The organism is Oerskovia enterophila (genome assembly GCF_001692445.1).
Classification (GTDB): domain Bacteria; phylum Actinomycetota; class Actinomycetes; order Actinomycetales; family Cellulomonadaceae; genus Oerskovia; species Oerskovia enterophila.
Genome location: NZ_MAQA01000001.1, coordinates 55,764 through 113,434 on the forward strand (window position 1 = coordinate 55,764; position 57,671 = coordinate 113,434).

The 57,671-nt window shown below is 72.7% G+C and carries 47 protein-coding genes (2 of these 47 cut by a window edge); 29 read left to right on the forward strand and 18 right to left on the reverse strand.

Annotated elements, in window-relative coordinates; translation table 11 throughout:
* From OERS_RS00260 to OERS_RS00275, 4 genes are all read left to right on the forward strand, one after another.
* Window positions 1-181, forward strand: partial view of a FadR/GntR family transcriptional regulator gene (locus OERS_RS00260; protein WP_068623442.1) — the final stretch only. 506 nt of this gene lie to the left of the window's left edge; only the last 181 of its 687 coding nucleotides appear in the window; its start codon lies off the left edge, out of view; its stop codon occupies window positions 179-181.
* A gap of 124 nt (window positions 182-305) precedes the next feature.
* Window positions 306-1,685 (forward strand): MFS transporter, encoded by a 1,380-nt coding sequence (locus OERS_RS00265; RefSeq protein ID WP_083201104.1) that lies wholly within the window; start codon window positions 306-308, stop codon window positions 1,683-1,685.
* 157 nt (window positions 1,686-1,842) lie between these two features.
* Window positions 1,843-2,478: a hypothetical protein gene (locus tag OERS_RS00270; protein ID WP_139107599.1), complete on the forward strand. Its 636-nt coding sequence runs from the start codon at window positions 1,843-1,845 to the stop codon at window positions 2,476-2,478.
* A gap of 82 nt (window positions 2,479-2,560) precedes the next feature.
* Window positions 2,561-4,048, forward strand: a complete 1,488-nt coding sequence (locus OERS_RS00275) for a sugar porter family MFS transporter (RefSeq protein WP_082849220.1) — start codon at window positions 2,561-2,563, stop codon at window positions 4,046-4,048.
* Window positions 4,049-4,143: 95 nt separating this feature from the next.
* Here the strand turns inward: OERS_RS00275 and OERS_RS00280 are convergent, their stop codons facing one another.
* Together OERS_RS00280 and OERS_RS00285 are read right to left on the reverse strand one after the other, a co-directional pair.
* Window positions 4,144-4,863, reverse strand: coding sequence for a response regulator (locus OERS_RS00280; protein ID WP_068623446.1), 720 nt, complete (start codon window positions 4,861-4,863; stop codon window positions 4,144-4,146).
* Window positions 4,860-6,665, reverse strand: a complete 1,806-nt coding sequence (locus tag OERS_RS00285) for an ATP-binding protein (RefSeq protein WP_139107600.1) — start codon at window positions 6,663-6,665, stop codon at window positions 4,860-4,862. The genes OERS_RS00280 and OERS_RS00285 overlap by 4 nt, the downstream gene beginning before the upstream one ends.
* A gap of 126 nt (window positions 6,666-6,791) precedes the next feature.
* Between OERS_RS00285 and OERS_RS00290 the strand changes: the two genes are divergently transcribed.
* The gene (locus OERS_RS00290; RefSeq protein WP_068623450.1) at window positions 6,792-7,607 is read left to right on the forward strand and encodes a GAP family protein; all 816 of its coding nucleotides are present in this window, start codon (window positions 6,792-6,794) and stop codon (window positions 7,605-7,607) included.
* 110 nt (window positions 7,608-7,717) lie between these two features.
* Window positions 7,718-8,407, forward strand: a complete 690-nt coding sequence (locus tag OERS_RS00295) for a class I SAM-dependent methyltransferase (RefSeq protein ID WP_083201105.1) — start codon at window positions 7,718-7,720, stop codon at window positions 8,405-8,407.
* 12 nt (window positions 8,408-8,419) lie between these two features.
* On the opposite strand, the gene OERS_RS00300 is transcribed toward OERS_RS00295, so the two are convergent.
* The 4 genes from OERS_RS00300 to OERS_RS00315 form a co-directional block, all read right to left on the reverse strand.
* The gene (locus OERS_RS00300; RefSeq protein WP_068623451.1) at window positions 8,420-8,971 is read right to left on the reverse strand and encodes a DivIVA domain-containing protein; all 552 of its coding nucleotides are present in this window, start codon (window positions 8,969-8,971) and stop codon (window positions 8,420-8,422) included.
* Window positions 8,972-9,089: 118 nt separating this feature from the next.
* Window positions 9,090-10,577, reverse strand: coding sequence for a flotillin family protein (locus OERS_RS00305; protein ID WP_068623453.1), 1,488 nt, complete (start codon window positions 10,575-10,577; stop codon window positions 9,090-9,092).
* Between the two features lie 163 nt (window positions 10,578-10,740).
* Complete coding sequence (locus OERS_RS00310; RefSeq protein ID WP_056652860.1) at window positions 10,741-11,211, reverse strand: NfeD family protein; 471 nt, start codon at window positions 11,209-11,211, stop codon at window positions 10,741-10,743.
* A 236-nt stretch (window positions 11,212-11,447) separates the two neighbouring features.
* Window positions 11,448-12,536 (reverse strand): phosphotransferase family protein, encoded by a 1,089-nt coding sequence (locus OERS_RS00315; RefSeq protein ID WP_068623454.1) that lies wholly within the window; start codon window positions 12,534-12,536, stop codon window positions 11,448-11,450.
* Between the two features lie 150 nt (window positions 12,537-12,686).
* On the opposite strand from OERS_RS00315, the gene OERS_RS00320 reads away from it, so the two are divergent.
* On the forward strand, window positions 12,687-13,181 hold the full coding sequence (locus OERS_RS00320) for a hypothetical protein (protein ID WP_068623456.1): 495 nt from the start codon (window positions 12,687-12,689) through the stop codon (window positions 13,179-13,181).
* Complete coding sequence (locus tag OERS_RS00325; protein WP_068623458.1) at window positions 13,178-13,480, forward strand: transcriptional regulator; 303 nt, start codon at window positions 13,178-13,180, stop codon at window positions 13,478-13,480. The genes OERS_RS00320 and OERS_RS00325 overlap by 4 nt, the downstream gene beginning before the upstream one ends.
* A 145-nt stretch (window positions 13,481-13,625) precedes the next feature.
* On the opposite strand, the gene OERS_RS00330 is transcribed toward OERS_RS00325, so the two are convergent.
* Window positions 13,626-15,413 carry a pyruvate dehydrogenase gene (locus tag OERS_RS00330; protein WP_068623460.1) on the reverse strand — a complete coding sequence of 596 codons (1,788 nt, stop codon included), beginning with the start codon at window positions 15,411-15,413 and terminating at the stop codon, window positions 13,626-13,628.
* 275 nt (window positions 15,414-15,688) lie between these two features.
* Window positions 15,689-16,993 carry an MFS transporter gene (locus OERS_RS00335; RefSeq protein WP_068623462.1) on the reverse strand — a complete coding sequence of 435 codons (1,305 nt, stop codon included), beginning with the start codon at window positions 16,991-16,993 and terminating at the stop codon, window positions 15,689-15,691.
* A gap of 146 nt (window positions 16,994-17,139) precedes the next feature.
* On the opposite strand from OERS_RS00335, the gene OERS_RS00340 reads away from it, so the two are divergent.
* On the forward strand, window positions 17,140-17,439 hold the full coding sequence (locus OERS_RS00340) for a GNAT family N-acetyltransferase (protein ID WP_068623464.1): 300 nt from the start codon (window positions 17,140-17,142) through the stop codon (window positions 17,437-17,439).
* Window positions 17,440-17,519: 80 nt separating this feature from the next.
* Here OERS_RS00340 and OERS_RS00345 read toward each other — a convergent pair whose 3' ends face one another.
* The gene (locus OERS_RS00345) at window positions 17,520-18,227 is read right to left on the reverse strand and encodes a hypothetical protein (protein ID WP_068623467.1); all 708 of its coding nucleotides are present in this window, start codon (window positions 18,225-18,227) and stop codon (window positions 17,520-17,522) included.
* Between the two features lie 210 nt (window positions 18,228-18,437).
* Entirely contained in the window at window positions 18,438-20,120 is a 1,683-nt protein-coding gene (pgm, locus tag OERS_RS00350) for a phosphoglucomutase (alpha-D-glucose-1,6-bisphosphate-dependent) (RefSeq protein WP_068623469.1), read from the reverse strand.
* A 115-nt stretch (window positions 20,121-20,235) separates the two neighbouring features.
* Here pgm and OERS_RS00355 point away from each other — a divergent pair, with 115 nt between their 5' ends.
* The 3 genes from OERS_RS00355 (at window position 20,236) to OERS_RS00365 (ending at window position 22,573) form a co-directional block, all read left to right on the forward strand.
* Complete coding sequence (locus tag OERS_RS00355) at window positions 20,236-20,559, forward strand: rhodanese-like domain-containing protein (RefSeq protein WP_068623471.1); 324 nt, start codon at window positions 20,236-20,238, stop codon at window positions 20,557-20,559.
* Window positions 20,560-20,601: 42 nt separating this feature from the next.
* A complete protein-coding gene (locus tag OERS_RS00360; RefSeq protein WP_056764533.1) occupies window positions 20,602-21,426 on the forward strand; it encodes a DUF5926 family protein in 825 nt (274 codons plus the stop codon).
* A 325-nt stretch (window positions 21,427-21,751) separates the two neighbouring features.
* Window positions 21,752-22,573, forward strand: a complete 822-nt coding sequence (locus tag OERS_RS00365) for a glycosyltransferase (protein ID WP_082609091.1) — start codon at window positions 21,752-21,754, stop codon at window positions 22,571-22,573.
* 48 nt (window positions 22,574-22,621) lie between these two features.
* Here OERS_RS00365 and OERS_RS00370 read toward each other — a convergent pair whose 3' ends face one another.
* From OERS_RS00370 to OERS_RS00390, 5 genes are all read right to left on the reverse strand, one after another.
* Window positions 22,622-27,448, reverse strand: coding sequence for an alkaline phosphatase family protein (locus OERS_RS00370; RefSeq protein WP_068623473.1), 4,827 nt, complete (start codon window positions 27,446-27,448; stop codon window positions 22,622-22,624).
* 96 nt (window positions 27,449-27,544) lie between these two features.
* Window positions 27,545-28,747 (reverse strand): AI-2E family transporter, encoded by a 1,203-nt coding sequence (locus OERS_RS00375; RefSeq protein WP_068623474.1) that lies wholly within the window; start codon window positions 28,745-28,747, stop codon window positions 27,545-27,547.
* Between the two features lie 58 nt (window positions 28,748-28,805).
* On the reverse strand, window positions 28,806-30,038 hold the full coding sequence (locus OERS_RS00380) for a diacylglycerol/lipid kinase family protein (RefSeq protein WP_068623629.1): 1,233 nt from the start codon (window positions 30,036-30,038) through the stop codon (window positions 28,806-28,808).
* Window positions 30,039-30,123: 85 nt separating this feature from the next.
* A complete protein-coding gene (locus OERS_RS00385) occupies window positions 30,124-32,076 on the reverse strand; it encodes an ABC transporter ATP-binding protein (RefSeq protein WP_248948247.1) in 1,953 nt (650 codons plus the stop codon).
* On the reverse strand, window positions 32,073-33,809 hold the full coding sequence (locus OERS_RS00390) for an ABC transporter transmembrane domain-containing protein (RefSeq protein WP_083201107.1): 1,737 nt from the start codon (window positions 33,807-33,809) through the stop codon (window positions 32,073-32,075). The genes OERS_RS00385 and OERS_RS00390 overlap by 4 nt, the downstream gene beginning before the upstream one ends.
* Window positions 33,810-33,864: 55 nt before the next feature.
* Here OERS_RS00390 and OERS_RS21870 point away from each other — a divergent pair, with 55 nt between their 5' ends.
* The 11 genes from OERS_RS21870 to OERS_RS00445 all read left to right on the forward strand — a co-directional run bounded on the left by OERS_RS21870 (window position 33,865) and on the right by OERS_RS00445 (window position 45,135).
* Window positions 33,865-34,917, forward strand: a complete 1,053-nt coding sequence (locus OERS_RS21870) for a helix-turn-helix domain-containing protein (RefSeq protein ID WP_248948249.1) — start codon at window positions 33,865-33,867, stop codon at window positions 34,915-34,917.
* 60 nt (window positions 34,918-34,977) lie between these two features.
* Entirely contained in the window at window positions 34,978-36,003 is a 1,026-nt protein-coding gene (locus tag OERS_RS00400) for an ABC transporter substrate-binding protein (RefSeq protein WP_068623476.1), read from the forward strand.
* Window positions 36,004-36,114: 111 nt separating this feature from the next.
* Complete coding sequence (locus tag OERS_RS00405; RefSeq protein WP_068623477.1) at window positions 36,115-37,104, forward strand: ABC transporter substrate-binding protein; 990 nt, start codon at window positions 36,115-36,117, stop codon at window positions 37,102-37,104.
* Window positions 37,104-37,979 (forward strand): siderophore-interacting protein, encoded by an 876-nt coding sequence (locus tag OERS_RS00410; RefSeq protein ID WP_068623478.1) that lies wholly within the window; start codon window positions 37,104-37,106, stop codon window positions 37,977-37,979. Before OERS_RS00405 ends, OERS_RS00410 begins: the two co-directional genes overlap by 1 nt.
* 1 nt (window position 37,980) lies before the next feature.
* Entirely contained in the window at window positions 37,981-39,081 is a 1,101-nt protein-coding gene (locus tag OERS_RS21690) for an iron chelate uptake ABC transporter family permease subunit (protein ID WP_068623481.1), read from the forward strand.
* A 116-nt stretch (window positions 39,082-39,197) separates the two neighbouring features.
* The gene (locus OERS_RS00420) at window positions 39,198-40,214 is read left to right on the forward strand and encodes a FecCD family ABC transporter permease (protein ID WP_056653525.1); all 1,017 of its coding nucleotides are present in this window, start codon (window positions 39,198-39,200) and stop codon (window positions 40,212-40,214) included.
* A gap of 176 nt (window positions 40,215-40,390) precedes the next feature.
* Window positions 40,391-41,185, forward strand: a complete 795-nt coding sequence (locus OERS_RS00425; RefSeq protein ID WP_068623634.1) for an ABC transporter ATP-binding protein — start codon at window positions 40,391-40,393, stop codon at window positions 41,183-41,185.
* 256 nt (window positions 41,186-41,441) lie between these two features.
* Window positions 41,442-42,764 (forward strand): serine--tRNA ligase, encoded by a 1,323-nt coding sequence (serS, locus tag OERS_RS00430; protein ID WP_068623636.1) that lies wholly within the window; start codon window positions 41,442-41,444, stop codon window positions 42,762-42,764.
* Window positions 42,765-42,934: 170 nt separating this feature from the next.
* Window positions 42,935-43,717, forward strand: a complete 783-nt coding sequence (locus OERS_RS00435) for an HAD family hydrolase (protein ID WP_068623638.1) — start codon at window positions 42,935-42,937, stop codon at window positions 43,715-43,717.
* Window positions 43,718-43,841: 124 nt separating this feature from the next.
* Window positions 43,842-44,339 carry a GNAT family N-acetyltransferase gene (locus OERS_RS00440; protein WP_231907867.1) on the forward strand — a complete coding sequence of 166 codons (498 nt, stop codon included), beginning with the start codon at window positions 43,842-43,844 and terminating at the stop codon, window positions 44,337-44,339.
* A 229-nt stretch (window positions 44,340-44,568) separates the two neighbouring features.
* On the forward strand, window positions 44,569-45,135 hold the full coding sequence (locus OERS_RS00445; protein WP_068623483.1) for a DJ-1/PfpI family protein: 567 nt from the start codon (window positions 44,569-44,571) through the stop codon (window positions 45,133-45,135).
* A gap of 104 nt (window positions 45,136-45,239) precedes the next feature.
* On the opposite strand, the gene map is transcribed toward OERS_RS00445, so the two are convergent.
* Complete coding sequence (map, locus tag OERS_RS00450) at window positions 45,240-46,022, reverse strand: type I methionyl aminopeptidase (RefSeq protein WP_068623485.1); 783 nt, start codon at window positions 46,020-46,022, stop codon at window positions 45,240-45,242.
* Window positions 46,023-46,272: 250 nt separating this feature from the next.
* Here map and OERS_RS00455 point away from each other — a divergent pair, with 250 nt between their 5' ends.
* The 5 genes from OERS_RS00455 (at window position 46,273) to OERS_RS00475 (ending at window position 52,061) form a co-directional block, all read left to right on the forward strand.
* Complete coding sequence (locus OERS_RS00455) at window positions 46,273-47,274, forward strand: LacI family DNA-binding transcriptional regulator (protein ID WP_068623487.1); 1,002 nt, start codon at window positions 46,273-46,275, stop codon at window positions 47,272-47,274.
* 240 nt (window positions 47,275-47,514) lie between these two features.
* On the forward strand, window positions 47,515-48,906 hold the full coding sequence (locus OERS_RS00460) for an ABC transporter substrate-binding protein (protein WP_068623492.1): 1,392 nt from the start codon (window positions 47,515-47,517) through the stop codon (window positions 48,904-48,906).
* An 81-nt stretch (window positions 48,907-48,987) separates the two neighbouring features.
* Window positions 48,988-49,977, forward strand: coding sequence for a carbohydrate ABC transporter permease (locus OERS_RS00465; protein WP_056652799.1), 990 nt, complete (start codon window positions 48,988-48,990; stop codon window positions 49,975-49,977).
* Window positions 49,974-50,912, forward strand: a complete 939-nt coding sequence (locus OERS_RS00470) for a carbohydrate ABC transporter permease (protein WP_068623494.1) — start codon at window positions 49,974-49,976, stop codon at window positions 50,910-50,912. Before OERS_RS00465 ends, OERS_RS00470 begins: the two co-directional genes overlap by 4 nt.
* A 255-nt stretch (window positions 50,913-51,167) precedes the next feature.
* On the forward strand, window positions 51,168-52,061 hold the full coding sequence (locus tag OERS_RS00475; protein WP_231907868.1) for an EamA family transporter: 894 nt from the start codon (window positions 51,168-51,170) through the stop codon (window positions 52,059-52,061).
* Window positions 52,062-52,113: 52 nt separating this feature from the next.
* Here OERS_RS00475 and OERS_RS00480 read toward each other — a convergent pair whose 3' ends face one another.
* The gene (locus tag OERS_RS00480; RefSeq protein ID WP_068623496.1) at window positions 52,114-52,782 is read right to left on the reverse strand and encodes a bacterial proteasome activator family protein; all 669 of its coding nucleotides are present in this window, start codon (window positions 52,780-52,782) and stop codon (window positions 52,114-52,116) included.
* Window positions 52,783-52,836: 54 nt separating this feature from the next.
* On the reverse strand, window positions 52,837-53,814 hold the full coding sequence (locus OERS_RS00485; protein WP_068623498.1) for an NAD(P)H-quinone oxidoreductase: 978 nt from the start codon (window positions 53,812-53,814) through the stop codon (window positions 52,837-52,839).
* 221 nt (window positions 53,815-54,035) lie between these two features.
* Between OERS_RS00485 and OERS_RS00490 the strand changes: the two genes are divergently transcribed.
* Window positions 54,036-57,671, forward strand: the 5' portion of a protein-coding gene (locus tag OERS_RS00490) for a sensor histidine kinase (protein ID WP_169834154.1). 114 nt of this gene lie beyond the right edge of the window; the window shows 3,636 of its 3,750 coding nt (coding positions 1-3,636); its start codon is at window positions 54,036-54,038; the stop codon falls past the right edge of the window.

A 57,671-nucleotide genomic window follows, 5' to 3' on the forward strand; every position in this document is an offset into this window, starting at 1 on the left:
GGTCGTGGGCGAGGTCCTCGCCGGGCGCACGCACCTGGGCCTCATGCCGCAGGCCCCCGTCGCCGAGGCGCTCGACGAGCACGAGGCCGTGGCCCGCGCGGTCGCCGCGGGGGACGCCGCCGAGGCCGAGCGCGCCATGGCCGCGCTCGTCGGGGAGGTCCGGGCAGCGCTCACGGCCTGACGCGCCCACGGCCTGACGCACCCACGGCCCGACGGCGCCACGCGCCCTGCGTGGTGACCCGCGGTTCTGAGACGGTCGCCTCGGGAGACGGTCTTCCGACCGCCGCGAGGTAGCCTCGTCGATCGTGCCCCGCCTCGACGGCATCCTTGCCGACACGACCCCGCTCCGCGTCTCCCCGCCGTTCCGTCGGCTGTGGTGGGGGCTCGGGGTCTCCAACCTCGGCTCGCAGCTGACCGTCGTCGCCGTGGGGCTGCAGGTGTACGCGCTCACGGGCTCGACGCTCGCGGTCGGCGTGCTGGGCATCTTCGCGCTCGTGCCCCTCGTGGCGCTCGGCCTGTACGGGGGCGCGCTCGTCGACGCCTACGACCGCCGCAAGGTCGCGCTGCTCGCGTCGTGGGCGCTGTGGGTCGTCACGGGACTGCTCGCGCTCCAGGCGTGGCTCGACGTCGGGTCGGTCGGGGTCCTGTACGGGCTCGTGGCGCTCCAGTCGGCCGCGTTCGCGATCAACAACCCCGCGCGCTCGGCGATCATCCCGCGCTTGGTCGAGCCCCGGCTCCTGCCCGCCGCGAACGCGCTGCAGACCATCTCGTGGAGCATCGCGCTGACCGTGGGCCCGCTGCTCGGCGCGTTCCTCGTGGCGCTGTGGGGGTACGGGATCGCGTACTCGATCGACGTGGTGCTGTTCGCCGCGGCGCTGTGGGCCGTGTGGCGCCTGCCGTCGATCCCGCCGGTCCTGTCTCCCGAGGACACGTCGTCAGAGCTGGACCGGGCTCCCCACCGGGGCACGTCTGACGACGTGGCTGGTGGCGAGGCCGGGGACCCGGCGGCGCCCCGCCGCAAGGTCGTCGGCATCAGCTCGGTCGTCGACGGCCTGCGCTACCTCGCGACCCGGCCCAACGTGCGCACGACCTTCCTGGTCGACCTCGCCGCGATGATCCTCGCGTTCCCGCGCGTGCTGCTGCCCGCCGTGGGCGTGCTCTTCATCGGGGGCGGCGAGACCACGACAGGGGTGCTGAGCGCGGCGTTCGCGGTCGGCGCGGTGCTCGCCGGGGTCTTCTCGGGCGCGCTCTCGCGCGTGCGCTGGCAGGGGCTCGTGATCGCGTGGGCCATCACGGCGTGGGGGCTGTCGATCGCGGCGTTCGGTGCCGTGCTGCTCCTCGTGGGCTCGACCGACCCGCCGCAGGTGCTCGTGGGCGGCCTGGCCGCGGCGTGCATCGCGCTCGCGCTGGCCGGGGCGTCCGACGCGGTGAGCGCGGTCTTCCGCCAGACGATCCTCCAGACCGCGACCCCCGACGACATGCGCGGCCGCCTCCAGGGCGTCTTCATCGTCGTCGTCGCGGGCGGCCCGCGCCTGGGCGAGGTGGTCCTCGGCGCCCAGGCGAGCTGGTTCGGCGAGGCGTGGGCCGCGGTCGCGGGTGGGCTGGCCTGCATCGTCGTGGTGTGGCTGATCCTGCGGACGCAGCCGCGCTTCCTCAGGTACGACGCGCTGCACCCCGAGCCGTAGGGGTGCCGGAGCGCAGCTCTCGCGCGGCGCTCGCGGGCCCGACGACGTCGGCCCGTTCGTGGGTCGGCTCGCCGAGTGTGCAGCTCAGGTCGTCGCACGCGCCGGGCGGCAGCCGAACTGCACACCCGGGGTCGCGGTGCCGCGGTACCGTCCCCTCGTGGAGATCGAGGAGGAGCTGCCGCCGTTCTGGTTCGGCCAGGAGGTCTGTGTGCTGGGGGCGACGGCCGGGATCGCCGGGACCGGCGTGGTGCGCGGGGTCTCGCGTCCTGGGCCGGGTGAGCCCTGGGCCTTCGCCGTCGAGCTCGACGGCGAGGCCGACCTCGTCGGCGCCGCTGCCGAACGCCTCGTAGCGACCGGCTGGTTCCGCGACGACGAGGGGCGTCGAGCGACCGTCGAGCAGCACGAGCGCGAAGCATCCTCGCGGCCGGGCGAACGCCTGCGCCGTCGTCACGTCTCCCTCCGGACGCACGTCGAGGCAGGCGGTGCCGACGAGGCGGCAGCCAGGGCGCGCGCGGTCGTGGCCGCGCTCGGCCTCGAGCCCGTCGACGTCGACGAGCCAGTCGAGTACTGGAAGGTCCCGGGCACCTGGGTCGTCGTGACCGGGCTCGCCTGGCCGCAGGTCGCGAGCGACGACGCCGAGGCCGCCGTCCTGCACCTCGTCGCCTCGACGGGCCTCGACTGGGCTCCGGTCTCGGGGACCCCGGCGGGGTGCGACGCCGTGTGGAACCCGGGCGACGCCGTCGACCCCCGGACGAGGCACGTCACCTGGATGGTCCTCGACGCGATCGCGTGACGCTCACCACGGTCGCTTCACCGCGCGACCGCGCCCTCTCGTCACTATCGTCGAAGGGAAACCTGACACGGAGGGGGTCGTCATGACCAGCAACGACGCAGGAGCGGCGGGGGATCCCCGCGCTCAGGCGCAGGCCAAGCGGCTCAACAAGAAGGTCATCGGGATCAGCCTCGCAGCAGCGCTCGGTGGCTTCCTGTTCGGGTTCGACACGGCGGTGATCAACGGGGCCGTCGACTCCCTGTCCGAGACGTTCGAGCTCAACGCGGCGATCACGGGCTTCGCGGTCTCGTCCGCGCTGATCGGCTGTGCGGTGGGTGCGTGGTTCGCGGGTCCGGTCGCGAACAAGATCGGCCGCATCAAGGTCATGCTCATCGCGTCGGCGCTGTTCTTCGTGTCGGCGTTCGGGTCCGGCCTCGCGTTCTCGGTCGTGGACCTGATCCTGTGGCGCGTGATCGGCGGCCTGGGGATCGGGGCCGCGTCGGTCATCGCTCCCGCGTACATCGCGGAGGTCTCCCCGGCCCGCATCCGTGGCCGGCTCGGGTCTCTGCAGCAGCTCGCGATCGTGACCGGTATCTTCGCCTCCCTCCTCACCGACGCAGCGCTGGCCGGGGCCGCGGGTGGCGCGTCGAACGTCCTGTGGCTGGGTCAGGAGGCGTGGCGCTGGATGTTCATGGCCGCGGCCGTCCCGGCGGTCGCGTACGGTCTGTTCGCGCTGCGCATCCCCGAGTCTCCCCGCTACCTGGTCGCCAAGGGGGAGACCAAGAAGGCGGCCGAGGTCCTGCGGGAGTTCACGGGGGTCCAGGACGTCGACCACAAGATCGCGGACATCGAGAACTCCCTCAAGTCGGACACCAAGGCCTCGCTCAAGGACCTGCGGGGCAAGCGGCTGGGCCTCAAGCCGATCGTCTGGGTCGGCATCCTGCTCTCGGTCTTCCAGCAGTTCGTGGGCATCAACGTGATCTTCTACTACTCGACGACGCTGTGGCGGTCGGTCGGGTTCTCGGAGGACGACGCGCTCCTGACCTCGGTCATCACCTCGGTCACCAACATCGTGGTGACGATCGTCGCGATCTTGCTGATCGACCGCATCGGCCGCCGCATCCTGCTCCTCGCGGGGTCGACGGGCATGTTCGTCTCGCTGGGCATGATGGCCGTCGCGTTCACGCAGGCCACGATGACCACGGCCTCCGACGGCACGTCCACGGCCTCGCTCGACGGCGCCTGGGCCACGGTCGCGCTCATCGCGGCCAACGCGTTCGTGGTGTTCTTCGGGGCGTCGTGGGGGCCGGTCGTCTGGGTGCTGCTGGGAGAGATGTTCCCCAACCGCATCCGTGCGAGCGCGCTGGCCGTCGCCGCAGCCGCGCAGTGGGTCGCGAACTTCGCGATCTCGACGTCGTTCCCCGTCCTGGCGGACATCGGTCTGAGCTTCGCGTACGCGTTCTACGCGTTCTTCGCGCTGCTGTCGCTGTTCTTCGTCTTCTACAAGATCCCGGAGACGCGCGGCAAGGAGCTCGAGGACATGCGCGACGACTTCGTGATCAAGCGGGGCCACATCGTCGAGTCGGCCTGAGGCACAGCCCCGCCCCTGCCGAGAAGTGAGCAGATGCCCCTGATCCGCGCGGATCAGGGGCATCTGCTCACTTCTCGGCGTAGAGGCGCGGTGCGCTACGCGAGCCCCGCGTCCCGCGCGACGATCGCGGCCTGCATGCGCGTCGTGACCTGGACCTTCGCGAGCACGCGCGACACGTGCGTCTTGGCCGTGGCCTCGCTGATGAACAGCTCGTCGGCGATGCCCTGGTTCGACAGCCCCCGCCCGAGGGCCGCGAGCACGTCGACCTCGCGCGGGGTCAGCTCGCGGAGCCGCGCGGTGGTCTCGCCGCGTTGTTCGTCGGCCGGCGTGCCGCCCGCCCGTCCCGTGCCCGACGGCGCCGCTCGCCCCGCGAGGTGAGCGGCGCCGTCGGGCCTCGGGGCGGATGCGAACGCCGCCAGCAGGCGGCGCGTGACCTCGGGGGCCAGGACCCCGTCGCCCGCCGCGACCCGGCGGACCGCGTCGATGAGCGCGGCGGGCTCCGCGGTCTTGAGCAGGAACCCTGCGGCCCCGGCGCGCAGCGCCTCGTCGACGTACTCGTCGAGGTCGAACGTCGTGAGGACGAGGACCTCGGCGAGCTTGTCCGCGACGATCGTGCGCGTGGCCTCGATGCCGTCGATGCCGGGCATGCGCAGGTCCATGAGCACGACCTCGGGGCGCAGCGCGCGGGCGTTGGTGATCGCGGCCGCGCCGTCGCCGGCCTCGCCGACGACCTCGATGTCCGGTGCCGAGTCGAGCAGGAACCGGAGGCCGGCGCGGATCGCGGCGTGGTCGTCGGCGAGCAGGACGCGGATCATGCGGGGTCTCCGGGTGGGTCGGTGTGGCGTGGAGCGCTGCGACCGTGCGGGGTCGGTGGGATCCCGTCGGCCGAGGAGTTGTCAGAACTGGGCCGGTCGATACCCCGGCCTGCTTCTGACAACTGATCCGTGGCGGTCGTGGCAGTCGGGGAGGGGGCGGTCGGGGGACCGGCCGGTCGGCCCAGGGGCAGCACGGCCCGCACGTGCCAGGCGCCCCTCGCGGCGCGGGGGCCGGAAGTACGTGCGTCGATAGGGCCCGCCCCGAACGTGCCGCCCAGGGCCTCGGCGCGCTCGCGCATCGTGAGGAGCCCGGTGCGGGTGCTCAGGCTCGGCGGGAGCGGGCGGGGTTCGTCGGTGAGGGAGCTCGTGACCTCGACCGTGAGGCGGTCCGGTCCCAGCCCGAGCGTGACCAGCACCCGCCCGCCGGGCGCGTGCTTGGCGGCATTGGTCAGGGCTTCCTGCGCGATCCGGTGCGCAGCCTGGTCGACGGCCGCGGGGAGCGTCGCCGAGCGGGCGTCGTCCGGGTCCTCGACGTCGACCGTGAGCCCCTGCGCGCGTGCGGAGACGAGGACGTCGTCGAGCCGGGCGAGCCGTGCGGGGGCGGCGACGGCTTCACCCCCGAGCACCGTGGCTCTGTTGTCAGAACTGAGCCGGTCCATACCCCGGCCACGTTCTGACAACTGATCGGCAGGGGCGAGGGGCACCCCGTCGCGCAGGTCTGGAGGACGACGGTCCGGGGACAAGTTGTCAGAACTGAGCCGGTCCATACCCCGGCCACGTTCTGACAACTGATCCACGCCGAGCGCACCAGCGCGAGACGCACCGTCCCGCGGCAGGTCCGAGCGCAGCAGCAGGATCATGGCCCGCATCTCCTCGAGCGACGTGATGCTGCTCGACCGCACGAGCTCGAGCGCGGCGCGGTCCCGCGCGGCATCGGGTGGCGACGCGAGCGCGGCCCCCGAGTGGATCGCGATGGCGGACAGGTGGGACGCGATGACGTCGTGCAGGTCGCGCGCCATCGCGGCCCTCTCCGCGCGCACGGCCTCGTGCTGCCCGAGCGTCGCGATCTGCTCGAGGTCGGCCGCACGCTGGGCCTCGAGGTCGGCGCGCTCCGCCTCGAGGTCGGCCCGCTCGGCGGCGAGGTCCGCGAGGTCGGACTTCTGCCGCACGTTCGCGGCCCACCAGAGCGGTGTCGCGAGGATCGCTGCGACCTGGATGCCGCCGACCACGAACCCTTGCACGTCCCGGTAGTGCTCCCCCGTGAGCACCGCGACCGCGACGACCATCACCCCGACGGCGACCCCCACCACCGTCCGCAGCCGCCTGCTGCCGTGCAGCCCGCTCGCGTAGAGCAGGTCCCACAGGACCAGGACCATGCCGAGGCTGCCCCCGAACGACAGGTCGACCGCGAACGCCACGGTCCCGACGCTGAGCGCGACCGCCGGATGCGCGCGCTTGAAGACCAGCGCGACGCACCCGGCGAGCAGGGGCAGCACGTGCCACCAGCGCCCGTCGACCGTCACGAGTGGCGGGATCGACCACACCTGCACGACGTCGACGAGCAGGAGCAGGACCCCGATCACGAACATCCCGACGGCGTTGTACGCGTCGCCGCGCCTGCTGTCGGTGCGCAGGCCCGTGGCGACGGTGCTGACCACGCGCCGCACGCGCGACGCACGGGGTGACGAGCCGGCGGCCCGGGCGTCCGGAGCGCCCGAGCCGTCGCCACCACCAGCGCCGTCGCCGGCGGACGCGGTCGCGGTCACGCCGTCCGACGCAGGAGCGGGCAGGGGATCGGGCACGTTCCCATCTCAGCACAGGGGGCCGGGCCGTGGATCGCCCGAACGATGTACGGCGCGGCGCAGCGCCCGGCAAGGATCGCCCGTCCGCCCGACGACAGGCCCATCTCCGGCAGCGAGCCTTGCGGCATGGAACTCCTTCCTCTCCTCGGGGCGCTCGCGGTCCTGGCCCTCGTCGACTCGACGAGCTTCGGCACCTTGCTGATCCCGGTGTGGCTGCTCATGACCCCGGGCCGGGTGCGGGTCGCGCGGATGCTCGTCTACCTGGCCACGATCGTCGGGTTCTATCTCGCGGTCGGCCTGGTCATCGCGCTGGGCGCGGGCGCGTTCGCCGACGTCCTCGGGCGGGTCGTCGAGACCCGCCCGGTCAGGATCGTCGAGCTGCTGCTCGGGGTGGGCCTGGTCGCGTACAGCTTCCGGATCGACCGCCGGTCCAAGGGGGCGTCGACCGGTCAGGGGCGCGTCCTGCGGTGGCGGGCCCGCGCGATGGGGACGTCGGGCGGGGAGGGCGTGGCGCCGTCGGGCCTGCTTCCCCTGCCCGACGGCGGAGCGCATCCCGCGCGCGAGACCCCGCCCCGCGCGGGCGTCGACACCGCGCCGGAGACGGGATCCGTGACGGCCCTCATGGGCCTCGCACTGGGTGCCGCGGCGATCGAGCTCGCGTCGATGCTCCCGTACCTCGCGGCGATCGGGCTGCTCACCCAGGCGGGCCTCGGGTGGCCGGCGACCGGGCTGGTCCTCGCGGGGTACTGCGTCGTCATGGTGCTGCCCGCGCTCGTCCTGCTGGCCGGTCGTGTCCTCGCGGCCCGGCAGGTGGGCCCGCTCCTCGACCGGCTCAACGCGTGGATGACGAAGAACGCGGCGTCGACCACGGCGTGGGTCGTGGGGATCGTGGGCTTCCTGCTCGCGCGTGACGCCGTGGTCTGGCTCGGCTGGATGGGCTGAATGTCCGCGGATCTTGCCGGAACGGCAACCGGACTTGCCTCGGGGCGGGGTGCGGCAGCAAGGTCGGGAGTGACGGCCGTCCCGGGCCGGCACCGACCCGAGGAGCGAACGTGACCCAGCAGCACGACCACGAGAACGACCCTGCCCACGAGCACGGCCACAGCCACGGCCACCAGCAGCACCACTTCGACCAGGCCTTCTGGGACGAGCGCTACGGCTCGACGGCCGCGGTGTGGAGCGGCAACCCGAACCCGCAGCTCGTACGCGAGGTGGCGGACCTGCCCACGGGGCGGGCGCTCGACGTGGGCGCGGGCGAGGGGGCCGACGCGGTGTGGCTCGCGCAGCAGGGGTGGGACGTCGTGGGGCTCGACGTGTCGCCCGTGGCGCTCGAGAAGGCCGCGTCCCACGCCGCCGCGGTAGGGGCCGAGGTCGCGGCGCGGATCGAGTGGCGCCAGGGCGACCTGCTCGGGTGGGAGCCGGAGGACGAGCGGTTCGACCTCGTGACGGCCCACTTCATGCACCTGCCGGCCGACCTGCGCCGGCAGGTCTTCCCGCGCCTCGCACAGGCGGTCGCGCCGGGCGGGCGGCTGCTCGTCGTCGGGCACCACCCTGCGGACCACGAGACCGTGCGCAAGGACTTCGACGAGCACTTCTTCTACACGGGGGACGACCTCCTGGCCGAGCTCGACCTCGACGGGTGGGACGTCGAGACGAACACCGCGCCCGAGCGCGAGATGCTCGGCGCCGACGGGGAGCCCGTGACGATCCGCGACACGGTGCTGCGGGTGCGGCGGCCCTAGCACCGTCCCCGGCTACGCCTGGGGCGCGGTGCGGAGCGTGATCCCGTGCGGCCCGGCATCGAGGGCGGTCACGTGGGCCGTCGAGCCGTCGGGCAGCAGCACGACGAGCCGGTCGCTGCCGTTCGCGCGGACGCGGGCGTACTGGAGCTGGGTCGTCAGGTCGTGGATGCCCAGGGGCCGGGCGCCGTCGCCGGCAGCCGCACCGGCAGCGGGTGACGGTGGGGCGGTCGTGTCCTGCTGCCCGACGGCGTCGCTCACCGCGTCGGTCGGGTGCAGGGCCGGGGTGGGCCGGGCCTCGTAGGACTGGAGCGTGCCGACGATCGAATCGATGAGGTCGTCGACCTCGGTGACGTCGTAGCCCTCACGCCATTTCGTGGCCGAGAACCGGGCGCCTCGGGCCTCGACCGAGGTGAGCAGTCCCGGGCCGGGACGGCCGCCCGCCTCGTACGCCTTGAGCGTCGCGCTGACGTCGTCGAGGTAGATGTCGACCTGCTCGACGTCGTAGCCCTCGCGGAACTTGGTCGCGGTGAACGTCGTGTCCAGGACCTGCTGGGCGCTCAGCATGCGGGGCTCCGATGGGTGGGGTGGGACGGAGGACGGCGCCGGGGTGGACCCTCCTGCGTGAGGTGGACCCCGGCAGGGTCCACCTCACGCGCTCGGCTCCACCCCGGCATCGGGTTCGTCAGTTGGACGACGCCGCCGACGACGCGGACGACGATCCGTTCGACACGGACTGGCCGCTCAGGTGCCCACCGGCCAGCCCGGCGATGAGCTGGTTGATGTCGACGCCCGTGAGCTGCTTGATGACCTGCTGGCCCTCGCCCAGGACCGACGCGACGTTCTTGGTGATCGCGCTCGCACCGTCGGTCGAGATGACGGTCATGCCCTGGATCTTGCCGATGGGCTCGGCCGCGGCGCGGACGATCTCCGGCAGGCGCTCGATGAGCTCCTGGACCAGGGCCGCCTCGCCGTACTTCTTGAGCGCCTCGGCCTTGGCGTCGGTCGCGACGGCCTCGGCGCGGCCCTCGGCCTCGACCGCGAACGCGCGTGCCTCACCCTCGGCCTTGATACCGACGGCCAGGGCGACCTGGCGGTCACGCTCGGCCTCGCCGGCGCGACGGACGGCGGCCGCGGAGGCCTCGGCGTCCTGGATCGCGGCGGTCTTGTTGGCCTCGGCGATCGTGGTGCGCTTGTACGCGTCGGCCTCGGTGGCGGCGTTCGACGAGTCACGCTGGGCGTTGGCTCGCTGGACCTCGGCGTAGGCCGCGGCCTCGGCGGGCTTGCGGATCTCGATGTCGAGACGCTCCTGCGTCACGCGGGCCTGCTCGGACAGCGCCTCGCGCTCCTCGACCGCGACGAGCCGCTCCTGCTCGGCGCGCGCGAGCTGACCCGCGGCCTCGGCCTCGGCGTTGGCCTTGTCGGTCTCGGCCTTGATGATGGCGCGCTTGAGGTCGAGCGCCTTCTGGCGCTCGGCGATCTGCTCGGCGGCGTCGATCGCGGCGAACTCGGACGCGCGCTGGGCCTCGGCCTCGGAGACCTCGGCGACCTGGCGGGCGCGGGCGGCCTCGGCGCGACCGAGGTTGGCGAGGTAGTCGGAGCCCGGGGTCGAGATGTCCGAGATGTTGAGGAGGTCGACCTGCAGGCCCTGCTCCGAGAGGTCCGTCTTGGTGGACTCGACGACGCGGTCCGAGAGGCCCTTGCGGTCGGAGATGATCTGCTCGATCGTCATGTCGCCCACGATCGAGCGCAGCGAGCCCTCGAGGGACTCCTTGATGATCTCGGTCAGCGTGCCCTGCTGGGACAGGAAGCGCTGGGCCGCGCGACGCACGCCTTCCTCGTCGCCACGGACCTTGAAGTTGATCGACGCCTTGATGGCGATCTTGATGCGGTTCTTGTCGACGCCCTCGACCGTGATGCCGATCTGGCGCTGCTCGAGCGAGATGGAGAAGCCCTGCTGGAGGATGGGCCACACGAACGTGCGGCCGCCCGTGACGACGCGCTGGCCGGTGCCGGCGGCCTCCTTGCGGCCTGCGCCGCGCCCGACGATGATCAGGGCCTCGTTCGGGGGAACGCGGCGGATGCGCTTGGCGATGAACGTGATGATCGCGAAGAACGCGATGATCAGGGCGATAGTGGCGATGATGCCGACGACGTTGGAATCTTCGAGCATGTCTGTACGCGCCTGCGGCGCGACTCCTTTCGGTGGCGGGTCGTGCGAGCGGGTCGTGCGGGTCGTGCCGTGGTGCGGGTGGTGCTGCCGGGTTCCCGGGGTGAGGGGTCCCTGGCGGGAGGGTGAGTCGTCGGGCGGGAGGGTGAGCCGCTGGGCCGGCGGGTCAGTCGTTGGGGTAGTGGCGCCGGACGCGGACGCGCGTGCCGGACTGCTCGAGGACCACGACGCGGGCTCCGGTCGGGATGGGCTCGTCGGCCCAGGCGAGGCGCCGTTCGAGCTCGTGCGCGGCGTCGAGCGAGACCTCGCCGGTCGCGGCGGAGATGTCGCTGGTCGCGGTGCCTTGGACGCCCACGAGGGACACGGGCACGGCGTCGTCGGACTCGCGCAGCTTCTTGGTGAGCACGTGCACGAGGAGGACCACGAGGACAGCGAGCACCGCGGAGCCGACGTACGCGAGGACGATCGGCAGGTCGTTCGACACGACGATCGCGCCGGTCGCGCCGAACACGATGGCCCCGACGCCCAGCGAGGTCCCGGACACGGCTCCGTCGCCGAGCTCGATGAACTCACCGAGGATCATCGAGAACAGGACGAGAGCCAGCCCGACGATGCCGACGACGACGAACGTGATCACCGTGAAACCCCCCTGGGGTCGGTCACGCCCCGCCGTCGAGCACTGGTCGCCCGAACACTTGACGTGATCGTGAACTTGCCCGAACTCTAGCGTGACTCAAGGGTGCCCTTCGACGAGATGGGGACTCCGCACCATGGGGTCTTCGGCCCTCGGTGGTCGGCCCGCGTGCCGAGGACGAGTTGTCAGAACCGCACCGGGGTATGGACCGGCTCAGTTCTGACAACTGAGCCGTGGCGTCAGCGGGAGAGCTGGTCGAGCAGTACGCCGAGGTTCCCCGCCGCGGTGTCCCGGTAGCCCTGCACCCATTCGCCCTGGTAGTCGCGCGGCGCGACCTCGGTCACGAGCAGCGCGCTGAGGTACGCGCGGTACAGGAGCAGGCGGACGTCGCCGGCCCCGAGCGTGCTCGCCCCGGGCCTCGCCCGCCCGACGACGTCGCGCCCGTCCGGTGCGCCGCCGTCGGGCCGGATTTCACCCGGCACGGGCGACGCGAACCACGGCTCGGCGACCGCTAGCCGGCCACCCGCGTCGCGGTAGCCCGCGAGCAGCGCGGGCGGGACCGGGCCCAGCCCGAGCTGGTCGGCTCCCGCGAGCTCGTACAGCGGGTCGCCCCACAGGCTGCGCTCGGTGTCGATCACGCCGCTCAGGCGCAGCACCGACGACGCGTCGGGGGAGAGGAAGAGGTTGCCGGGCCACAGGTCGGTGTGGACGAGCGCGGGGACCGTGACCTCGGCGAGCGCGTCGTGGTTGTCCGCGAGGGCGCCCCGCAGCGCGTCGGCGGGCAGCACGACGCCCCACGTCTCGGCGTCGGCGAGCAGGGCCTCGACCATGCGGCCGAACGCCTCGGGCCAGGTCGGGGCGCTCAGGCCCGACGCCTGCGCGGGATACCCGAACGACTCTCCCGTCACGGTGTGCAGGCGGGCCATGAAGGCGCCGAGGTCGTGCCGGACCTGGGCCGTCGCGGCGTCGTCGAGCGGAGGCAGGGCGTTCCACACGTCGCCGTCGAGGAACGACACGACGAGCGCGTCGCCGTCGACCACCTCGCGGCTGAAGTCGCTGTGGACCACGCGCGGCATGAGGAGGTCGGGGCGGTCGGCCGCGCGGCGGTAGACCTCCTCCTCGGTGCCGAGGATCCCGCGCTCGTAGCGCAGGAGCCGGGACGTGTCAGCGCTCGTGACCTTCACGACGCAGCGCCGCCCGTCGGTGAGGTCGACGCGGTAGGTCGAGGCGAACATCCCGCCGTCGAGGGGGCCGGCCGCAGCCAACTCGCCGAGCGGGGCGAGCAGTCGGGCGAGCTGGTCGTCGGTGACCGTCATCTTGGTGAGCACGCGGAGATCGTATCGATTCGACGGGCGGGGCGGAAGGCGCTCGGCGCTCGGCGCGCGATCGGTCGTCAGAAGTGCACCGGGGCATCGACCGGCTCAGTTCTGACAACTGATCTCTTGCCATGCTGGCAAGTCATCCATAGACTTGCCAGCATGGAAAATGACTTCCGCGAGGACGGGTCCCCGAGCGGCACGCCCGGGCTCTCCCCGGCGCAGGCGCGCGCAGCGCTCGAGGGGCTCGACGCCGACGGGGCGACGCTCGCGGAGCGCGCAGTCACGCCCTGGTGGTACCACCTGACGTTCGGCACGATCGTGGCGGTGATCATCTGCACCCAGGCGCTGCCGTCCCCGGCCTCGCTCATCACGCTGCCGGTCGCCCTGTTCGCGCTGCCGGTCCTCGTCCTCGTCTACCGCCGCCGCTACGGTCTGTGGTTCAGCCAGCCGGCGGGACCTCGGTCGAAGCGCATCTATCAGGTCATGCTGACGACGATCCTGCTCTGCTTCGGCGCCATGCTGGTCGTCAGGTTCACCGAGATCGAGTACACGTGGGTGCTGGTGCCGGCGTCCGTCGGGTTCGTCGCGGCGGTCGTGCTCGGCCCGCTGTACGACAGGGCCTTCCGGCGCGAGCTGGCCGGGACGGAGCGATGAGCACCACCCCCGCGTTCAACGAGATCGTCCACTCGCCCGTCCGCCTGCGCATCTGCGGGGTGCTCCGGCGGGGAGCGGAGCTCGAGTTCGCGGTGCTGCGGGACACGCTCGGCCTGAGCGACGCGAACCTGTCCAAGAACCTCCGGGTGCTCAGCGACGCCGGGTTCGTCACGGTGCGCAAGGAGAGCTCCCCGGACCGGAGCGACGCGCGCCGCCTCACCTGGGTCACGCTCACCCCGGACGGCCGGCGCGCCGTCGAGGCCCACCTCGCGGCGCTCGCGCAGATCGCCGCCGGCTGAGCCTGGCCCCGCCTGCGCGTCGGGCCCACCTGGTACTGCTCGCCTGTGCTCGGTTGTCAGAAGTGCACCGGGGTCTCGACCGGCTCAGTTCTGACAACCAATCCAATGCCGGGCCCGCAGACAGCGACGCCGTCGACGTGCAGCCCTACAGCCGCGGCACGTTGCGCAGGTTCGCCCGGGCCATCGACACGACCTCTCCCATGCCGCCGCCCAGGACCTCCTTGCTCATCGCGACCGCGAAGCCGCGCACCTGCCCGGCCGTGATGGTCGGGGGCAGGGACAGTGCGCGCGGGTCGGTCACGACGTCGACCAGGGCGGGACCCGGGCGCGAGAGGGCCCCGCGCAGCGCGCCGCGCACGTCCTTGGCGCGCTCGACGCGCACCGACGGGATCCCGATCGCGTTCGCCACCGCGGCGTAGTCGATGTGCGGCGACTCGGTGCCGAACATGGGCAGCCCGTCGACGAGCATCTCGAGGCGCACCATCCCGAGGCTCGCGTTGTCGAACAGCACGATCTTGACGGGCAGCTCGTAGGCCTTGATCGTGATGAGCTCGCCCAGGAGCATCGAGAGCCCGCCGTCGCCGGCCATCGCGACGACCTGCCGGTCCGGCTGGGCGGCCGCGACGCCGATCGCGTGCGGCACCGCGTTGGCCATGGACCCGTGCAGGAACGACCCGATCACGCGGCGCTTGCCGTTGGGGCTGATGTACCGGGCGGCCCACACGTTGCACATGCCCGTGTCCACGGTGAAGACCGCGTCGTCGGCAGCCTCCTGGTCCAGGAGGTCCGCGACGTACTCGGGGTGGATGGGCGAGTGCTTCTCGACGTCCTTGGTGTAGGCGCCGACCACGCCCGTCATCGACTTCTCGTGCTTGGCGACCATGCCGTCGAGGAACGAGCGGTTCTTGGCCGTGTTGACGAGCGGCATGAGGAGCCGCACGGTCTCGCCCACGTCGCCGACCACGGCGACGTCGAGCCGCGTCCGCCGGCCCAGGTGCGTGGGGTCGGTGTCGACCTGCGCGGTGCGCACGGACTCGGGCAGGAACTGGTCGTACGGGAAGTCGGTGCCGAGCAGGACCAGGAGGTCGGCCTCCTGCATGGCGTCGTGCGCGGCGCCGTAGCCGAGCAGCCCGCTCATCCCGACGTCGAACGGGTTGTCGTACTGGATCCACTCCTTGCCGCGCAGCGAGTGGCCGATCGGCGCCGCGATCTTGTCGGCGAGCGCGATCACGTCGTCGTGCGCGCCGCGCGTCCCGGCACCCGCGAAGATCGTGACCTTCTTGGCCTTGTTGATCGCGTCGGCCAGCGTCCGCAGCGCGTCGGGGTCCGGGACGATCCGCGGCCTGGCCGGGTGCACCGCGACGTCGATGATCTCGGCCGCGGCGTCGAGGTCCGCGACGTCGCCGGGGATCGTCAGGACCGCGACTCCCGGGGCGCCGTACGCGTGGTGGATCGCGGAGTTGATGACGCGCGGCGCCTGCTGGGAGGACGAGATCATCTCGGAGTACACCGAGCACTCGGTGAACAGGCGGTCGGGGTGCGTCTCCTGGAAGAAGCTCGTGCCGATCTGCGCGCTGGGGATGTGGCTCGCGATCGCGAGGACGGGCACCTTGGAGCGGTTGGCGTCGTAGAGCCCGTTGATGAGGTGGAGGTTGCCCGGGCCGCACGAGCCCGCGCACACCGCGAGCTTCCCGGTGACCTCGGCCTCGGCCGCGGCGGCGAACGCCGCGGACTCCTCGTGGCGCACGTGCACCCACTCGATGCCCTTGCCCTTCCCCTTCTGGCTGCGCCGGACCGCGTCGACCACGGGGTTGAGGCTGTCGCCCACGATCCCGTAGATGCGTTCGACCCCGGCCTCGATGAGCTGGGCGACGAGCAGGTCGGCGACCGTCCTGTTCCGCTTGTCCTGGGGACGACCGAGACCGAGTGCCATGGGAGAACCTCCGCACGAGGGGAAAGGGGGACCTTTCCATCGTGCGCTCGATGGCGCCCGGATGCAGCCGCTGGGGCCGTTCCGCTCGTCACGTCCGTGCGTCACAGCGCGGTGCGGACGGTCGCGCAGGGCGGCGGCCCGACGGCGCAGCTCACCGCGAGCAGTCGGGTCGCCCGGCGCGGTCGTGGCGTCGGGCGGGCTGCCCGCCCGGGGGTGCCCGCCCGTGGCCGGGACGCGCACCGCCTGGGGTGCGATCCGCCGTCGGGCGACGGCGCTCAGGCCGTCGCGGGACCCTGCTCCGGGGCCTCGTCGTCCGGGACGTCCGCGGTCTCCGCCGCCTCCGCGACGTCGTCGCGCGGCGCGCCGCGGCGCAGGACCCGCGTCGAGGCGAGGACCGCGAGGACCGCGACGCCCGCCGCGATCATCACGACCTGGAAGCCCGCGTGCGCGCCCGCGGCGTCGATCCGCGACCCCGCGATCGACGCGCCGAACGAGACGCCCACGCCCAGGGAGGTCCCGACCCAGGCGAGCCCCTCGGTGAGCTGGTGCGGGGTCACGAGGTTCTGGACCAGGGCGTTGCCGTTGATGAGCGTCGGGGCGATCGTGAAGCCCGTGACGAACATGACGACCGCGAGCATCGGCAGCGACGTGACGACGAAGAACAGGGACACGCCCAGCGCGAGCGCGACCATGCCGATCGTGAACCGCTTCCACAGCGGCGAGACCCAGTGGCGCGCGCCGTACGCGAGACCCGAGATGAGCGAGCCCATCGCGAAGACGCCCAGGATGAGACCCGACGCCGACTTGGAGCCCTGCTCCTCGGCGAACGCGATGGTCGAGACGTCGGTCGCGCCGAAGATGAGGCCCATCGCGACGAACACGACCGCGAGCACGATCATGCCGGGCGAACGCATCGCGGAGCGGTGCTTGACCCCGGGGACCGCGGGCATGACCGGAGGTTCGGTGCGGCGCTGCGAGAGGAACCAGACGCCGCCCACCACGGCCGCGACCATGGGGACGATGATCCCGGCCGAGTCGGTGACCTCGGTCGCGAGCAGGGTTGCGAGGACGGGCCCGACGACGAAGACGAGCTCGTCGAGCGCCGACTCGAGCGAGTAGGCCGTGTGGAGCTGGCGCGGGTCGTTCACGGCATGGGTCCAGCGGGCGCGGACCATCGAGCCGTACGAGCCGATGCTCGCGCCCGCGATGATCGCGGTCGCGTAGAGCCACACTTCGGGCGCCTGGTTGACCGCCGAGAGCACGAGGCCGAGCAGGCCCAGCGTGCTCACGACGAGCATGGGGCGCATGACCTTGGCCTGGCCCACGCGGTCGACGTAGCGGGCGATCTGCGGCGAGGCGATGGCCTGCGCGATCACGTAGGCCGCGGAGACGCGCCCGGCCAGGGCGTACGAGCCGTAGATGCCCTGGATCATCAGGACGATCCCGATCCCGACCATGGACATCGGGAGCCGGGCCACGACGGCCGCGGCCGAGAAGTTCAGCGCCCCCGGCTTGCTGAGGACGACGCGGTAGGGGTTGCGGGAGTCGTCTGCCGCTGCACGGGGGGAGTCTTGGACCACCGTCTCAGTCTCCCATCGGTTGCCGCGTCGCCGAGCGTCTGCGGGGCGTGATCCTCAGCGCAGTGTCGGCCTCGTCGAGGGCCCCTTCGTAGTGTCACCGCTCGACCGGACGCGCGCGAACCGCAGGCGGCCCGCATGATGAACGGGTGAGCGAGCAGACGCAGGCGATCACGATCGTCGACAACCCGGCGCAGGAGCGGTTCGAGGCGCGCACGCCCGAGGGCGACGTGGCGGGGTTCGCGGCGTACGTCCGACAACCCGGCCAGGTCGTGTTCACGCACACCGAGGTCGACGACGTCTACGCGGGCAACGGGATCGGGTCCTCGCTCGCCCGCGGCGCGCTCGACCAGGTGCGCGCGTCGGGGGACAAGGTGGTGCCGTTGTGCCCGTTCATCCGGGCGTTCGTGCAGCTCCACGAGGAGTACCAGGACCTGGTCGCGCGCTGACGCCTGCCGTCCCGTGAACGACCGAGCGGGGCGGGTCCTCGTCGGTGACGAGAGCCCGCCCCGCTCGGGGTCCGCCCGGATCAGGCGATGGTCGCGGAGAGCGCGACCTCCTGGCGCAGGTCGTGGTTCAGGTCACCCGCGGCGTCCGCCGGGGTCAGCGTGACCTCGAACTCGATGGGCGAGCCGGGCTGGTGCTTGAAGTTCTCGCCGTAGGCGACGGACTGCCCCGGCGCGAGGACGAACGGCGCCTCGCCCGAGCCCGGGGCGATCGGGGAGTCGACGACCCCGGCCGCCTCGAAGAGCGCCTTGTCGACGATGCTGTCCATGCCCTGCATGTAGGGCCAGTCGGCGTAGCGTGCGTCGACGCCCACGATCGAGTAGGTCAGCGGCAGGTCGGCGTCGCCCGTGTTGGTCAGGACGTAGTTGACGAACACGATCGGGTCGCCCGGGTTGAGGATCGGCTTGCCCGACTCGTCCGCGAACTGGCCGGTCTTCGTCGCGACCGCAGTGCTCACCTGGTAGATGTCCACGGTGAAGCCGTCGCCCTCGGCCGTGCCGAGCTTGGTGCCGACGACCTCGTTGGACGCGGCCCACGCGGGCTTGTCGCCCGTGGCGGCGGGCTCGGCCTCGGTCTCCTCCTCCGCGGGGGTCTCCTCGGTGTCCGGCGTCTCGACGCTCGTCGAGGCCGAGGTGGTCTCCTCGGGGGCGGCGTCGCCCGAGCAGGCGGACAGGCCGAGGACGGCGACGAGGGCCAGGGGCAGTGCGAGAGCGGCTCGTGACGTGCGCATGGGAACTCCAGAGGATCGACGAGGGGACGCTTCGATACTAGGAGTAGAGGTCCGCGGCAGACCGTGTTTCTGATGGTGAGAAGTGCCCATGTGAGATACCCGACGGAGATCTCCGGGGCCAGGGGCTGCGCGGTGCCGTGAGGCGAGACGGAGAAGCGGTGAGGTGCCCGACGACGGCGGGCGCCGCCGTCGGGCACCTCACCCCGGGCGTCAGCCGCCCAGGGCGTCCGAGACGACCTGCTTGGCCTCGTCCTGCACCTGCGTGAGGTGCTCGGCCGAGACGAACGACTCGGCGTAGATCTTGTAGACGTTCTCCGTGCCCGAGGGGCGCGCCGCGAACCACGCGTTCTCCGTGGTGACCTTGAGGCCGCCGATCGCCGCGCCGTTGCCCGGGGCCGTGGTCAGCTTCGCGGTGATCTCCTCGCCCGCGAGCGTCGTCGACGTGACCTGATCCGGGCTGAGCCTCGCGAGCGCCGACTTCTCCTCGAGCGAGGCCGGGGCGTCGACCCGGGCATACCAGGACTCGCCGTACTGCTCGACGAGCCGGGCGTGGTGCTGGGACGGGGTCATGCCCGTGGTCGCGAGGATCTCCGAGGCGAGCAGCGCGAGCAGCAGGCCGTCCTTGTCCGTGGTCCACACCCCGCCGTTCGTGCGCAGGAACGAGGCGCCCGCGGACTCCTCGCCGCCGAACCCGACCGAGCCGTCGAGCAGGCCGGGCACGAACCACTTGAAGCCGACCGGCACCTCCTCGACGCGGCGACCGATCCCCGCCCCCACCCGGTCGATGAGCGACGAGGACACGAGCGTCTTGCCGATCGCGGCGTCCGGACGCCAGCCGGGACGGGCCCCGCCGTACAGGTAGTCGATCGCGACCGCGAGGTAGTGGTTGGGGTTCATGAGGCCCGCGTCCGGGGTCACGATCCCGTGGCGGTCGGAGTCCGCGTCGTTGCCCGTCGCGATGTCGAACGTCGAGGTCGCGTCCGGGTCCGTCATCTTCTGCACGAGCGAGGCCATGGCGTACGGCGACGAGCAGTCCATGCGGATCTTGCCGTCCCAGTCGAGCGTCATGAAGGCCCAGCGCGGGTCGACCTGCGGATTCACGACCGTCAGGTCCAGCCCGTAGCGCTCGCCGATCTCGCCCCAGTACTCGACCGACGCCCCGCCCAGGGGATCGGCGCCGATCGCGACGCCCGCGCCGCGGATGGCCTCGAGGTCCAGGACCGAGGCCAGGTCGTCGACGTACGCCGTGAGGAAGTCGTGGCGGTGCGTGGTCTCGGCCGTCAGCGCACGCTTGAGCGGGACCCGCTCGACGTGCCCGACGCCCGAGCGCAGGATCTCGTTCGCGCGGTCCGCGATCCAGCCCGTCGCCTCCGAGTCCGCGGGCCCGCCGTGCGGCGGGTTGTACTTGAAGCCGCCGTCGCGCGGGGGGTTGTGCGACGGCGTCACGACGATTCCGTCCGCGAGCTCGGGGCCCGTGGTGCGGACCCCTGCCTCGGTGGCTGCGCCGTTGTGCAGCAGGATCGACTGGGACACGGCCGGGGTCGGGGTGTAGGAGTCGCGCGCGTCGATGTACGTCTGGACGCCCGCGGCCGTGAGGACCTCGATCGCGGTCTGCCACGCAGGCAGCGACAGCGCGTGCGTGTCACGGCCGATGAAGAGAGGACCGTCGGTGCCCTGGGCGCGCCGGTACTCGACGATCGCCGCGGTGATCGCGATGATGTGCGCCTCGTTGAACGCGTGGTCCAGGCTCGACCCGCGGTGGCCCGACGTCCCGAACACCACCTTCTGCGCCGGGTCGTCGACGTCGGGCGAGAGGTCGTAGTAGGCGCCGACCACGGCGTCCACGTCGATGAGGTCCTGGGGCTGGGCGAGGGTTCCGGCGCGGGGGTCCATGCGACGATCCTGCCACTGGTCAGGGCGTCGCGGGAGGTCTGTCCCGGGAGGGGAGACCGGCGCGGCGCACGACCACGATCCGACGACGTCTCGTCAGAAACGTAGGCTGGTCACCATGTTCCCGCCCCAGGTACCCACGACCGACGTGTCCGAGCTCGACGCCGAGCGCCCCGTGCCCGAGGGCGTCGTGCTCCTCGACGTGCGCGAGCAGGACGAGTGGGACGCGGGACACGCGCCCGACGCCGTCCACATCCCCCTGGGCGAGCTGCCCGTGCGCTGGGGCGAGCTGGACCCCGAGGTCCCGATCCTCGTGATCTGCCACTCGGGCGGACGCTCGGCGCGCGCCGCGGCGTGGCTCAACCAGGGCGACTTCGACGCGACGAACCTCGACGGCGGCATGGTCGCGTGGTCGCAGCGAGGGTTCCCGGTCGAGCAGTAGGAGCCCGCCGGCCCCGCAGCCCGCTCCCACTACACTTTCCCCATGGCCAAGAACTCGACGCCCGACTTCGTGCTGCGCCCCTTCGAGGGTCTCCCCGGCGAGACCGACTGGGTCGCCCTGCGGGAGGTCGTCCCCTCGGCCTCGGCACCTGCTCGCACCACGGAGGAGTACGGCGCTCGCGACGTGCTCGTCGTGACGATCCTCCCGGCCGGCTGGGCCGCGCTGCACCGTCAGGACGGCACCATCCTCCTGGCGCTCCAGACCCTCGCGGGCTCGGGCGACACGAGCCGCGACCTCGCGTCGGTCCTGCTCGAGGCCATCGAGGCCGAGCCGGGCACGTCGATCGAGCTCGGCGAGCTCCCGGGCCCGGGTCCGCGCCTGCAGGACGTCCTGGACCTGTCGGTGCCGTTCGAGGTCACGGTCCACGACGACTTCTCGTTCTGGCTCGACCCCACCACGGACGTCACGCCGGACCTCAAGGCGTCGCTCGACCAGGCGTCGGAGTCGATCGTGCCCACGGTCAAGCTCGAGTCGGTCGAGTCGGCCTACTGGTGCTCCATGAGCCGCGAGTTCCTGCGCTGGGCCTGGCCCGTGGGCGAGGAGGCGCTGATCGACGCGATCTCGCGCCTGCACGCCAAGCGCGAGTCGGGGCTGGGCGGCGGCAAGTTCGTCGGCGCGTTCCGGTCGTCGGGCCTGCTGGTCCCCGTCTGGGAGCTGCCGCGCGGCACCGAGGCCGCAGACCTCGAGGAGCCCGCCAAGGAGCTCAAGGCGAAGATCGACGCGGCGCTCGCGGTCACCGAGCCGCTCGACGCCAACGAGCGTCGTGCGCGAGCGGGCATCGTGTCCCGCCAGGTCACGCTCCGCTGACGAGCCCCTCACCACGGGCAGCACACCGGCACCACCAGCACCACGGCACCACCAGCACCACCCCGAGACCGGCGGGCGGCGGCATCGTCGCCCCGCCCGTCGGCCTCGGTCAGGTCACGTCCGGCGACCCGGAAGCACAGACGCCAGGCTGACCGAGAGATACCTCGGCAAGAACCCGAGAACACCGTTCTCTGGGACATCCCCGTGACTTTGGCACCTCGAGTGTGGCAAACTGCGGGAAACTCTTTGCACTACTAGGCTGGATTGCGTGAACGCGGACCATCGGTCGACCGAGTCAGGACTGAACACCGAAACCACAGGGGACGTGTCGGGCGTCCCCGCCAACGGGACGCACGCGCTCCCGGTGGCGAAGACCCCGCGCCCGGCCCCGCTGCACGGCGGTTCACGGCAGAAGCAGCGCGTGGCGGTGATCATCCCCGCCAAGGACGAGGCGCGTCGCATCGCGGCCACGGTCCGGGCGGCCAAGGCCATCCCCCACGTCGACCTGGTGCTCGTCGTGGACGACGGCAGCGAGGACACGACGCAGCACGTCGCCCGCGAGGCGGGAGCCGTGGTCGTGCGCCACTCCCACAACCGCGGCAAGGCGGCAGCCATGGAGACGGGCGCAGCGGTCGTCGCGATGCGTGACGTCGCGGACCGCCCCCCGCGCCTCCTGCTCTTCATCGACGGCGACCTGGGCGAGACCGCGGTCAACACGGCCCCGCTCGTGCCCCCGGTGCTCGACGGCCTGGCGGACATGTCCATCGCCCTGCTCCCGCCGCAGCCCGGCGCGGGCGGTCGCGGGATCGTCGTGGGTGCCGCGCGTCGTGCCATCCAGTCCATGACGGGCTGGACGCCCACGCAGCCGTTGTCCGGCATGCGCTGCCTGACGCGCGAGGCTTTCGAGGCGGCGACGCCGCTGGCCCGTGGCTGGGGAGTCGAGACGGGTCTGACGATCGACCTGCTCCGCAAGGGCTACGTCGCGGTCGAGGTCCCGTGCGACCTGCGCCACCGCCCGTCCGGGTCCGACCTCAAGGGGCAGATCCACCGCGCCAACCAGTACCGCGACGTGCAGCTCGCGGTCGGGGCGCGGCGCGTCCGCAGCGCGCTCGACGCGCTCGGCGGGCACAAGCACTCCGGGAAGTAGCACGTCGCACGAGGCGCCCGGGCGGACTCCGCCCGGGCGCCTCGTCGTCTACCTGCCCGACGCCGCAGGTTCCGCCGCGTCGTCGGGCGAGCCTCCGCCGTCGGGCAGGGAGGGCAGCACGCCAGAGGGCCGCGCGCCCGTCCCGGAGGACACGGTGCCCGACGGCGCCGCTCCCGTCCCGGAGGCCGTCCCGCCGTCCGCGTCGGGGACCTCGCCCGGGCTTCCCGGCGTCGCGCGCAGCGCGGTGAGCACCACGAGCGGCACGGCCGCGACCAGGGCGATCATCGCGATCCGGACCCCGAAGTCGTTGACGAGCGAACCGCTCACGCACATGACCCAGATCGCGAGGATCGCGGGCCGGAACAGGGGCCACCCGGCCTCGGACCGTGCGAACCAGGCCGGCGTGAAGCGGCGCGGCGCGAACAGCACGAGCGCGAACCAGACCAGCACGACGAGCGTGATCCACACCGGGACCCCGCCCAGCACCGAGCGGGCCGCGTAGCCGGCCTTGCGCCAGAGCATCTCCCACGCGTCGCCGTCGACCACCTGGCCCACGAAGCGCCCCAGGTGCGAGCGCGCGGCCGGGGGGCGCAGCCAGTCGAGCACGCCGATCGCCGCGACGACCCCCACGCCGGCCAGTCCGATCGTGAAGAACCGCCGGAACGTCAGACGCGCGCCCGAGGCCGCGAGCAGCAGGATCGCGAACGTCGGGACGAGGACCAGGCCGCCGCCGAGGTCGGCCCCGAGCGTGGGCCAGACGTCGACGGCCATCGCGACCACGCCGATGGCCCCGACCACGAGCGTCGCCGTCCGCCGTCGACCACGGAGCACGAGCCACTGTGCGACCCCGGCCGCAGCGAGGACTCCCGCGACCGCGTACACCGAGAACGTCGGGTTGCCGAACCCGTAGAAACGCGCCCCGAACGTCGGCGCCGAGCCGAGCGGGCTCGCACGGTTGAACGGGGTGCCCAGCAGGGCGTCGAGCGTCAGCACCGCGAACGTGATGCCCGCGACCAGCGCGGGGCCCGCCCAGACGGGGCGTCGAGGAGCGAGCGCCCCGAGCCCGGCGACCACGACGGTCGAGCCGACCGACATGGCGACGGCCGCGAGCATCGGGTTCTCGAACCGCCACCAGGACGTCATCGACGAGACGAACGCCGCGGCGGGCAAGGACGCGAGGACCAGCGCGGCTCCCTCGGCGACCCGCCGCGCGATCCGCCAGCCCCGCGAGTCCTTGCGGCGGGCTGCGGGCGCCAGCAGCAGGCAGCCGGCCGCGAGGACCAGGCCCGCGTACCCCGCGTAGTCGACGAAGTACGGGTAGATCTGCCGCCGGACCTGGTCGCGCGACGTCAGGTCGGCCAGGGCGTCGGCCGCCGACGCCGCGTCGAGGGGGCGGGGCGAGCCGTAGGTGATGACCGACGTGTCGATCCCTGCCGGGACCTCGACGCCCAGGGCGCCCAGGATCGTCGGGGGTACGTCGAGCAGGCGGACGATCCCGTCGGAACGGGTCGCCGAGCTCGTGAGGAAGCGGGGCTGGTCGGAGTCGATCGAGGCCGAGGACCGGACCATGGTCACGCCCAGCGCAGGGCGGGCGCCCGGGTTGTTGACGACGTCGACCACGAGGACCGTCGCCGAGTCCGGCACGGCGTCCAGGACCCGGCCGACCGTCGCGTCGACGTCGGCGACGAGCCCGGGCCGCTCGGCGCGGTACCGGGCCGAGCGCTCGGCCGGCGTCTCGCCCGGGACCGTCTCCAGCGCTGCCGGGGTCGCGTCTCCCGCGTCGATCACGGTCAGCGCGCAGCCGAACGTGTCGTTGACGGGGGCCAGGGCGGCGGGCAGGTCCTGGTAGCGCGCGACCGTCCCGTCGCGGTCCGCGAGGGCGAGCGCCGCGCGCGGCCCGACGGCCGTCGCGCAGACGCCCGCGTCCGAGATCGCCTGGCCCAGGGTGCCGAGCTCGACGGTCCGGGACTGCGCGTCCACCATGTCCTGCCATCCCGCGACCTGGACCGAGGTCGCGGGGGTCGCCACGCGCGACGACGCGACCGTGTCGACCGGCTCGTCCGTCGAGGTCGTCGTCCCGTCGGCCGCGACCGTGGTGACGGGGGCGCACGACGTCGTGCCGTCGTCGAGCAGGAGCGGCTCGTGGCGCACGTACTGCCCTGCCGACAGCGCGAGCCATCCCGACGCGGGGCACCGGCTCGCGGCCCCCGTGGGGAGCGAGTCGCCCGCGGCGCCCGCCCCCTCGGTGAGGAGCGTGCGGAGCTCGGGGGCCGTCCCGGACGAGACGTCGGGCCAGCGCAGTCCCGACGTGCCGATCACGACGAGGCTCTCGCCCTCGGGTGCGACGGGTGCGCCCGTGCCGCGACGGACCTCGTCGCCCGCGACGGCGGCGCCGCTCGTCGGCACGACGGCCGCGGCGAGCAGCAGCGAGAGGAGCAGGCCGCCGCCCACCGCGAGGATCGTGGTGGGCATGCGGCGGATCGTGCCCGAGTCGGTCGAGAGCCCCGCGATGCGCGGCGCGCGCGTCCTCGGGGAGACCGCCGCGGATGCTGCGACGGGGACCGTGGTGGGGACCGCCGTGGCGACGGCTGTGATCGACGACTCCGAGAGGAACGAGGCCACGACGGTCGCGATCGCCACGACGACGAACATGACCGCGATGATGACGCCCGAGTCGTTGAGGACCGAGCCGATCCCGGCCGCGACCACGAGCGAGACCACGAGGGACCGGAGCTGAGGCCAGGCGCGGTACGCGGCGGCGACCTCGGGCAGGCGGCAGACGTCGGGGCGAAGGGCCGCGAAGGCCGTGGCCACGACGGCCACCGTCGCGAGGACTCCGGGCACGCTCGCGACCGTCGCCCAGGCGCCCGCGGCCTTGGTCGCGATCATGCTCAGCGCGTCCCCGTCGAGGAACCGCTGGACGAACCCGCCCAGGTGCGAGCTGGTCCCTGGGATCGCCCAGTCGACGACCGACACGACCACGACCACGCCGATCGTCACGGCCGCGACCGCGAGGATCCGCCGTACCGTGATGCGCACCTGGGCGACCAGCAGGGCGAGGATCGCGAACGCAGGGATCAGAGCGAGGATCCCGCCGAAGTCGGCGCCGAACGCGGGCCAGCCGTCGACGACGGTCGTCACGATCCCGACACCGACGACCACCGCGATGCCCGCCCGTCGCCTCCCGTGCGCCACGAGCTGGGACGCGATGCTCCCGGCGAGCAGGAGCGCGGCGGCGCCGTAGACCGCGAACGTCATGTTGTTGAAGCCGTAGAAGCGCGCCCCGAGCACGGGGGCCGGGCCCAGGAGCGACCCCTGCTGGAGCGTCGTACCCGTCAGGCCGTCGACCGTCAGGACGAGCCACGTGACTCCCGAGACCGCGGCCGCGAGGCGCCACGGGCTGCGCGGCAGGACCCGGCTCACGAACCACGCGACGAGGGCGACCACCACGGTCGCCACGCTCACCGAGAGGATCAGCGCGAACGTCGGCGCGGGGGAGACCCACCACCGGGCGAGCGTGCTGAGCGACGACGCGGCCGGCGCGGAGGCGACCAGGAGCAGGACGGCCGACAGGACCCGGCGACCTCGGGGGCTCGGGGGGAGCGGCGTCGTCGGGCCGGAGGGAGATCCGGCCGCGCGCCGCTCGGCCGCCCGACGCGACCACAGCGTGGCCCCGACCGCGATCACGAGCGAACCGATGAGCAGCCCCACGAACGCCGGCATGAGGTTCGGGGCGGTGTCCGACAGGACACCGAGGTAGCGACGGTTCTCGACCGTGCGCGAGATGCTCATGCGACGGTCGTCACCCGACTCGAGCGGGGCACCGCCCTCGAACGCGGCGGTGCTGATCCCGGCGTCGGACGCGAGCGTCGCGGTGAGGTCCGTGAGCTGGACGAGTCCCTTGAAGCGCGTCGACTCGGACTGGAGCCAGCCGTGCTCCGAGCCTGAGGCCGTCCAGTCCACGACGACCTGCAGACCGGGCTTGGCGCCCGGGGTGTCGGCGATCCCCGCCACGAGGACGCGCGAGTCGCGCGGCAGGTCCGAGGTCAGGCGCTCCAGGACCTGGTCGAGCTCGCGCAGCGCCTCGGTCCGCTCGGGCGAGGACTCGGGCAGCTCGCCCTGGTCGATCACGACCGTGCCGCACGCCGCGAGCTCGTCCTGCGAGAGGGCGTCGAGCGTCGGGACGTAGCGCGAGACCGAGCCCGTCGAGTCCGCGAGCGTGATCGCTCCTCCCGGCCCGACCGCGGTGCTGCACACGCCCGCAGCCGCGAGCTCGGTGCCGAGAGCGCCCGGCCCGCGGGGCACCACCGCGCCCGTCTCGGGATCGACCGTGGTGTCGGCAGGTTCCCCGACCAGGTCCTCGGGGCCGGTCGTGAGTGTGGTCCACCCCGGCACCGACGACGAGCCCACGCCCGTCCCCGCGTCGATCGTGGGCAGGGGCTCGCAGTCGATCGTGGGCGAGATCTCCGCGGGGTCAGCCGGGTCGTCCGAGGGAACCGGCTCGACGGCCGGGGGAGCGCTCGACTCGCGCTGGCCCGCGGACAGCGTGAGCCACGCGTCGAGCGGGCACGTGACCGGGCCGGCGCCCGTGCGGACGTTGATCGACCCGACCGAGCTCGACCCGATCATGCTCCACAGGTGCGGGACCGTCGTCGGGTTGACGTCCGTCCAGCGCAGCCCGGCGACGCCGACCAGGACGGTCGGGCCCTCGGGCGAGGAATCGGTAGGGGCCTCGGTGGAGGCCGGCGACGAGGTCGCGGTAGCGGCTGCGGCGGGCAGCGCCGGGGCGACGAGCGCGCCGATCGCGAGGAGCAGCGCGGCGAACCCCCGACTACTGGTGCGACGAGGGGTCTGTGCGGGGGCCGGATTCGTCACCGGTCCAGCCTACGGGGGGTGACGTGGGCGGCCCGGCGGCGAGGCTGCGCGACCACAGATCCTCCACGAGGTCGGCGCAGCGTGGGCGGAAGTGGCTCAGGTGGTCGGGCGGTCCGGCTCGTCGCCGTCGGGCCCGTCCGAGGCCGCACCGGTGCTCGCCTCGAGCGACACCGTCCTCGTGGGGGTCACCAGTGCCTCGTCCGGAGCGTCGGCCTTCGCCGGTGCCGGCCCTGCAGCCGGCGGCGCCCCCGACGTGTCGCCCGACAGGTAGCGCAGCCACCCCGCGTCCGGGTCGCCCTCGATCACGAGCGCCCTCGTGAGCAGCGTGAGCGGGATCGCGAGGATCGCGCCCAGCGGGCCGATCACGAGCGTCCAGAACACGACCGAGAAGAAGCTCAGCGTGAGGCTGAGGTTGACCGCGTCGGCCACGAACTTGGGCTGCACGAGAACCTGCAGGACCACGTTGACCACGCAGTAGACCGCGACCACCCCGAGCGCGAGCGGCCAGCCGCCCACGACGAGCGCCATGACCGTCGGGGGGACCACGCCGAGCACGAACCCGATGTTCGGGATGAAGTTGGTGACGAACGCGAGGATCGCCCAGACGGCGGGCGCCGGGACCCCCATCCACCACAGGGCCAGGCCGTCGATCACGGCCACGACCGCCCCGAACGTCGCGTTGACGACGAAGTAGCGGCGGACGCCCGAGTTGTAGGACGTGATCCGGGCGAGCGTCGCGGGGCGCGTCACGCCGAAGCGGGCGTGGGCGTCCTGGTAGCGACCGGAGTCGGCAGCCATGAAGATCACGTACGCGAGCACGAAGAAGAAGGCCGTGAGCACGGTCATGGCCGTCCCGCCGACCGTGGCTGCGAGGCCCGCGATCGTGCTCGGGTCGAGCCACGACGACACCGCGTCCGCGACCTGCCCCTCGACGCCGAACGACTCGAGCCACGACGTGATCTGGTTGACGGTCTTGGCGAGGTCGTCGAGGTACTGGCCCACGAGGTTCGCGAACTGCACACCGGCGAACGCGAGCAGCGCCGCGAGCGCGCCGAGGATCAGGTAGGCGACCACGATCATCCCGGTCGTCGCGGCCCACCGCGGCCAGCCGCGCCGCTCGAGCGGCCCACGGACGGGCTGCACGATGATCACGACGACCGCCGCGAGGGCGAGCGGGCCGAACAGACCGCGCGCGAAGTACACCCCGGCGAGCACGACCACCCCGGCGGCCAGGCTGATCAGGGTCCGGGTCGACGGCGCCAGGCCACGGTGCGGAGCGACGTCCTGCGGTGCGGTCATCTAAGGGGTGCTCCTCGGTGGTGAAGGTCGGTGCGTCAGGTCGAATGATGCCCGCAGGTCAGGCCGTGCGCACGACCAGCCCGCCCGGCTCGACCCAGGCCTCGAGCTCGACGGCCCGCCCCAGGAGGTCGCCGTCGACCTGCGCCTGCTCGCCGCCCTCGACCCGGACGCGGACGCGCTTGGCCCGCGCGTGGTCGATCCGGCCGATCTTCGCGGGCAGGTCGTTGGTCACGCCGAAGCCCTGCATGACGACGTCGCCGAAGAGCTGGGCCCAGCCCACGACCCCGCCCCGGGTGTCGATCGCGGCGATGTCGAGGATGCCGTCGTCGAGCACCGCGTCGGGCAGCAGCGTGATGCCGCCGGGCAGCTTGCCGCAGTTGCCGACCATGAGGGTCCGCAGCTTGGCCTGGACGGGCGGTGCGTCGTCGAGCTGGATCTGGGCGCGCAGGCGGCGGCCGTGCAGGTGCCGGATCCCCGCGACGAAGTACGCGACCCAGCCCACCTTGGCCTTGAGGGTCGCGTCGGCGTCGGCGACCATCGCGGCGTCGAAGCCGAGCCCCGCGATGACGAGGAAGATGTGCGCGGTCTCGGTGTCCCGGCCCGCGAGCGTGCCCTCGGGCTGCTCGTCCGAGGCGGCCGAGGGGTCGGAGGCGTCGGCCTCGGAGCCGGCGGCCGGGCCGCCGTCCCCGTCACCTGAGGCGTCCGCGCCCGTGGCTCCGGTCCGCGCGGGGCTGCGCGCGCCGTCGTCGGGCTCCGCATACTCCAGGACGCGCGCCCAGCCGACGTCGATGACACGGTCCGCGCCCGCGACGACGATGCGCAGCGCCTCCTCGGGGTCCGTGATGGGCAGGTCGAGGTTGCGGGCGAGCAGGTTGCCCGTGCCGATGGGGATGAGACCCATGGGCGTGCCCGTACCGACCATGGCCTCGGCGACGGCCCGGACGGTCCCGTCGCCGCCGACCGCGACCACGATGTCGGCGCCGCGCGCGAGGGCCTCGCGGGTCTGCCCGACGCCCGGGTCCTCGATCGTCGTCTCGAACCACAGGGGCTCGGGGAGGTCGGCCTCGGCGCACACCAGGCGGACCGTGCGCTCGAGGTTGGCGGCAGCGGGCTTGGACGGGTTGGCGACGAACGCGATGAGCTGGCCCGCGTCGTCGGGCGGCTCGGCGGCGACCACGGGCGGGTCGAGGCGTCGTCGGCGTCGTTGCTGGGACCAGACGGTCATCGCGACCGTGAGCGCGACGGCGGAGATGGCGACCGCCGCGACTCCCAACCACATTTCCCAACCCATGTCGGACACGGTAGCGCTCGGGGTGCCGAGGGAGACGGTCGTGCCCGCCGAAGGTGACCAACCCGACGGCGGGTCCCGGTCGTGCTCAGCGGCCGACCGATCCCCGCTCCCACGCTGCCCACAGCCGCGCGTACGGGCCGCCGGTCGCCCGCAGCTCGTCGTGCGTCCCCGACTCCACGACCCGTCCTGCGTCCATGACCACGACCCGGTCGGCCGCCGCGGCCTGGCTCAGCCGGTGCGCGATCACGACCGCGGTCCGCCCCGACAGCGCAGCCCGGGCCGCCCGGTCGAGCGTCGCGGCGCCGTCGGTCCCGACCTCGGCCGTGGCCTCGTCGAGCACCACGACCGCAGGGTCCAGGAGCAGGATCCGTGCGAGCGCGAGCTGCTGGGCACGGTCCGGCGACAGGTCGAGGCCGCCCGCACCCACGGCGGTCGCGAGGCCCTCGGGCAGGTCGGCGACCCAGCCCGCCTCGACCGCGTCGAGGGCCGCGTGGAGCTCGACGTCGCTCGCGCGGGGCGCGGCGAGCCGCAGGTCCTCGGCGAGGGTCCCGCTGAAGACGTGGACCTCCTGGCTCACCATGGCCGCGTCGGGCCGAGGCGCGGGCGGCCCGTCGGCGGAGGCCCGACGGCGTCGCCCCGGTGCCGCGCCCAGGACCTGCACGGCGCCGCGCGTCGGGCGGTGGATGCCCATCGCGAGCTTCGCGACCGACGTCTTGCCGGCCCCGGACGCCCCGACGAGCGCGACGTGCTCGCCCTCGGCGACCTCGAGGTCCACGCCCGTGAGGACCTCGCGCCCGGGGGAGTAGGCGAAGCTCACGTCCCGGAGCACGACGGCGGAGCGCGGCTCCCGGACCTCGGCGGCGCTCGCGGGACGGTCGCCCTCGGCGGGAGCCCGGTCACCTCCGGCGGGAGCCCGGTCACCTCCGGCGGAAACCCCGTCCCCCTCGGCGGGCCGTGCGGTCGCCGTCGTCACGCCCACGAGACGCGCGAGACCGGCCCCGGCCTTCTGGATCTCGTCGAACTCGCCCAGGACCATCCCGATCGGCCCGAACAGCCGGTGGAAGTACAGTGCCGCGGCCGTCGCGGCGCCCACCGTCACGGCGTCGCCCGAGACGAGCCAGAACCCGACCGCGAGGACGGCCCCGAGCCCGATGAGCTCGGCGATGTTGAGCCGGTTGTAGAACCGGGTCAGCAGCGCGATCCCCGTCAGCGACAGGTCGATGGCCCGGATCGAGGACTGCGCCACGAGGGCCTCGTGCCGCTCGCCGTGCCCCAGCGTCGTGACGGTCGTGGCCCCCGCGACGGTCTCGATGACCTGCTCGGTGCGCTGGGCCTCGGCGACCCGCACCTCGCGGTAGACGGGACCCGAGCGGCGCAGGAACCAGCGCAGCGACACGACCTGCAGGGGAGCCGCCGCGACCGCGGCGAGCGCGAAGCGCCAGTCGAGGGCCCCGAGCCCCACGAGAGTGAGGGCGATCGTGAACACGGCCGATGTGACAGCGGGCAGGACGCCCGAGATCGCCTCGCTCACGGCGTCGACGTCCCCCGAGACGCGCGCGACGACGTCGCCGACGCCCGCCTGCTCGACCTGTTCGAGCGGCAGGTCGAGCGCGCTCGCGAGGACGTCCTCGCGCAGGTCCGCGAGCGCGCCCTCGCAGATCCGGGCGAGCAGGGTCTGTCCCAGGTAGCCGAGGATCGCGCTCAGCACGCCCGCCCCGAGGAGCAGCAGGCCGAAGCGCACGAGCTCGGAGGTCTGGCCGCCCTCGACGACGACGTTGACCATGACCCCGAGCAGCGCCGGGGTCGCGAGTCCCGCGACCGAGCCCGCCAGCAGCACCGCGACGGTCGCGGCGAAGAGCCAGCGGCGTCTCGTGAGCATGCGCCACAGCGCGGCGTTGGTCGCAGCCGTCGTGGCGACGGGCAGGATGGCCCGCGCGGGGACGGCGGGGGCAGCCGGAGCGCCAGGGGCGCCCGGGAGGGCGGGAGCAGCCGGCGTGGCCGGCCCCGCCGGGTCGGCGGTCACGACGTCGCCGCTCACGAGGCCACCAGCTCACGGTCGGACCCGGCCGGGACGGCGGCGACCGCCGTGACGACCTCGTCGCACACCGCCAGGAGCGTCGGGCTCGAGGTCACCAGCACGAGGGCGCGCTCGGGGAAGCCGCGCAGCGCGGCGGCGATCCGGGCCTCGGTCACGCTGTCGACCGCGGTCGTGGGGTCGTGCAGCACGAGCACGGGCTCGGGCCGGTGCAGCGCTCGGCCCAGGACGAGCCGTTGGCGCTGCCCGCCGGACAGGTGCTGGCCGCGGCCGACCAGCGGGGTGTCGAGGCCCTCGGCGAGGTGCCCGAGCACCTCTCCGGTCCCCGAGGCGTCGAGCGCGCGCTCGTCGAGGGGTCCGTCGGGCGCGAGGTTCTCGCGCACGGTCGTGCTGAACAGTGAGGCCTCGTGCCGGGCCGCGAACACGAGCGCACGCCCGGTCGACGGGTCGAGCGTGGCGAGGTCGGTCCCGTTCACGACGACGGCTCCGGGTGGGGCGGGTGCGCGGCACCCGAGGACGTCGACGAGCCGGGCCGCGTCGCCGCCGTCGGGCACCACGATGCCCACGACCTGGCCCGCCCGGGCCGTGACGCGAGGCACGACGGAGCCGCCGAAGGCGCCCGCGATCGTCACGGTCGCGGCCCCCTCGCCGCGCGTGGCGGCGCGTGCGGCGGCCGCTGCGGCCACCCCGTCCACAGGGCTGTGGACGGTCGGCTCGCCGAGCAGGAGCAGCAGGCGGCGCGCGGAGGCGCGCTTCTGCGCGAGCTCGACGCCCAGGAAGCCCGTCCGGGACATGGGTTCCTGGACGAACTGCGCGAGGCCGACGACGGCCACGAGCTCGCCCACGGTGATCTGCCCGGCGAGCGCCATGCGGCCGGCGAAGAGCGCGACCGCCGCGAGGAAGACGACCGAGAGCACGGTGCTCACGGCCTGGTACGCGGCCCGGGAACGCACGGCGCGCAGCGCGGCACCGAGCGAGTCGCGGCTCGCGCGCCGGTAGCGGTCGGCCGCGGCCTCCTCGGCGCCCAGGCCCTTGAGGACGCGCAGGCCCGTGACGAGGTCGGTCGCGAGGCCGCCGGCGCGCGCCGCGGCCTCCTGCTCGGTCTCGCTGCGGGCCTCGAGCGGCACCGAGAGCCGGTGCATCACGAGCAGCATCACGGGGGTCGCGACGAGGACCGCGATCCCGAGCGGCACCGAGACGAGCAGGAGGCTCACGGCGGTCGTGCCGATCGCGGCGAGCGCGCCGAGCTGACCCGTGACGAGCCACGAGATCCCCGCGACACGGTTGGTGTCGGAGGACGCGATGGTCAGGGTCTCGCCCGCGGCGCGCCGGCGGGCCATGCCGAGCGGGTCCAGCACGCGCGCGACCGTGAGCTGGCGCAGGTCGTGCGCCGCGAACGAGAAGGCGCGCACGGTCGAGCGCATGCCGATCCGCCACGCCATGGTCAGGACGACGAAGACGGCGGCGAGCACGGCGAGCCACAGGCCGAGCGCGGCGCCGTCGCGCGGCACGATCGCGCGGTCGACGACCACGCCGATCAGCACGGGCACGAGCGCCTCGGCGACCTGGTGGAGCATGAAGCCGCCCGCGCCCACGGTCAGCAGGAGCCAGCGCCGGTTGCCGGCGAGCACGAGGCGGAAGACCTCGCCGACGGTCGTCGGCACGGCGACGCCGTCCCCGCGGGCGGGGCGTGGTCGCCGGTCCGGGCGTGCAGGACGGCGGAGACGGGGAGGCATGCTTGCTAAGGTAATGCTTACCTTCCTGTGCCGATGTGGGATAGCCTGCCGGATCATGTCGCTCATCGGCCAGGCGCCTCCCTCCGTCCCGTTCGTCCCGATCGACATGCCCGAAGGTGCCTGTCCAGCGGCCGCCCAGCAGGCCGAGGATGCTGCGATCGTGGCCGCGGCCCGCGAGGTCCGGTCGGTCTCGACGTCCCACTTCCCGCCCAGCACGCCGGGTCTGTGGCCCGTGCACGTGCACGCGTTCCACGAGCTCCTGTGGGGCACGCAGGGCGTGCTCACGGTCGAGACCGAGCACGGCTTCTTCGCGGTCCCTCCGACGATCGGGCTGTGGATCCCGGCGGGCGTCGCGCACGCGGTCCAGACCGCAGGGGGCACGGGGTTCTACTGCACCTACGTCGACGCAGACCTGTCGGTGCCGTCGACCGAGGGGGCGGCCGAGCGGCACGAGCGGCCCGCCGAGCGGGCCGGGCGGCCTGTGCGGCCGGCGCGGCCAGGGGCGCCCGGCCCGGCCGCCCCCGCGGAGGGCTCCTTCGTCGCGGTCCTCGACCGCGCGCACCGCACGACCGCGGTCGCGGTCCCTCCGGCGGCGCGCGAGCTCATGGTCCACCTGTTCAGGAACGACATGGACCCCGCGGCCCGACGGCGCAGCGAGCGCGTCGTGGTCGACCTCCTGTCTCCCGTGGACGTCACGCCCATGGTGCTGCCCATGCCCTCGGACGCGCGCCTCGAGTCGGTCGCCCGACGTCTGCTCGACGACCCGGCCGACACGCGTTCCCTCGAGGCGTGGGCGCGCGAGGTGTCGGTGAGCGTGCGCAACTTCTCGCGCCTGTTCCATCGCGAGACGGGCATGACGTTCGCGCAGTGGCGCATCCACGCGCGGGTCCGGGTCGCGATCGGGCTGCTCGCGGGCGGCATGCCCGTCGGGACCGTGAGCCGCCGGGTGGGCTACCGGACGCCGAGCGCGTTCGTGCAGTCCTTCCGCAGGGTCCTCGGTCACACCCCGGGCTGGTACGTCGCGTCGGTCAAGGCCGATGGGGAACATCCCCTGGCCTCTGGCAGCGACGATCGGCCATCTTCCGCGCTTCCGACGTGGTTAGGGTAGGGATACCTAACTGCCTCTGACGGGGACCGTCGCGTCGCCGTCGTCTGCCCGGGAGACCTCGTGACCCTCGTCCTGACCGCCCGCCCCGACACCCCCGTGGACGCGACGTCCACCCCGGTCGGCGACGACCGGTGGCAACGGGTCGTCGCCGCGATCACGCGCCGTGACTTCCTCGTCGGCGCCGGGGCGCTCACGGTCGCAGGGCTCCTCGCCGCGTGCGGCGACGGGTCGGGCCAAGCGGTGGGCACACCTGCCGCGGGCGGCGAGACCATGCCGTTCGAGCACGACGGCTACCGCACGGACCTGCCCCTGCACCCCGAGCGGGTCGTGGTCCTGGAGGCCCGGGCGGGCCTCGAGTTCGCGCTCCTCGCCGGGCTGCCGATCGTGGCCACCGAGTGGTCCGACGAGAGCCACCTCATGGCGCACCTGCCCGCGGGGGTCGAGCGCCTGGGCGGTTCCAACATCGAGCCCAACGCCGAGTCGATCCTGTCCCACTCGCCCGACATGCTCGTGGTCGGCGCGGGGTGGTGGAACTACTACCAGGAGAACGAGCTGCTGGCCGAGGGCATCGCGCCCGTCCTCGTCGTCGGTGACGACGACCCCGACTGGAAGGCGTCGCTGCGCCGCCAGCTCGCCGCGTTCGGTCGCGAGCAGCAGGCGATCGAGGCGATCGACGCCTACGACGCCACGGTCGCCGACGTCTCGGCCGAGATCGCCCCGCTCGTGACCGGCCGCAAGGTCGTCGTCGCGGGTGCCGACGAGGAGGGCTTCTGGATCCAGGAGCCTGACAGCTTCTGCTCGGGCATCGCCCGCGACGTCGGCATGGACCTCGTGCTCCCGGCCGCCGGGCAGACCAACGGCTCGGTCCAGCGGTTCTCGTTCGAGAACCTCGACCTCTTCCACGACGCCGACCTGGTCGTCCTCCAGAACCCCGACGACCCGGCGGCGTCCAACCCCGCGTGGCTCGCCGTGCCCGCCGTCCAGGCGGGCCGCGTGGCCGAGCTCCGCTACGACCGCAACTTCGGGCTCGCCCTGACGGCCCAGGTCTTCGCCGAGGACCTGCGCGAGGCCGCGCGCCTGCTCTGACCTCGCGCCGAGGGCGCCCGGCGCCCACGGCCCTCCACGCCCGCGACCGCGGGCTCCCACGACAGCTCCGTCCTCGCCGCGACCCCGCGGCCACCCGAACCAGGAAGTCCCATGACCACACGCACCACCCGCCGGTCCACCCTGCTCGCGACCGCCTCGGCCGCCACGCTCGCCCTGCTCCTGGGCGCGTGCGCGTCGGGGACCGACACCGGGGACAGCGGCGGCACGAGCGGCGCCGACACGAACGATGCCGGGACCCGCACGGTCCAGAGCGCGTTCGGCGAGACCACGATCCCGGCCGACCCGCAGGCCGCCCTCGGGGTGTACACGACCGACCTCGACATGCTCATCACCCTGGGCATCCCGCTCGCGGGGTCGCAGCCCATCCGCTCGCAGGGGTACACGACCTTCCCGTCGTTCTTCGACCAGGACGCGCTCGCGGGCATCAAGTCGTTCGAGAACTTCCCCGAGTACAACTACGAGGAGATCCTCGCGGCCCAGCCGGACGTGATCCTCAACGGGCTGGGCTACGACGACGAGCTCGTGACCAAGCTCCCCGACATCGCCCCGACCTACAGCTTCAACGGGTTCGACGGCCGCGACTGGCGCGAGAGCTTCGCAGAGGTCGCGGAGGCGTTCGACAGGGTCGAGGAGCACGACGCCTGGACCGCGAGGTACCAGGCCAAGGTCGACGACGTGAAGGCCCGCCTCGCCGAGGCCGGCATCGACCCGGTCGTCGCCCCCGTGGGCTACGGCGACGGGGAGATCATCGTGTCCTGCTACGGCACGCCCTGCCTGGTCTTCAAGGACCTGGGCCTGAAGATCTCGCCGCTCGTCGAGCCCGAGGAGGGCACGACGCTCGGCACCGAGCAGCTCGAGCAGCTCGCGGGCATCGACTGGGCCTTCACCTCGACCGCGCCCGACGAGAAGACGGGCGAGCTCGACGACCCGTTCGCCGAGCTCGCGGGCAACGGCCTGTGGGCCGCGCTGCCGTTCGTCACGAACCAGAACGTCGCGGTCCACGACCTCGAGATGGTCTACGGGTCGCCCAGCGGCCAGTACGCGTTCCTCGAGGTCGTCGAGAAGGCGCTGCTGCCGTGATGCGCATCCACCGGGCCGAGGTCGTGGCGGTCGAGCGCCTGACCCCGGGCATGATCCGGGTCACGCTGGGCGGCGAGGGGCTCGCGGACTTCGAGTCGACGGGCGTGGGCGACGAGTACCTGCGCGTCTTCCTGCCCACGCCGGGCGAGACCGAACCCGTCCTGCCGTTCGCGACCGAGGACTCGTGGGACTACCCCGAGGGCGTCCAGGCGTCACCCATGCGGACCTACACGGTCCGCGCGGTGCCCGCGCCGGGCCTGGTCGTGATCGACTTCGTCGTGCACGACGGGGGAGTCGCCGCGACCTGGGCCCAGCAGGCGAAGCCGGGCGACGTCGTCGGGCTGAACTCCCCCCGCGGGCTGTACGACCCGCCCGCGGACCTCGCCTGGCAGATCCTCCTCGCGGACGCGACCGGTCTGCCCGCGGTCGGCCGGCTGATCGAGCAGGCCCCGGCGGGCGTGCGCACCCGCGTCGTCGTCGAGGTCCCCGACGCGGGCCACCGCCAGTCCTTCCCCGTGAACCCCGACGTCGACATCGCGTGGGTCTACGGCGGCAACGGCCACGGCCCGTGCCGGCTCGAGGAGATCCTGCGGAGCATCGACCTGCCCGACGGCGTCGGATACGTCTGGTTCGCGGGCGAGACCAAGGTGCTGCGCGCCGTCCGCAAGTACCTGCGCCACGAGCGCGGGCTGCCCGTCACGGCCTACAAGACCATCGGGTACTGGACCGCTGCGGCCGAGGAGTGGGAGGAGCGCTGGGAGAACCTCGACCCGAGCGTCAAGGCGTGGATCGACTCCCTGTGGGCCGACGAGGAGCGTGACGAGGAAGAGATCACCGACGCGTACTTCGACAAGCTCGAGTCGTTGGGGCTGTGAGATGACGACGACCGAACGGGCCCCCGCAGGGGCCGGCGCCCCGCCGGCCTCGTCGGCAGCCCCCACCCCGGCCGCCGACAGGGCGCCCGGCCTCGCCGCGACCAACGCGTCGCGGACCGCGTGGCTGCTCGTCGCCGTCGGGGTCCTGGTCCTGATGCTCTTCGTGAGCCTCGCGGTGGGCTCCAAGACGATCCCGCTGCCCTCGGTGTGGTCCGCGCTGGTCGGTGCGCCCGGCGCGGACCCGAACGACGTGGTCATCCTGCGCGACCTGCGCCTGCCCCGCACGGCCCTCGGCCTGCTGGTCGGCGTCGCGCTCGGGCTCTCGGGTGCGCTGATCCAGGCCCTGACGCGCAACCCGCTCGCCGACCCCGGCATCCTGGGCGTCAACGCGGGCGCGGGCTTCGCCGTGGTGCTCGGGGTCGCGACGTTCGGCGTCGTCAACATCCAGCAGTACATCTGGTTCGCGTTCCTCGGCGCGATCGTCACGACGGTCGTCGTGTACCTCATCGGCTCGCTCGGGCGCGGGGGCGCGACGCCCGTCCGGCTCACGCTCGCCGGGATCTCGATCGGCGCGGTGCTGGGCGGGATCTCGTCGGGGATCACGCTGCTCAACCCGCAGGTCTTCGACAAGATGCGCTACTGGGGGGCGGGCACGCTCAGCAACCGCTCGTGGGAGATGGTCGGGACGGTCACGCCGTTCATCCTCGTGGGGGTCGTGCTCGCGGTCGTCGCGGTGCGCCCGCTCAACGCGGTCGCGCTGGGCGACGACCTGGCCCGGTCCCTCGGCGCCCACATCAACCGGACCCGCACGATCGTCGTGATCGCCGTGACGCTCCTGTGCGGGGCCGCGACGGCCGCCGCGGGCCCCATCGGGTTCGTGGGGCTCATGGTCCCGCACGTCGCGCGCTGGATCGTGGGCCTGGACCAGCGGTGGATCCTGTCCTACACGCTCGTCCTGTCGCCCGTCCTGCTCCTGGTGTCCGACGTCGCAGCGCGCCTGGTCCTGCGGCCCGCCGAGCTGCAGGTCGGCATCGTCACGGCGTTCATCGGCGCCCCCGTCCTCATCTGGCTCGTGCGACGCAGGCAGGTGAGCGGGCTGTGACGGCTCCGGTGCAGACCCCGGTCCCCGGGGGGCCCGACGTCCCGGACGCCTCCTCGGCACCTGCGGGCGACCCGCCGGCCGGCGCGCGCCTCGACTTCGGCAGGCCCACACGCGTCCTGCGCTCGCGACGCGGAGGGTTCTCCGCACGCCTCGACGTGCGGGCCGCCGTCGTGACCCTCGTGCTCGTGCTGCTCGCCGCGGCCGTGGGCGTCGTCGCGCTCGGCGTGGGCGACTACGCGGTGCCCGTGCCCGACGTCCTGCGCGCCCTGACGGGCGAGGCCTCCGACGTGGTCCGCATGGTCGTGGTCGAGTGGCGCCTGCCGCGCGTCCTGCTCGCGATCCTGCTGGGCGGGGCCCTGGGGATGAGCGGCGCGATCTTCCAGTCGCTGACCCGCAACCCCCTCGGCAGCCCCGACATCATCGGGTTCAACACGGGCGCCTACACCGGCGCGCTCGTCGTGATCCTGGTCCTGGGGGGCTCGTACGGCGCGGTCGCGGCCGGGGCCATGATCGGCGGGCTCGCGACCGCGGGCATCGTCTACCTGCTCGCGTACAAGAACGGCGTCCAGGGCTTCCGGCTCATCATCGTGGGCATCGCGATCAGCGCGATGCTCGCGTCGGTCAACACGTGGCTCATCCTCAAGGCAGAGCTCTCGCGCGCCATGGCCGCCGCGACCTGGGGAGCGGGCAGCCTCAACGGGCTGTCGTGGACCCAGGTCCTGCCGGTCGTGCTGATCCTCGCGGTCCTCGTGCCGCCGCTGTTCCTCCTGGGGCGACGCATGAACGTCCTCGAGATGGGCGACGACGCCGCGCAGGCCCTCGGGGTCCGCTCCGAGCGCACGCGGCTCTCGCTCGTCGTCGTGGGCGTCGCCCTGACCGCGCTCGTCACGGCCGCGGCCGGACCCATCGCGTTCATCTCGCTCGCGGCCCCCCAGCTCGCCCGCCGCCTCACGCGCGGCGCGACCGTCGGCCTCGCGTCCTCGGCCGCCATGGGGGCCGCGCTGCTCGCCGCGAGCGACCTGGTCGCACAGCGGGCGTTCGCGCCCACCCAGCTGCCCGTGGGCGTCGTGACCGTGAGCATCGGCGGCTGCTACCTCGTGTGGCTGCTCGCCCGGGAGGCGAGGCGGCAGTGAGCACCTGGACCCGACCCGCGACCCGCCGGCCCGCGACCCGCACGGCCCCGGCCGTGCCTGCCGTGCCGGCCGCCGACGCACCCCCGACGCACCCGGTGACCACGACCTCGGCCGAGGCCGACGCACCCGCCGCGAGCCCCGCCGTCGGGCAGGTCGCTCCTCCCCAGGCCGCGCTCGTGGCCCCCGGCGAGCCCCGGCTGCGCGCCGAAGGCCTCAGCATCGGGTACCACGAGCGCATCGTGTCCCAGGGGCTCGACGTCGCGATCCCCGACCGGTCGTTCACCGTGATCGTGGGACCCAACGCGTGCGGCAAGTCGACCCTGCTGCGCGCGCTGTCGCGGCTGCTCACCCCGAGCGCCGGGCAGGTCGTGCTCGACGGCAAGACCATCACGTCCTACAAGGCCAAGGAGGTCGCGCGCCGGCTCGGGCTCCTGCCCCAGACGTCGATCGCGCCCGACGGCATCACGGTCGCGGACCTCGTCGCGCGCGGCCGCTACCCGCACCAGAAGCTCCTGCGGCAGTGGTCGCGCGACGACGAGGACGCCGTGGTTCGGGCGCTCGCGGCCACGCAGGTCACGCCGCTGTCGGCGCGGCCCGTCGACGAGCTGTCGGGCGGGCAGCGCCAGCGCGTGTGGGTGTCCATGGTGCTCGCGCAGGAGACCGAGCTGCTGCTGCTCGACGAGCCCACGACGTTCCTCGACATCGCGCACCAGATCGAGCTGCTCGAGCTGTTCGGCGACCTCAACCGCGAGGGGCGCACGCTCGTCGCGGTGCTGCACGACCTCAACCACGCGTGCCGCTACGCGACGCACCTGGTCGCGATGAAGGACGGGGCCGTGGTCGCGCAGGGGGCGCCGGGGGAGATCGTGACGGCCGAGCTGGTCGAGGAGGTGTTCGGGCTGCGGTGCACGATCGTCGACGACCCGGTCACGGGCACGCCGCTGGTGATCCCGCTGGGTCGCCGGGGGTGACGGGCTTGTCCGCCGGGGGTGACGGTCTGGCTCGCCGGGGGTGACGGTCTGGCTCGCCGGGGGTGACGCTCTTGTCCGCCGAAGGTGACGCTCTTGTCCGCCGAGGGTGACGGTCACCCTCGGCGTCTCTGGCGGTCACCGTCGGCGTCCGCGGAGGTCGCCCTCGGCATCCGAGCCCGTCACCGTCAGCGTCCCGGGTGGTCACCCTCGGCGGGCCCCGTGCCGCGCCCTCCCGCACGTTGGATACCCTCTAGTGGTGATCGATCTTCGACTTCTGCGCGACAACCCCGACGTCGTCCGCGCCAGCCAGGTGGCTCGCGGCGACGACCCCGCCCTCGTGGACCAGGCGCTCGACGCCGACTCCCGCCGTCGCAGCGCGCTGACGGACTTCGAGCAGATGCGTGCCGAGCAGAAGTCCCTGGGCAAGAAGGTCGCCCAGGCGCAGGGCGAGGAGAAGACCGCCCTGCTCGCGCACACCAAGCAGCTCGCCGAGGGCGTCAAGGCCCGGCAGAAGGACGCCGACGACGCCGAGGCGCAGCTCAAGGACGTCCTCTACAAGATCTCGAACGTGATCGAGGGTGCCCCTCCGGGCGGCGAGGACGACTACGTCGTGCTCCGCGAGGAGGGCACCATCCGTGACTTCGCGGCCGAGGGCTTCACGCCCCGCGACCACCTCGAGCTGGGCGAGGGCCTGCGCGCGATCGACACCGAGCGCGGCGCCAAGGTGTCGGGGGCGCGGTTCTACTACCTCACGGGCATCGGGGCGCGCCTCGAGCTCGCGCTGCTCAACGCCGCGATGGACCAGGCGATCCAGGAGGGCTTCACGCCCGTCATCACGCCCACGCTCGTGCGCCCCGAGATCATGCAGGGCACGGGCTTCCTGGGCGCCCACGCGGACGAGATCTACCGCCTCGAGGCCGACGACCTGTACCTGGTTGGCACGAGCGAGGTCGCGCTCGCGGGCTACCACTCGGGCGAGATCCTCGACCTGTCGGAGGGCCCCAAGCGCTACGCGGGCTGGAGCGCGTGCTACCGCCGCGAGGCCGGCTCGTACGGCAAGGACACGCGCGGCATCATCCGGGTGCACCAGTTCCACAAGGTCGAGATGTTCAGCTACATCGACCCGGCCGACGCCGAGGCCGAGCACCAGCGCCTCCTGGGCTGGGAGGAGGCCATGCTGCGCAAGTGCGAGCTGCCGTACCGCGTGATCGACACGGCCGCGGGCGACCTGGGGTCGAGCGCGGCCCGCAAGTTCGACTGCGAGGCCTGGCTGCCCACACAGGAGCGCTACCTCGAGCTCACCTCGACCTCGAACTGCACCACGTTCCAGGCCCGCCGCCTGGGCGTGCGCGAGCGCGTCGAGATCGACGGCAAGGCGGAGACCCGCACGGTCGCCACGCTCAACGGCACCCTGGGCACGACGCGCTGGATCGTCGCGATCCTCGAGAACCACCAGCAGCCCGACGGCTCGGTCCGCGTCCCGGAGGGCCTGCGTCCCTACCTGGGCGGGCTCGAGGTCCTCGAGCCGGTCCCGCCGTCGGCGGGATCGTCGAAGGGCTCGTCGAAGGTCACGAAGTGACGGGTCCTCAGGACGGGTTCGACGTCAGGACCACCACCCGGCCCGACGACGCCGCGCCCTCAGGTGCGTCGACGTCCCCGGGCGAGGTGGCGCCGTCGGGCACGGATCCTGCTGCCGGGGAGGCCGCTGCCGCGTCTCCCGCGCACCCGGCCCGCCCGGGGGAGGGCCCGCTGCTCGTCGCGCTCGACATCGACGGGACGATCCTGAGCCACGACGACGTCCTGAGCGACGGCGTCGTCGAGGCCGTCGCGGCGGTGCGCGCGGCGGGGCACCACGTGATGCTGTCGTCGGGCCGCTCGCTCATCGCGGTGCTGCCCATCGCCGAACGCCTCGGCCTCGCCGAGGGGTACATGGTGTGCTCGAACGGTGCCGTGACGGCTCGTTTCGACGACGCCTCGCCCACGGGCTACGTGGTCGACGAGATGATCACGTTCAACCCGGAGAACGCGCTGCGGCTGCTGCGCGACCAGCTCCCCGACGCACTCTTCGCGGTCGAGGACGTGGGCGTCGGCTTCCGCATGAACGACCTCTTCCCGCACGGCGAGCTCGACGGCGTGCACGACGTGGTCGACTTCGAGGAGCTGTGGTCGGGCGAGGTCACGCGTGTCGTCGTGCGCAGCCCCGGGTCCACGAGCGAGGCCTTCAGCGAGCTCGCACGCTCGCTCGGGCTGAGCGACGTGACGTACGCGGTCGGCTGGACGGCGTGGATGGACATCGCGCCGCTGGGCGTGACCAAGGCGAGCGCGCTCGAGCGCGTGCGCGGCCTGCTGGGCGTGGCGCCGGGAGCGACCGTGGCCGTGGGCGACGGCAGCAACGACATCGACATGCTGCGCTGGGCCGGTCGCGGGGTGGCCATGGGCCACGCCGAGCCCGAGGTCAAGGACGCGGCCGACGAGGTCACGGGCAGCATCGACGAGGCCGGCGCGGTCGCCGTGCTGCGGAGCCTGGTCTGAGGGCTCGCGGGCTGTTCGCGAGGTAGAGGCCTGGCGTCGAGGTAGAGGGCCAGAGGCCTCTGTCTCGGCCCGAACCCTCTACCTCGCGGCGTGGGGTGGCCGACGTGCCCGCTACGCTCGGCGCGTGAACATCACCTCGGCCGATGCTCCCCGGCCGATCTCAGCCGTCCTCGCCCCGTCTGCGAAGCCCGCGATCCGACGGGCAGCGGTCGCCGACCTCGAGGCTCTCTGGCCCCTCGCCCGCGACTTCGCGACATCTTTCCGCCCGGTACGCGAGACCTTCGAGGAGACCTTCCGGGCACTCCTGACGACCCCAGAGGCGCTGTTGCTGGTCGCCGACCGGGAGAGCGAGGCCGTCGGATACCTGGTGGCGCACCGGCATCTGACGTTCCTCGCGAACGGCCTCGTGGTCTGGGTCGAGGAAGTCATGGTCGACGCAGCGGCGCGAGGGCAGGGCGTAGGGCGTCAGCTCATGACAGCGGCGGAATCCTGGGCTGAGGACTCCGGAGCCGCGTACGTCTCGCTCGCAAGCAGGCGCTCGGGCGCGTTCTACGACGCGCTCGGGTACGAGGACTCGGCGACGTTCTACAAGAGGCCCGTCACCGGTCGCGCGGCGAGGTAGAACGGCGTGGGCCTCGCAGGACCGGCTCGCCGCGACGTTGCGGTCATGGGGCGAGCATAGCGACGCCTCGTCGGGTGGTGCGCGACGCCGTCGGGCAGGCGTTTCTCACCTGGTGCGAACCGCCCTTGCCCGCGTCGACGCCGCGGCGCACGCTGGGTGGACCGGCGGCACCGACGCCGCCCGGACGCTCTCGCGCGGCGCAGCGCGACGACATGCACGGAGGTGCGGCATGGCTCCCAAGGTGATCCTCCTGACCGGTGACGGCGGCGAGACCCTCGAGGTCTTCTACCCCTACCAGCGGCTGCTGGAGGCGGGCTACGAGGTCGACGTCGCGGCGCCCTCGAAGCGCAAGGTCCAGCTCGTCGTGCACGACTTCGTCGACGGGTTCGACACGTACACCGAGAAGCTCGGCCACACGCTCGCGGCCGACGTCGCGTTCGCCGACGTCGACCCCTCGGACTACGTGGCGCTCGTGGTGCCGGGCGGTCGTGCGCCCGAGTACATCAGGAACGACCCCGACGCGCAGCGGATCGTCCAGCACTTCTTCGCCGCTGGTGCGCCGGTCGCGGCGATCTGTCACGGGCCCATGCTGCTCGCGGCGGCGGGCGTGCTCGAGGGAAGGACGTCGTCGGCCTACCCGGAGCTGCGGCTCGACGTCGAGGCGGGCGGAGGGATCTTCGAGGACGGGGCGGGCGTCGTCGACGGCAACCTCGTCACGGGGCGAGCCTGGCCCGACCACCCGGCGTGGATGCGCGAGTTCATGAAGCTGCTCGAGGCGTCGGCGCCCGTGGGGTGAGGCGATCTCCCTCGGCCCCGGGGTAGAGGGGGACCGTCGAGGGAGAGGGTCCGAACCCTCTCCCTCGACGCGGGCCCTCTACCTCGCGAGCGAGCGACCGGACGTCAGTCGCGCGCCGTCAGGACGAGCGGCCCGTCCTCGGTGATCGCGACCGTGTGCTCCGAGTGCGCGCCGCGCGAGCCGTCGGCGCTGCGCAGCGTCCAGCCGTCGGGGTCGGTGAAGATCTCGTCGGTCGTCTCGAGGAACCACGGCTCGATCGCGATCACGAGGCCCGGCTTGAGCGGGAAGCCGCGCCCCTTGCGGCCGTCGTTGGGCACGTGGGGGTCGCCGTGCATGGTGCGGCCCACGCCGTGCCCGCCGAAGTCGGTGTTGATGCGGTAGCCGGCCCCGTGCCCGACGGCCGCGATCGCCGCCGAGATGTCACCGATCTTGTTGCCCGGCTGCGCGGCCGCGATGCCCGCGGCGAGCGCGTCCTGCGTCGCCTCGATGAGCTTCTGGTCCGCGGCGCCGCGGTCGCCCCCGCGCGGGTTCCCGACGACGAACGACACCGCGCTGTCGGAGACCCAGCCGTCGACCGAGGCCGCGAAGTCGAGGCTCAGCAGGTCGCCGTCCTGGAGGCGGTAGTCGAACGGCAGGCCGTGCAGGACGGCGTCGTTGACCGAGGTGCAGATGACCTTGCCGAACGGGCTCGCCCCGAACGAGGGGTGGTAGTCGATGTAGCAGGACTCGGCGCCCCGCTCCTTGATCATCCGGTGGGCCAGGGCGTCGAGCTCGAGCAGGTTGACGCCGACCTTCGCGGCGGCGCTGACCTGCGTGAGGACGTCCGCGACGAAGCGGCCGGCCGGGCGCATCTGCTCGATCTCGCGGGGGGTCCTCAGCTCGATCATGGTGTTCCTCTCGGTGCGTGCTCGGGTGTGCCGGGTCCACCGCGGGGTTCCACGGGGCTCTCCGACCTGCTCCCAGGGTGTCACGGGAGGGCAGGCGGGGTGCAACTCCCGGGTGACGGCGGCGTGCTGTCGCGGGGTGGTCGTGGGGTGGGGTGCGCCTCGGTCCGGTGCCGGCGGACGACGCGCGCCCGGTGCGCGCTTGCCGGGCGCGAATCGCTTCTGACTCCCGTGAGGGGGAGAATCGCTCCTCGTGGCAGGAATCGACGAGGTAGCGCAGGCGGCCGGGGTCTCGACGGCGACGGTCTCGCGAGCCCTGCGCGGACTCCCGAACGTCTCGGCGGCGACACGCGCACGGGTCCGGGCCGTGGCCGAGGAGCTGGGGTACGTCCCGTCGCCGTCTGCGGCCTCGCTCGCGACGGGCAGGACCCGCACGATCGGCGTGATCACCCCGTGGGTCAGCCGCTGGTTCTTCGCCAACGTGATCGAGGGCGCCGAGCGGGCGCTGCGCTCGGTGGGCTACGACGTGCTGCTCTACACGTTCGAGGTGGGGGAGGACCGGCCGCGGCGCAAGGTCGACCCCACGGTGCTGCGGCGGCGCGTCGACGGGACCCTGGTGGTGGGGCTCCCGCTCGACGACGACGAGGTCCGCTCGCTCGTCGACCTGGGCACCCCGCTCGCGTTCGTGGGCTCGGGCCCTGCGGACCAGGTCACGGTCCGCCTCGACGACGTCCGCACGGGCTCCCTCGCGACGTGGCACCTGATCGACCTGGGCCACCGCGTGATCGGGCACGTCACGGGCATGCCTGACCTGGTCTCGTCGTGGTCGCCACCCGTCGAGCGCTCGACGGGCTACGAGCGCGCGCTGGTCGCCGCGGGCCTGGAGGTCTCGGCCGGGCTCGTGGCCAACGGGGGGTTCGACGTCGAGGGCGGCCGGTCGTCGACCAGGGACCTGCTGCGCCGCAGGCCCGACGTCACGGCGATCTTCGCGGCCTCGGACGAGATGGCGATGGGAGCGATCCTCGCGGCCCGTGACCTGGGGCTGGACGTGCCCGGGGACCTGTCGGTCATCGGGGTCGACGGGCACGACCTGGGCGAGCTGGTGGGGCTCACGACGATCGGGCAGGACGCCTACCAGCAGGGTGCGGACGCCTCGATGCTGCTCATGGAGATGATCAACGGCGCGCCCGTCCCCGAGAGCCTGACGTACCCGACGCGCCTGGTCCGACGGACCTCGACCGCACGTCCTCGCTGACCCCGTTTCCGCGGCGTTCCGGGCTTTCGCAGGTCACAGATGTGGGAGCGTGACCACCCTGGGCGGTTGCGAGGCCTCATGAGTAACGGAATCGTTACTGAAGTGACCCCTGCTTGTGCTTGCGCAACCGAGATGTAAACGCTTGCATGAGCAGTGGGGCAGTCGCGTCGTGGCCGACGTGACTGCGACACCTGCGGGCCGACCGCGATGTCAGCACCACAACGTTGTGGAGGAAATGTCATGGCAAGAAGCACCCTGTCCATCAAGCGCCGCGCGCTCGCGGCCGTCGCCGGTGGCGCGAGCCTCGCCATCGTGCTCACCGCGTGCAGCGGCAGCGGCGACGGAGGCGACGCCGGAGACACCGAGGCCGCGACCGCGGACTGTTCCGCCTACGAGGAGTACGGCGACCTCTCGGGCAAGACGGTCTCGGTCTACACGACGATCGTCGACACCGAGGCCGAGCAGCAGCAGGAGTCCTACAAGCCGTTCGAGGACTGCACGGGCGCCACCATCAAGTACGAGGGCTCCAAGGAGTTCGAGGCGCAGCTGCCCATCCGCATCCAGTCCGGCAGCGCGCCGGACATCGCCTACATCCCCCAGCCGGGCTTCCTCAAGAGCCTCGTGCAGGACTACCCGGACGCGATCCTCCCCGTCGGGGACGCCGCGTCGGCCAACGTCGACGAGTTCTACACCGAGTCGTGGCGCGACTACGGCACGGTCGACGGGACGCTCTACGCGACCCCGCTCGGCGCCAACGTGAAGTCCTTCGTCTGGTACTCACCGGCCATGTTCGAGGACGCCGGCTACGAGATCCCCACCACCTGGGACGAGCTGATCGCGCTCTCCGACCAGATCGTCGAGGACAACCCGGACGGCGAGATCAAGCCCTGGTGCGCCGGCATCGGCTCGGGCGAGGCCACGGGCTGGCCCGCGACCGACTGGATGGAGGACGTCGTCCTCCGCACGGCCGGACCCGAGGTCTACGACCAGTGGGTCAACCACGAGATCCCGTTCAACGACCCGCAGATCGCCGACGCCCTGGCCACGGTCGGCACGGTGCTCAAGAACGACGACTACGTCAACGGCGGCATCGGCGACGTCTCGTCGATCGCGACGACCGAGTTCACCGAGGGCGGCCTGCCCATCCTCGACGGCCTCTGCTACATGCACCGCCAGGCGTCGTTCTACCAGGCCAACTGGCCCGAGGGCACCACGGTGGCCGAGGACGGCGACGTCTTCGCGTTCTACTTCCCGGGCAACGACACCGAGGCCAAGCCGGTCCTGGGCGGCGGCGAGTTCGTCGTCTCGTTCGCGGACCGTCCCGAGGTCCAGGCCTTCCAGGCGTTCCTCACGAGCCCCGAGTGGTCGAACGCCAAGGCGACCGCGACCCCGCAGGGCTGGATCAGCGCCAACAAGGAGCTCGACAAGAGCCTCCTGCAGTCCCCGATCGACCAGCTCTCGTACGGTCTGCTGACCGACGACAGCTACGTGTTCCGCTTCGACGGCTCGGACATGATGCCCGCCGCCGTGGGAGCAGGGTCGTTCTGGACCGAGATGACCGAGTGGATCGCGAGCGACAAGTCGGACACCGCGGTGCTCGACGCGATCGAGGCTTCGTGGCCGACGTCCTGACCGTCCGCTGACGCCTGACCTACGATCCACAGATGGGGGCCCGCCACCATGGCGGGCCCCCATCGCACGAAGGAGTGCTCCATGGACTGGCTACTGACGCCTGACGGTCCGGCAGGGAAGTTCGCGGTCATGCTGTTCGCGATCCTCCTGTTCGTCGTCGTGATGGGCGTGATCCTCTTCCTCGCGGACCTACCCAAGCGGGTCCCCAACTGGGTGATCGCCGCGGTCTTCGCCGGCCCGGCGCTCCTGCTCATCGGGTTCGGGCTGCTCTACCCGGGCATCAAGACGGTCCGTGACTCGTTCTTCAACCGCACCAGCACGGAGTTCGTCGGGCTCGACAACTACATCACCGCGCTGACCCGCGACGAGTTCCAGGTGGTCCTGCGCAACACCGCGATCTGGGTCATCGTGGTCCCGCTCGTCTCGACGCTGCTGGGCCTGATCTACGCGGTCGTGATCGACCGGTCGCGCTTCGAGAAGTTCGCCAAGACCCTGATCTTCCTCCCCATGGCCATCTCGATGGTCGGCGCGGGCATCATCTGGAAGTTCATGTACGAGTACAAGGCGGACATCGGGAACATCCAGCAGATCGGTCTCCTGAACCAGATCCTCGTCTGGGTGGGTCTCGAACCCCAGAAGTTCCTGCTCGACGCCCCCTGGAACACGTTCTTCCTCATCATGGTCATGATCTGGATCCAGGCCGGGTTCGCCATGACGATCCTCGCCGCGGCCATCCGCGCCATCCCCGACGACATCGTCGAGGCCGCCCGCCTCGACGGGGTCTCGGGCATGCGCATGTTCCGCTACATCACCGTCCCGAGCATCCGCCCTGCGCTCATCGTGGTCCTCACGACGATCGCGATAGGCACCCTCAAGGTCTTCGACATCGTCCGGACCATGACGGGCGGCCGGTTCGACACCTCGGTCGTCGCGAACGAGTTCTACACGCAGGCCCTGCGACAGGGCGAGAAGGGCCTCGGCGCCGCGCTCGCCGTGATCCTGTTCATCCTCGTCATCCCGATCATCATCTACAACGTGCGCCAGCTGCGGGCGTCGGAGGAGATCCGATGAGCATCCCGATCCCCGACACCACGATCGTCGACGAGACCCCCGAGCAGGGCAAGGGCGTCGGCAAGCTCGACAGTCTCGACCGTCGGGCGGGCGCCGTCCGCCGTCGCGCGAGCTCCAAGAGCGCGTCGGCCATCGCGATCGTCCTCGCGGTCCTGTGGACCATCCCGACGTTCGGGCTGCTCGTCACGTCGTTCCGCCCCGCCGCGGACATCCGTCGCACCGGCTGGTGGACCGCGTTCAGCAACCCCGAGTTCACGCTCGAGAACTACCAGGACGCGCTCTTCGGCAGCTCGACCAACTTCGCGAGCTACTTCGTGAACTCGGTCGTCATCACCCTGCCGGCCGTCATCATCCCCATCACCCTGGCGCTCCTCGCGGCGTACGCGTTCGCGTGGATCGACTTCCGGGGCCGCAACCTGCTGTTCGTCGCGGTCTTCGCGCTCCAGATCATCCCCATCCAGGTCACGCTCGTGCCGCTGCTCTCGCAGTACGTGAGCTGGGGTATCGACGGCTCGTTCTGGCCCGTCTGGCTCTCGCACACGATCTTCGCGCTGCCGCTCGCGATCTTCTTGTTCCACAACTTCATGAAGGACATCCCGCGTGAGCTCGTCGAGGCCGCGCGCGTCGACGGCGCAGGGCACGTGCGGATCTTCTTCACGGTCCTCATGCCGCTCCTGGTCCCGGCCATCGCGGCGTTCGGGATCTTCCAGTTCCTGTGGGTGTGGAACGACCTGCTCGTCGCGCTGACCTTCGGCTCGGCGCTCGACGTCGCGCCCCTCACGGTCCGCATCGCCGAGCTCTCCGGGTCGCGAGGCGCCAACTGGCACCTGCTGCCGGCCGGAGCGTTCATCTCGATGGTCGTCCCGGTCATCGTCTTCCTGGCGCTCCAGCGGTACTTCGTCCGAGGTCTCCTGGCGGGTTCCGTCAAGGGGTGAGTCTCGGTGCTCCGCCGTCGGGCGGGGTCGTTCGCACGGCCTGCCATCCGGCTCCTCGTTCCTCGGGGCCCCGGCCAGGCCCGGCCACGGCCGCGCGAACGACCCCGCCCGACGCTTCTCCCGCGTGATCTCGTGCGCCGTGGTGGGCTCACCGTGTTGCGGGGGGAGGCCCTGCTGCCCGACGGCGTCGCGCGTCACACGTCGTCGGGTGCTCCCTGGTCTCGGGGTCGGCAGGGCCCGACGTAGGGTCGTCGGGTGCTCTCTGGTCCCAGCCGCGCGCTGGCTTCCGCCGCGGGGCGGGTCCCTCCGCCCGCCCTCTTCGTCGTCTCCGGGCTGACCCAGTACCTCGGCGCCGCGATCGCGGTGGGGCTGTTCGCGGTCGTCGGCGCGCCCGAGGTCGCCTGGCTGCGCATCGTCGTCGCGGCCGTGCTGCTCCTCGCATGGCGCCGTCCGTGGCGGCAGCGCTGGACCCGGCGCACGCTCGCGTGGGCCGCGGTGTTCGGTGTGGCCCTGGCTGCCATGAACGTGACGTTCTACGTCGCGATCGACCACCTCCCTCTGGGATCGGCGGTCGCGATCGAGTTCATCGGTCCGGTGGCGGTCGCGGCGATCACCGGGCGGGGTTGGCGCGAGCGCGGCGGCATCGCGGTCGCGGCGGTGGGCGTCGTGCTCCTCGCGGGCGTCACGCTCACGTCCGACCTGCCGCGCGAGGACGTCGTGATCGGGCTCGTCGCGATCGGTCTCGCGGCGGCGTGCTGGGCCGCGTACATCCTGCTGGGCCGCCGCGTGGCCCTGGCCGGGTCAGGGGTCACGTCGCTCTCGGTCGCGATGGCCGCGGGCGCCCTGGTCTTCGCGCCGTTCCTGGCGCCGTCGTCGGGGGCCGTGCTCGAGGACTGGCAGCTGCTCCTCGCGGTCGTGGGGATCGCGGTGTGCTCGTCGGTCGTCCCGTACGTGCTCGAGCAGCTCATCCTGCGCAGGGTCAGCGCCGCGACGTTCTCCGTGCTCCTCGCGATGCTGCCCGCGACCGCCGTGGTGATCGGCGCCGTCGTGCTCCAGCAGTTCCCGTCGTGGCTCGAGCTCGTCGGCCTGCTCCTGGTCTCGGGGGCCATCGCGATGACGGCTCAGCGCACGGACCCGCCGCCCGCGTAGGTCGCACAGGGGCGGCGAGCTGCGCGGGCGGCGTGTCGAGGTGCAGCAGGCCTCAGAGGTACTGGCCCGGTGAGGGCCGGCCGTCGTCACCCTCGCGCGGCGCGCCCGGCTGCGCGTGCTGCCCGGGGTGACCGGGCATGCCCGGGACGGGGAGCGTGCCCGGCGGCAGCGCGCGGCGGATCTGCGAGAGCTGGGCCTGCGCCGCCATCTGCTGGGCCACGAGAGCCGTCTGGATGCCGTGGAAGAGCCCCTCGAGCCAGCCCACGAGCTGGGCCTGCGCCACGCGCAGCTCGGCGTCGGACGGCACCGCGTCGTCGGTGAACGGCAGCGAGATGCGGTGGAGCTCGGCGACAAGGTCGGGCGAGAGCCCCTCCTCGAGCTCCTTGAGCGACCTCTCGTGGATCTCCGCGAGGCGGCTGCGCGCGGCCTCGTCGAGGGGCGCGTCGCGGACCTCCTCGAGCAGGCGCTTGATCATGCCGCCGATCCGCATGACCTTGGCGGGCTCCTCGATGACCGCGCTCGGGTTGCGGTCCTCGTCGGTCGAGTCGTCGCTCGCGACGACCGAGACCCCCGTCCCGTCGGGCCCGACGATCGTGACGCGCTGGGCCTCGCCCTCGTCCGCCGGGGCGTCCTCGGGGCCCCCCTGCGTGCTCTCGGGAGGGGTCTGCTGCCCGCTCTCGGTCGGGTCGGGGCTCTGGTCGGTGCGCGGCTCGTCGCTCATCGCCCCAGTCTGACCCGAACAGGCGCTCCGCGCGACGGTCGGGGCGCACCTGCGTCAGGGGAGCAGCAGGACCTTGCCGAACACCTCGCCTGACTCCAGGAGCCGGTGCGCGTCCGCGGCACGCTCCAGGGGAAGCCGCGCGTGGACGACGGGCCGGACGCGCCCGTCGGCGACCAGGGGCCAGACGTGCTCGAGCACGTCGCGGACGAGCCTTGCCTTCTCCTCGGCGGGCCGCGCGCGCAGGGTCGTGCCGCTCACCTGGGCGCGCTTGGCGAGCAGCATCCCCAGGTCGAGCTCACCGCGGCGTCCCTTCTGCATCCCGATCACGACGAGCCGTCCGCCCGTCGCGAGCACCCGGAGGTTGTCGGGGAGGTAGGCGGCCCCGACGACGTCGAGCACCACGTCCGCGCCCGCGCCGCCCGACGCGTCGCGCACCGCGGCGACGAAGTCCTGGGTCCGGTGGTCGACGGCGGTCTCCGCGCCGAGCGTGAGGCAGCGCGCCGTGCGCTCGGGGCCACCCGCGGTCGTGATCACCCGGGCACCGAGCGCGGCCCCGATCTGCGTCGCGACCGAGCCGACTCCTCCCGAGCCGCCGTGCACGAGCAGGACCTCGCCCCGGGCGAGGCGCCCGACGTCGACCAGGTTGCTCCACGCGGTGCACACGGCCTCGGGCAGGGCGGCCCCGTCGACGAGGGTGACGCCGTCGGGCAGGGGAAGGACCTGAGAGGCCCGGACGCGAACCTTCTCCGCGTAGCCCCCGCCGTCGAGGAGGGCGACCACCTCGTCGCCCACGTCCCACCCTGTGAGACGCGGACCAACGGCAGATATCACCCCAGACACCTCGAGACCCGGCCATACCGGGGCGCCGGGTGGCGGAGGGTAGTGGCCGGCGCGTTGTAGCAGGTCAGCAGGGTTCACGCCACTCGAGACGACGTCGATCACGACCTCCCCGGGGCCCGGTTCGGGGTCGGGGAGTGTGGACATGGTGAGTTTCTCTGGCCCGCCCGGGGCCGCTATCGTGACGGCTCGCACACAAAAGACACTACGTCCTCGTCGACGAGGACTCGTGTCCGTCAGCGGAGAGCCGTGGCTCGACGTACCGCCTTGCCCTGGATGACCGGATTAGGTCTGCGGGGCAAGTGCACCGATAGTTAGTACGCACGTCTGGCGCGTGGGGGACGGTCGGAGGCGACCGGGACCCACGAACTTCCGCTGGTTACAGGGTTTGGAGAGAGGTTCGTATGCTCCGCAGGTTGAGCGTTCGCGGGAAGATCCTTGCGGCACTCGCGCTGCCTGTCCTCGTCCTGTTCCTGGCCGCGACGATCTTCTCGGTCCAGGCGATCAACGAGGCGCGGGTCGCCCAGCAGACGCAGGCACTCGTCAAGGCGTTCGCGACCCAGGACGTCGCAGGAAAGGCCGTCGCGGCCGAGCGAGCCGCCGAGATCCAGCGAGTCCGCGGGGTCGAGAACGGTGACGCCCTGGTCGAGGAGGCCCGCCTCGCGGCGGACAAGGCCCTCGACCGCCGCGACGCCGTGTATGCCGACCTCAACATGTCGATGCTCGACCAGCGTGTGCGCGACGCCGTCGACGCGACGGTCAAGGACCGCGCCGAGCTCGATGACATCCGCAAGAAGACGGACACGAACTCTCACCAGGAGCTCGGGTTCACCTCGAAGTACAACACCCTGATCGACGACGCGCTCGACGTCCCGCGAGTCCTCGCCGACACGTCCGACGACCGTGACCTCGCCCAGTTCCTCGACGCGTACGTCGACACCAACGTGCTCATGAGCCAGGTCTCGCTCGAGCTCCCCGTGGTCCAGTTCCTCTTCAACGACATCCAGGCCAACCGTGAGAACCCCGGCGCCCCGAAGAACCTCGACAACGAGTCGCTCCGCGTCGCGCGTCTCATCAGCGAGGGCGACACCAGGGCCGTGCAGGCACGCAAGGCCGTCCGAGAGCTCCGGATCGACCAGGTCATCCCGTCGCCGATCGGCACCTACGTCGGTCTGCGTTCCGGCCTCGCCGCGAACGGCGCGGCGGGCACCACCGCCCAGCAGGACTGGGCGTCAGCCTCGTCGAACGACCTCAAGAACATCACCCCGGTCCGTGACAAGGTCCTCGCGGAGACGGGCGAGATGGCCTCGGACATCGCGACCGCCGCCGTGACGCGGGCCGTCATCACGATCCTCGTGACCCTTCTGGCGTTCGGTGCGACCATCGTGGTGGCCGGTGCCATCGCCCGCCAGATCGTGAACCCGCTGCGTCGCCTGACCGACGCCGCCCAGGACGTTCGTGACCAGCTGCCCCGCCTCGTCGAGCAGGTGTCCATCCCCGGCCAGGGCCCCGGGATCAGCATCCAGCCGATCGAGATCGAGTCGACCGACGAGGTCGGCCAGCTCGCCAACGCGTTCAACGACGTGAACACCACGACCATCCAGGTCGCCCGGGAGCAGGCCGCTCTCCGTGGCTCGATCGCCGAGATGTTCGTCAACGTCGCCCGCCGCGACCAGGTCCTCCTCAACCGCCAGCTCGCGTTCCTCGACGACCTCGAGCGGTCCGAGGAAGACGCGAACACGCTGTCGAACCTGTTCCGCCTCGACCACCTCGCGACCCGGATGCGTCGTAACGCCGAGTCGCTCCTGGTCCTCGCGGGCATCGACTCGGGTCGTCGCGTCCGCCAGCCCATGCCGGCGTCCGACGTCATCCGTACGGCATCGTCCGAGATCGAGCTCTACGACCGTGTCCGCCTGAACCTGGTCGTCGACCCGCTCATGCTCGGGCACAACGCCCTCAACGCCGCGCACCTCATCGCGGAGCTCCTCGAGAACGCGACCATGTTCTCGGAGCCGCACACCCCGGTCGAGGTCAGCACGGGGCGCGACGAGCGCTTCGTCAAGATCATCATCCGCGACCACGGGCTCGGCATGACCCCCGAGGAGATCGGCGAGGCGAACCGCAAGGTCAACGCGCACGCCGCGTCGGACGTCGTCGGCTCGCAGCGTCTCGGCCTGTACGTGGTCGGGCGCATCTCCGACCGTCTCGGTGCGCGCGTGACGTTCGAGCGTGCCCCCGAGGGGGCGGGGACCCTCGTCACGGTCAGCTTCCCGAACGTCCTCTTCGTGCCCGACTCCAACGTGCCGCTGCCGATGCCGACGGACCCGCTGGACAACCGCACGCAGGTCGCGGCGGACCAGATCTCGGCGCCCGCGCCGCAGCCGGCCGCACCCGTGTACTCGGGGCCGGCCACGACCTCGACCCCGCAGATCGACCACGAGGCCCCGGTCGCCGTGGCTGTCGACCTCGCCGCCCTGACCGACGGCGCCACGTCCACGGGCATGCCCCGTCGTCGTTCGCGCGGAATGGACCCGGCAGGCTCGGCCCCCAGCGCGTCGTTCGTCCCCGGTCCGCAGACCGGCTCGATCGTCCTGCCGCCGCTGGCCACCCCGTCGCTGCCCCTGGACCTGCCCGCGGCGCCCGACGCATGGTCCCCGCCGGAGGGCGTCGCCGCCACGGGCAACTCGCTGCCGAGCCGCGCTCGTGCCACGAGCCCCGCGGAGACGACCGGTGTCATGCCGCCCGTCCAGCCGGTGTCGGCCGAGATCCCCGTCCTGGACGTGAGCACCCGGTCCGCGATGTTCTCGAGCTTCCGTGCTCTGGGGACGACCGACCCGAGCACCGCCGAGCAGCAGGCCGTCGAGCTCGACGCGGCCCCGGACGTCTCGGCGACCGACATCTCGGTCCCGGACTTCGTGCCCGACGACGGCACGTGGGCCCCGCAGTTCGCGATCGAGCCGCTCGGCGCGTCCGAGGGCGAGGTTCCGGTCGCCCAGGCGCCCGTCGTGCCTGTCGCCGAGGCGCCCTTCGTGCCGGTCGCGGAGATTCCCGTCGTCGAGGCGCCTGGCGCGCCTCAGGTCCAGGCCGAGGAGCCGGCAGCCCCGGTGCTCGACCTTCCGCAGCGCAACGCGCCGGTCGTGGCCGAGGCACCGGTCCAGCAGTTCGCTCCGCCGGTCGCCCAGGCCGCTCCGCCGGTCGTGGCGTACGAGCCGCCGCCCGTGTCCCCCGCGGCGAGCTTCGAGCCCCCTGTGGTGCAGGCCGCGCCCCCGGTCGCGGCCCACGAGGCTTCGGCAGGGCAGGCTGCGCCTGTCGCGCCCACGCACCAGGAGGAGATCCCCGAGGAGCTCTCGTTCGAGGCGCTGCCGAAGTTCGAGGACCTCATGGCCGACCTGCCGACACGCAGGTCGCTGCGTGAGAGCCAGGCGCGCAAGCGAGGGATCTTCAACCGTCGTCCCCGGACCGGTACGCTGCCCGTCATCCGCCCCTCGGCCGCCGCGCTCTCCTCGCAGCCCGCGGGAGGGGACCAGCAGGCGCCCGTCGGCTACCAGCAGCCGCAGGCCCCCGCCGTGCAGCAGGCGGCACCGGTCGCCTACCAGCAGCCGCAGGCGGCACCCGTCGCCTACCAGCAGCCGCAGGCGGCACCCGTCGCCTTCGCGGCTCCGGCCGCGCCGACCTCGTTCGCGCCGCCGCCCGCAGCGGCACAGCCGCAGGCACCCGCGCAGGCAGCACCGGCCCCGCTGGTCCGGCGGCCCGCCCAGGAGCAGATCGAGCCTCTCGACCCGACCTACGTGTCGGACTCGGTCGAGGCACGGTCCGACTGGATCGCCTCGGCCGTGCTCTACGAGGAGATGTCGACGCTTCTGCGCAACGGACCCGAGGTCCAGGGCAAGGCGTTCGCGGAGTCTGCCGGCACGTACAGCCCCCAGGCTCAGTCCGACGTCACGGCGTCCGGGCTGACGCGGCGCGCGCGGACGGTGAACCGCGAGGACTACGTCGACCGGTTTACCGCGAAGATCGATCGCGATCCTGAGCAGCTGCGAGCCCGGCTCGCG

Coding starts and splice junctions, on each gene's coding strand:
- OERS_RS00275 (WP_082849220.1), top strand. CDS start 2,561: ATGACCAGCAACGACGCAGGAGCGGCGGGGGATCCCCGCGCTCAGGCG.
- OERS_RS00280 (WP_068623446.1), bottom strand. CDS start 4,863: ATGATCCGCGTCCTGCTCGCCGACGACCACGCCGCGATCCGCGCCGGC.
- OERS_RS00290 (WP_068623450.1), top strand. CDS start 6,792: ATGGAACTCCTTCCTCTCCTCGGGGCGCTCGCGGTCCTGGCCCTCGTC.
- OERS_RS00300 (WP_068623451.1), bottom strand. CDS start 8,971: ATGCTGAGCGCCCAGCAGGTCCTGGACACGACGTTCACCGCGACCAAG.
- OERS_RS00305 (WP_068623453.1), bottom strand. CDS start 10,577: ATGCTCGAAGATTCCAACGTCGTCGGCATCATCGCCACTATCGCCCTG.
- OERS_RS00320 (WP_068623456.1), top strand. CDS start 12,687: ATGGAAAATGACTTCCGCGAGGACGGGTCCCCGAGCGGCACGCCCGGG.
- OERS_RS00325 (WP_068623458.1), top strand. CDS start 13,178: ATGAGCACCACCCCCGCGTTCAACGAGATCGTCCACTCGCCCGTCCGC.
- OERS_RS00330 (WP_068623460.1), bottom strand. CDS start 15,413: ATGGCACTCGGTCTCGGTCGTCCCCAGGACAAGCGGAACAGGACGGTC.
- OERS_RS00345 (WP_068623467.1), bottom strand. CDS start 18,227: ATGCGCACGTCACGAGCCGCTCTCGCACTGCCCCTGGCCCTCGTCGCC.
- pgm (WP_068623469.1), bottom strand. CDS start 20,120: ATGGACCCCCGCGCCGGAACCCTCGCCCAGCCCCAGGACCTCATCGAC.
- OERS_RS00355 (WP_068623471.1), top strand. CDS start 20,236: ATGTTCCCGCCCCAGGTACCCACGACCGACGTGTCCGAGCTCGACGCC.
- OERS_RS00360 (WP_056764533.1), top strand. CDS start 20,602: ATGGCCAAGAACTCGACGCCCGACTTCGTGCTGCGCCCCTTCGAGGGT.
- OERS_RS00375 (WP_068623474.1), bottom strand. CDS start 28,747: ATGACCGCACCGCAGGACGTCGCTCCGCACCGTGGCCTGGCGCCGTCG.
- OERS_RS00380 (WP_068623629.1), bottom strand. CDS start 30,038: ATGGGTTGGGAAATGTGGTTGGGAGTCGCGGCGGTCGCCATCTCCGCC.
- OERS_RS00390 (WP_083201107.1), bottom strand. CDS start 33,809: ATGCCTCCCCGTCTCCGCCGTCCTGCACGCCCGGACCGGCGACCACGC.
- OERS_RS21870 (WP_248948249.1), top strand. CDS start 33,865: ATGTCGCTCATCGGCCAGGCGCCTCCCTCCGTCCCGTTCGTCCCGATC.
- OERS_RS00405 (WP_068623477.1), top strand. CDS start 36,115: ATGACCACACGCACCACCCGCCGGTCCACCCTGCTCGCGACCGCCTCG.
- OERS_RS00410 (WP_068623478.1), top strand. CDS start 37,104: ATGCGCATCCACCGGGCCGAGGTCGTGGCGGTCGAGCGCCTGACCCCG.
- OERS_RS21690 (WP_068623481.1), top strand. CDS start 37,981: ATGACGACGACCGAACGGGCCCCCGCAGGGGCCGGCGCCCCGCCGGCC.
- OERS_RS00445 (WP_068623483.1), top strand. CDS start 44,569: ATGGCTCCCAAGGTGATCCTCCTGACCGGTGACGGCGGCGAGACCCTC.
- map (WP_068623485.1), bottom strand. CDS start 46,022: ATGATCGAGCTGAGGACCCCCCGCGAGATCGAGCAGATGCGCCCGGCC.
- OERS_RS00460 (WP_068623492.1), top strand. CDS start 47,515: ATGGCAAGAAGCACCCTGTCCATCAAGCGCCGCGCGCTCGCGGCCGTC.
- OERS_RS00465 (WP_056652799.1), top strand. CDS start 48,988: ATGGACTGGCTACTGACGCCTGACGGTCCGGCAGGGAAGTTCGCGGTC.
- OERS_RS00470 (WP_068623494.1), top strand. CDS start 49,974: ATGAGCATCCCGATCCCCGACACCACGATCGTCGACGAGACCCCCGAG.
- OERS_RS00480 (WP_068623496.1), bottom strand. CDS start 52,782: ATGAGCGACGAGCCGCGCACCGACCAGAGCCCCGACCCGACCGAGAGC.